Below are 57671 nucleotides of genomic sequence, written 5' to 3' on the forward strand. Positions count from 1 at the left end.
CAGGGGTCTCCCGTCTCCCGATCACGCAGGCGACGGGAGACGCCTGGGATTGAGCGGGACGGCGGATCAGACTCGGAGGCAGCCGGGCGTCCGCCGACGCCGGCGCTCCGGGGGACTGGGCCTGCGACCAGCGGCTCAGTAGTCTGCAACGGTCGATTCACCGGCCGCTGGGGAGCGGCGGTCGAGGGCGGGGACGAATGGCTGAGCAGTCGGATGTCTTTGGAGTGGAGCTGCGGCGCCTGCGCACCGCGGCGGGCCTGTCGCTGGCGGTGCTGGCGGCGCAGGTCCACTACAGCAAGGGCTATCTGGGCAAGATCGAGACTGGCTTCAAACAACCAGGTGTTGATCTGGCCCGGCGCTGCGACGCGGTTCTCGGAGCCGGTGGACGTCTGGCAGCCCTGGTGGACCAGCCCTCCCCCGCGAGCCCGCTCGCTGCCGTCGCGGCCGACGGCGACGGCGAAGTGTGGGTGATGAGCATGGCTCCGGACGGGTCGAGCTGGATGGTTCCGATGCCTCGGCGCGACGCGATCGCGACGGGCGCCGCGTCGTTGCTCGGGCTGACGCTGGGGGCTCCCCGCGCCGCCTCCGCGAGCGCGGCGCACGACGGCACGCTGGCGGCGTTCCGGTCGCTGTTCGCCGAGGTCAGGAAGCTGGGGCAGACGACGAGCCCGAGCGTGGTGCTGCCGATGGTGACGGTGCACACCCACACGTTGCGCGGCATGGCCAACGGCGCGCCCACGCCCGTTCGCGAGGAGCTGCTGGGGCTCGCCGCCCGCTACAGCGAGTACGCCGGGTGGATGGCCCAGGAGGCCGGTGACGACAGGGCCGCGATGTGGTGGACCCGCAACGCCGTCGAGATGGGCGCCGCGGCCGGTGACACCGAGATGGCCACGTACTCGCTGATCAGGCAGGCGTTGATCACGCTCTACCGCGACGACGCCGCCGGCACCGTCGACCTGGCCCAGCAGGCGCAGGCCGCACCGGGCACCTCACCTCGCGTCCAGGGGCTCGCCGCGTTGCGCGAAGCCCAGGGCCACGCGCTGGCCTGCGACTACGACGCCTGCCGGCGGGCGCTCGACCGCGCCGCCGTCCTGCTCGCCAGGGCGGGCACCGCCGACGGCATGGTCATGGGCTCGGGCTCGGTCAGCGGCGCCGACCTGAACAGCCTGGTCGAGGCCTGGTGCCTGCACGACCTCGGCCAGTCCCGCCAGGCGGCGGACGTCTTCGACCGGCAGCTGGCCCTGGTGCCCGGCAGCGCGCACCGCACCCACGCGCGCTTCGGCGCCCGTCGCGCCCTCGCCTACGCCTCCGCCGGCGACATCGACCACGCGAGCGAGTTGACCGCGAAGGTCCTCGACGCCGTCGACCTGGTCGACTCGGCCACCGTGCGCCAGGACCTCAAACAGTTGGCCCGTCTCCTCGGCCGCGAGCGCAAGCAGGCCGCGGTCAGCGAGGTCTACCCCCGCCTCAACGCGGCTTTGCGCAGTCAGCTCCACTAACGATTCACCGAACACAGCACGATGGGGGCGTTGAAGTGTCCGATGCGGCGATTTTCCAGCGCAGGTTCGAGGCGCTGGCCGCGAACGTCGAGGACTTCATCCGCGGCAAGCCGGAGGTGGTCAGGCTCGCACTCGTGTGCCTGCTCGCCGAGGGACACCTGCTGATCGAGGACGTACCGGGCGTGGCGAAGACCTCGCTCGCCAAGGCGATCGCGCGCTCGGTCGCGGGCGCGGAGGTGAAGCGGATCCAGTTCACCCCCGACCTGCTCCCGTCCGACGTGACCGGCGTGCAGGTGTACGACCAGGGCCGCTCGCGCTTCGAGTTCCGCCAGGGCCCGGTCTTCACCCACATCCTGCTGGGCGACGAGATCAACCGCGCCTCCCCCAAGACCCAGTCGGCGCTGCTGGAGGTCATGGCCGAGGGCCAGGTCACCGTCGACGGCCGCCCGATCCCGGTGCCCTACCCGTTCCTGTGCATCGCCACCCAGAACCCCGTGGAGCACCAGGGCACCTACGCCCTGCCGGAAGCGCAGCTGGACAGGTTCATGATGCGCATCGGCATCGGCTACCCCGAGAACCTGGCCGACGAGATCAGCATCCTGTCCTACGGCGTCACCCGCCGCCGCCCGGACGAGCTCAAGTCCGTGATGGAACTAGACGACCTCCGCCTGATGATCCGAGCCGTCCGCGAGCAACGAGTGGCCGACGACCTGCGCGAGTACGTCGCCCGCCTGGTCCGCGCCACCCGAGTGCACCCGGACGTCGAACTGGGCGTGAGCCCGCGCGGCGGCATCGCCATGATCACCGCCGCGCAGGCCTACGCGCTGGCCGCCGGCCGCCCGTACGTGACGGCGGACGACGTGAAGGCCGTGGCCGTGCCCGTGCTGAACCACCGGCTCCTGCTCACCCCGGAAGCCCGCATCCAGCAACGCACGCCCCAGGCGATCCTGACCGAAGTGCTCGCCGCCGCACCCGTCCCGAACGGTGGATGACGCGCGGTGCTTACCAGAACAGGCACGGCGATGCTCTGCGCCGCCGTGATCCTCGTGACCCTCGGCGCGTGGGCCGACTACCCCGAACTGGTCGCCCTGGGCCTCGCCGCCGCCGCGACCCTGCTCCTGGCCGTGCTGTGGCTGATCTCCGCACCACGCCTGACGGTGGTGCGCGAGGTACGCCCCCACCGCGTCTTCGAGGGCACCGCCGCGCAGGGCACGCTGACCGTCACCAACGTCGGCCGGCGCCGCAGCCCACCGCTCGTGGTCACCGAAACAGTCGGCGGCCGGCGCACCACGGTCCCCGTCCCGGCGCTGGCCGCGGGCGACAGCTGCACCGTCGGTTATCCGCTGCCGGTGACCAGGCGCGGCCGCTACCTGATCCCGCCCGTGCTGCTGGGCCACTCCGACCCGCTGCGCCTGCTGCATCGCGGTCGTACGTCCGGCAGCGAACTCGTCGTGCACGTCTACCCTCGCGTGCACCCCCTGGCCATGGTCACGACCGGCGGCCCGCAGGACGCCGAAGGCCCGACGGCCGGCAACGCGCCGCTGGGCGGCGCGACGTTCCACAGCCTGCGGGAGTACGCGCCCGGCGACGACTGGCGCCGCATCCACTGGGGTGCGACCGCGCGGACCGGCACCGTGATGGCCCGGCACGTGGTGGTGCCCGACGAGCCGCGCCAACTGGTCGTGCTCGACACGAGCGTCGAGCCCTACCAGGGGCAGACCTTCGAGGACGCGGTGCGCGTCGCCGCGTCGTTCTGCCTGGCGGCCGAGAACGCCGGGCTGCCGTTCCGCCTGCGCACAACGGATGCGCTGGAACGCGACTCCGCCGGCACCGCACTGGAGTTCCTGTCCACTGTGGACAAGAACCGGGCCGGTCGCGGGCTCGCCGTGCTCACCGACCAGTTGCGCGACTTCGTCTCCGACACGCAGGGCGTCGCGCTGACCGTCGTCACCGGCAGGGTCGACGCCACGACGGCACAGCTGCTGATGATGCTGCGCCCCAGGTTCCTCTCGGTCAGCCTCGCCCAGCTGGGCGCGACCGAGACGGTGCCGAGGCCACGAGGGGTGCTCGCGGTCGCCGCGACGGGCAGCGACCAGTTCGCCACCGCCTGGAACCGGCTGGTGCTGCGATGAACCGGCTGCGCGCACTCGCACCGGGAATCGCCGTCGTCGAGGTGGCGCTGGCGCTCGTGGCGTCCGGGGCGGCGGCGCTGGTGTACCAGGACTTCTTCGCCACTCCCGGCTACCTGATCCCGCTGGGGCTCGCCTGTCTCGCCGGTGGCGTGACGGCCGCACCGCGCCACCGGCGCGCGTGGGCCACTCCGCTGCTCGCTGCCGCCGGACTGGCGCTGGTCGTCGTCTTCGGCGTCTTCCGGGGCGCGGGCTCCGAGGTCCTCGACGGCGTGCCTGGCAGCTGGAACCGCCTGCTCGCCGTGGCCGTGCCCGCCGATCCGTGGGGCGAACTGCTCGTGGTGCCCACCATCGTGATGTGGGCAGCGGCGTTCACGTCGGTCGTCCTGGTCCGCTACAACCGGAACGCACTGGCGCCGCTGGCTCCCCCGCTCGTCGGCTTCGTGTTCGCCGTGTTCGTCGTCGGCAACCAGGCAGGCGGCCACGCGGCAGCCACCGCGGTGTTCCTGGTGGCGGCCCTGGCCCTGATCGCGATCCGTGCCCACCGCGCCGCGGGCACCGGTGCCGTCCGGATCGACCGCCGGTCACCCCGTTCCCTCACCGCGCTCAGCGCCGCGGTCCTGGTGGTCGTCGTCAGCGCCCTGCTCGGCGCGGCGGGCGGCCAGGTCCTGCCGATCGCGTCCGGCGACCACCGCTTCGACCCGCGGGACCTGATCGCCCCACCGGTCACGACCACCGACGCCCTCACCCCGCTGGCGAGGCTGAAGAGCCAGCTCAGGGAGAGCCCCGCCCGCGACCTTTTCACCGTGCGGCTCGACGTCGAGTCCTACACGCAGGTCGACAGGATCCGGACCGCGGCGCTGGACGAGTTCGACGGCACCACCTGGACTTCGGGGGCCACCTACCGCGTGGCCGGCAGCCACCTCACCGCCGACCCCGCGCTGACCAGGGGCAGGCAGGTGACCGCGCACATCGACCTCAAGGACCTCTCCGGCCCTCACCTGCCCGTCATCGGCTGGCCGGCACGTCTGGAGACGACCGGTGGCACCCGCGGCAGGCTCGGGTTCGACGCGAACTCGGGCGTCGTGGTCAGCAGCGCGCCGAAACTGCAGGGGCTCGGCTACGACCTGACCGCGGAGGTCACCGTCCGGGACGACGGGCTGGCCCAGGCCACCACGACACCCGGACACTCGCGGTCGCTGCCCGAGGGTCTTCCGACACCGCTGCGGGTGATGGCCGCGGAGTTCACCGGTCTTCCCGGCCTCACCGCCTACGGCAAACTGGTGGCCCTGGAAACCCGTCTCCAGGCCGTGACCATGAGCATGACCCGCCCGCCGGGGCACTCCTACGCCACCCTCGCCGCCATGCTGTCCGACGAGGAGAAGGGCAGCGGTTACTCCGAGCAGCACGCGGCGGCGTTCACCGTGATCGCCAGGGCGATGGGCTTCCCGGCCAGGGTCGCCGTCGGGTACCGCCTGCGCAACTACCAGGGCGGCGTGTTCCGGGTGAACACCGCCGACGCCCACGCGTGGTCCGAGGTGCACTTCGCCGGCTACGGCTGGGTGGCGTTCGAACCCAGCCGCCCCGACTACGGAGCCCCGCCGGCGGAGCCGCAGGACGCGCCCCGCGTCGTTCCACCCCAAGCCGCGCCGCCGGCCACGACGCCGACGCCCGCCCCGCCCACCTCGTCCCAGTCCACCGAGGTGGTGGAGGGGCCGGGCTTCGGCTGGAACAGCGTCCGCGACGGCACCGTGCTGGCCGCGGTCGCCGCGGTGCTGCTGGTCCTGCTCGCCTGCGGGTTCGTCGTGCTCGTCAAGAGCCACCGACGCCGCCGCAGGCAACGGGACCCCGATCGCGCCGCGCGGGTGCTCGGCGCCTGGCAGGAGCAGATCGACCGGCTGACCGAGCGCGGCATCACGTTCCCGGTGTCGCTCACGGCCCCCGAGGTCGCCCGGCGCGTTCACGACGACCTCGGCGAGGCCGCGCCGCTGTTCACGGCGTCGGCGGAACTCGCGAACGCGGCGGTCTACGCGCCTGAGACGCTCGACGACGCGGACGCCGACCAGTCCTGGCGACTGGTGACGGAACTGCGCGAGCAGCTCCATTCCGGGCGCGCGTCCCTGTCGCGGCTGCGCGCGGCGGTGGATCCACGTCCGCTCTGGTCGGGCTGGAGCACCGCGCGGCAACGGCGGCAGGCACGCGAAAGCCTGGAAGTGGGGCGGTACCGGTGACGGCGACCCTCCGGTGGCGGCCCCGGATCCTGGTCGCGTTCGCGGCGGTCACGTCGCTGGCCGCGGCGATGCTGGTGGACGGGCCGGGATATGACATGACCCAGGTCCCGATGCGCACCGGCGCGATCTGGCTCGCGTCCAACAGGACCGGGCAGGCCTCGCTCGTGGACGGCACGATCGGCGAAGTCCGGGCACAAGCGGCGGTGGCCGAGCCGGGCGCCTCCCTGAAAGTGGCTCAGCGCGCGAACTCCGCCTTCGTGGCCGACCAGAGGACGGGACGACTGTCCCGCGTCGACACCGCCACCGAGCACATCACCCGGTCGGACGTCGTCCTCCCCGTGAGCGGAGGCCTGGTGCTGCGACCGGCCCAGGACTTGCTGTACGCGGTGGACAGTCAGAGCGGAACCGTCGAGTCGGTCGACCCGGCCACGATGCGGTCCACGGGCGCGCCGAAGATCCTCGCCGCGGCGCTCAGGCCGGACAGCGTCGTCGTGGACGGCGGCGGCCGGTTGTGGGCGATCGACGACAGGACAGGCGACCTGGTCTGGCTCGCGGCTGGCGAGCGACGGACCCGTCCGACCGGGTCCAGGACCGGCCACCTCGCCGTCGCGGCCGGCCGGCCCGTGCTGGTGGACCCCGCACGTGGCACCGCGGAACTGCTCGATCCGGAGACGGGCGCGGTCACGCGGACCGTGCGACCCGCGCTGGGTGAGGGCGACGAGGTGGCTCTCACCGAGTCGTCGGACCGGTCGAGAGTGGTGATCGCGAACACCACTCGCGGCAAGCTGATCACGTGCGCGTTCGACACCGGCACCTGCGCCGATCCCGTCGACCTCGGCGGCGAGAGCGCCCGGTTCGGTCCCCCGGTCGAGGTCGGCGATCACGCCGTGGTTCCCGACTACTCCACCGGACGGGCCGTCGTCGTCGATCTCGTGGAGACGCGCGTGGTCGCGCAGCGCCTCCTCTTCGCGGAACCGGTCAGGTTCGAGCTGCTCACCCGCGACGGCATCGTCTTCTTCAACGACGCCACCAGCGACGTGGCCGGAGTCCTGCAGCTCGACGGTGAGATCATGACGATCACCAAGTACTCCGAGACTCTGGCGGGAGCCGACCAGCGCCCGCCGAAGACCGATCCACGTGTTCAGGCGGAGCAGCCGACGCGCACGGGACTGCCCGAGCGCAAGCCCGGCCTCGGAATCGGGCGCCAGACGGTCCAGCCCGCCCAGCCGGACTCCGGGCCGCCTGCCCAGCGAGCGTTCATCTCGATCACTCCCGGCAACCGGGGCGAGGTCGGCAGCGAGTTCGAGCTGACCCTGACGCTCCTGCCGGCCGTCCACTCCGACGTCCGCTGGACGTTCGGCGACGGAACCGCGAACTTCGGCAGCACCGTGCGGAACACCTGGTACGCGCCGGGCATCTACACGGTCGAAGCCGTCGCCGTGCTCGACACGGGGAAGAAGGCGCTGGCGACCACTGTCGTGACCGTGGACCCCGTCGGAGCACCGCTGCACATCGCACGGTTGTCCGTGCAACGGCCGAAGCCGGTCGTCGGGGAGCAGGTGCACTTCAGCTCGGACGCCTCCGGCAATCCGGACTCCTGGTCGTGGACCGTCACCGCGGCGGATCAGCGAACACCCGTGACCACGGCGAGAACGGCGGCATTCGACCACAGGTTCACCGCACCGGGCAGGTACACCGTCTCGCTCACCGTCGGGCGAGGGGGCAGGACGGCCACGGCCTCCCAGGAGCTGACCGTCGCCCGCGGCGCCGTCGAGGGCTGGGGCGGCAACCTGTGGGGGCAGTTGAACATCCCCCCGGCGGCGAAGAGCGGGGTGATCGCGATCGCCGCGGGCGGCGGGCACAACCTGGCGCTGAAGACGGACGGGTCCGTGGTCGCGTGGGGCAGCAGCAACACCTACGGGGAACTGGACCTGCCTCCGGAGACGTCGAGCGGGGTGATCGCTGTCGCCGCCGGCGAGATGCACGGCCTGGCGTTGAAGGCGAACGGCACCGTCATCGGCTGGGGCGGCAGGAACATGTTCGGCCAGGGAGTGGTGCCGCCGGCGGCCCAGAGCGAGGTGGTCGCCATCGCCGCGGGCCGTGATCACAGTCTCGCGTTGAAGAAGGACGGCTCCGTGATCGCCTGGGGCTACGGCCTGCAGGGGCAGACGACGGTGCCGTCGGGCGCGAAGTCCGGTGTGATCGCGATCAGCGGCGGAGGGTCGCACAGCATGGCGCTGAAGGCGGACGGCTCCGTGATCGTCTGGGGCGGCGACAGCACCGAGGAGACCCCCGTGACCGAGGTACCGCCCGAGGCCACCGCGGGTGTGATCGCCATCGCCTCGGAGAGTTCGAGCTGTCTGGCGCTGAAGTCCGACGGCTCGGTCATCGGGTGGGGCAGCGACGCGCAGGGGCAGATCTCGGTGCCGCCGGCGGCCAGGAGCGGGGTCGTCGCGATCTCCTCCTTCTTCTGGCACGTTCTGGCGCTGAAGGCGGACGGTTCGGTGGTCGCGTGGGGAACCGACCTGTTCGGCGACGGCACGACGAGGGTGCCACCGCAGTACAGCAGCGGTGTGCTGGCCGTCGCGGCGGGCAAGCTGTACAGCCTGGTTCTGGTGTAGGGAGCGCGATGACCTCTGGGGGATCTCGCATGCGACGCACGAAGATCTTGACCGCGCTGGCCGCTGCAGCCGTGACGGCCGGAGCTGTTCTCGTGGCAGGACAGGGATACGAGGCCGCGCGTGTGCACATGGTCGCCGGCGCGATCTGGCTGACGTCCGTCCAAACAGGACAGGCCACGCTGGTGGACGGAGCGAGCGCCGAGGTCAAGGCGAGCGTGCGGGTCGCCAGGCCGGGCACCGCGTTCAGCGTCGTCCAGCACGACGGCGCCGGTTACGCGCTGAACGCCGGGACCGGGCAGCTCAGCCGTGTCGACAGCGCCACGGAGGAGGTGTCCTCGCCGGTGTCCGTTCTCCCGGCGAGCGACGGACTCACCGGGAAAGCCGCCCCGGGCGTGCTCTACGCGGTCGACGTCCGCAGTGGAACGGTGGCCTCGGCCGACGCGAGAACGCTGGCACCGCAAGGGGAACCCCACAGGCTGGCCGAGTCGCTCAAGCCGGACGGCGTCGTCGTGGACGGCGGCGGACGGCTGTGGGCGATCGACGCCGGCTCCGGTGAACTGGTCTGGCTGGCCGCGGGCGAGCGACGCAGGAGTTCCGTCTCGTTCGGGAACGGCCACCTCGCGATCACCGAGGGCAGGCCCGCCGTGGTGGACACCGCACGCGGCACGGTCGACCTGATCGACCCCGGGACCGGTGCTGTCACGCGCTCATTGCGGGTGCCGCTGCACGAGAACGACGTGGTGGCTGTCAGCGGGTCCGCGGACCGTTCACGCGTGCTCATCGCCAACAGCACCCGCGGCGAACTGGTCACGTGCGCGTTCGACGCCGGCAGCTGCGCCGATCCTGTCGAGATCGGCGCGGAGGGCGCCGACCTCGGGGCTCCCGCCGAGATCGGCAACCACGCCGTCGTGCCCGACCGCTCCACCGGGACGGCCACGATCGTCGACCTCGCCGGTACTCGGGTCGTCGCCCAGCGCGAGCTCTTCGCCCAGCCGGCCCGGTTCGAGTTGCTCACCCACGACGGCATCGTCTTCTTCAACGATCCCGCCGGTGACGGCGCCGGCGTGCTGGACCTGGACGGCGAGGTCCGGACGATCGTCAAGTACACCGAGCAGGGGGCGTCCGAGGGCGACGCCCCGCCCGAACCGGACCCGCACGCACAGGCCATTCAGGTGACGAAGACCAACAACCGGAAACAGCAATCGGGCGTCGGGCTTCCCGGCCGGCAAGGCAGGACGTCCCTGACGACCGCGCAGCCGCCAGCACCACCCGCGCCGCCCGCCGCGTCGATCGTGGTCAGCCCGGCCGGCCGGGCCACAGTGGGCGACGAGCTCGAACTGAGGATGGTCCTGCGGCCGGAAGGTGCCGCGGCCGTCCGCTGGTCGCTCGACGACGGAACGGAGCCGACCGGCGCCTCCGTGCGCCACCGCTGGCAGCGGCCCGGTGTCTTCACCGTCCGCGCGGAGGCGACCCTCGGCAACGGCACAACCGTGCACGCGGAGACCGCGGTCACCGTCGATCCGGCGCAGGCGCCGCCGACGATCGCCCACCTCTCCGTCCAGAGGCCGAAACCCGTGATCGGCGAGTCGGTGCGCTTCAGCGCCGACACCGGTGGGAAGCCGGACAGCTGGGCGTGGACCGTGACCAGGCCCGGTGCGGCGGCACCCGAGATCACCGCGCGCACCCCCGAGTTCGACCACAGGTTCGCCTCGCCGGGCGTCTACACGGTCTCGTTGAGGATCACGAGCGGAACCCTGAGCGCCGAGTCCTCACGCCAGTTCGCCGTCGCCCGCGGCGCCGTCAAGGGGTGGGGCTACAACTGGGGCGGCCAGCTGAACGTCCCGCAGTCGGCCCTGAGCGGCGTGGTCGAGATCGACGCCGGCCTCAACCACGGTCTGGCGCTGAAAGCGGACGGCTCTGTCGTCGCCTGGGGCTACAACGGCTACCAGCAGCTCAACGTGCCCTCGGAGGCGTTGAGCGGCGTGGTCGCGATCGCCGCCGGCGGCAACCACAACCTGGCGCTGAAGAACGGCGGCGTCATCGCCTGGGGCAGCAACATCCTGGAACAGCTGCACGTGCCGCTGCAGGCCAAGAAGGACGTGGTCGCGATCGCCGCCGGGCACGACTTCAGCCTGGCGCTGAAGTCCGACGGCTCGGTGATCACCTGGGGTGTCGACGTGTGGCGCTTGACGCCGTTGCCGCTGTCGGTCCTGAGCGGCGTCACCGCCATCGCGGCCGGCGGCAGGCACGCGATGGCCATGAGGACGGACGGCTCCATCGTCGTCTGGGGTGAGACCAATCTCGGTGAGGCCAACGTGCCGTCCGAGGCCAAGAGCGGCGTCGCCACCATCGCCGCGGGGTTCATGTCCAGCTATGCCTGGAAAGCGGACGGCACGCTGATCGCCTGGGGTGACGACAAATGGGGTCAGGTGGCACTTCCGGCGGAGGCGAGGAGTGGTGTGGTCGCCTTCGACGCCGACTTCGCGCACGGCTTGGCGTTGAAAGCGGATGGCAGAGTGATCGCCTGGGGCCACAGCGCGTTCGGCGAGTCGGTCGTGCCGCCCGAGTACAGCAGCGGCGTGCTCGCCGTGGCGGCCGGCGAGCGCTTCAGTCTCGTCCTGGTGTGATCGGTGGGGGGAAGAAGTCGATGGGGATGAGCAGACGAACCCAGGTCGTGACCGCGGCTCTCGCCGTGGCCACGACCGCGGCAGCCGTGCTCGTGGCCGGACCGGGGTTCGACACCGCACGGGTGCGGATGAGTTCCGGCTCGGTCTGGCTCGCGTCCAACCGGACCGGGACGGCGGTGCTGGCGGACGGCGCCACCGCGGAGCTGGTGACGTCGGTGCGGGTGGACGAGCCCGGCGCGGCGTTGAGCGTCGCCCAGCAGGGCAGTTCCGCGCTGGTCATGAACCAGGAGACCGGCGTGCTGAGCCGCATCGACAGTGCCACCCTCGACGTCACCCGTTCCGCGGCGGCGATGCCCGCGAGTCCCGGACTCGTCGTGGTGCCCGCGCGAGACGTGGCCTACGGAGTGGACGTCCGCAGTGGAGAGGTCGTCTCGGTCGATCCGCAGACCGTCGCGCCGCGAGGCCGGCAGCGGCTGGCCGAGTCGCTCAGGCCGGACAGCGTCGTCGTCGACGACCGCGGTCGGTTGTGGGCGATCGACGACACGACCGGTGATCTGGTCTGGCTGGACGGGGACCAGCGGCGCACTCGTTCCACCGGGGCGAAGTCGGGGCGCCTCGCGCTCACCGCGGGCCGTCTCGCACTGGTCGATCCCGAACGCGGCACGGCGGAGCTGCTCTCAGCGGAGACCGGCGCCGTCACCCGTTCCGTGCGGACCGGCCTGCGGGCCGGCGACACGATCGCCGTCAGCGGTTCCTCCGAGCGGTCCCGGGTGCTCATCGCGAACAGCACCCGCGGCGAGCTCGTCGTGTGCGCGTTCGACACCGGCTCCTGTGACGAGCCCGTGCAGGTCGGCGTTCCTGGTGACGAGCTCGGTCCCCCGCTGGAGATCGACGCCCACGCGGTCGTGCCCAACCACTCCACCGGGCAGGCCACGATCGTCGACCTCACGACCGGGAAGGTCGACGCTCAGCGCGAACTCTTCGCCCAGCCGACCCGGTTCGAGCTGATCGCCCGCGACGGCGTCGTCTTCTTCAACGACCCGAACGGCAGTGTCGCCGGGGTGCTGGACCTGGCCGGCGAGGCCAGGACCATCTCCAAGTACTCACAGGGGACCGAGGGCGAGTCCCCCACCTCCCCCGACCGCCCCGGCACGGCGGATCAGGTGGCGGCGGCCGATCGCCGCGAGCACAAGCCCGACGCAGGCCTCACCGGGCCGCCGAAGCAGACGTCCCGGCAGGCCCCCGTCTCGCCCGCGCCGATCCCCACGGCGTCCATCGCGGTCAGTCCCGCCAACCGCGGCGCGGCAGGTGACGAGTTCGAACTGACGATGCTGCCGCGCCCGGCCGGTGCCGCCGCGGTGCGCTGGTCGTTCGGCGACGGCTCCGAGGCCTCTGGCGGCAGCGTCCGCCACAGCTGGACCAGGCCGGGTGTCTTCACCGTCCGCGCCGAGGCCACGCTCCCCAACGGGACGAGAACGCAGGCGGAGACCGCGGTCACCATCGACCCGGAGCAGGCCCCGCTCTCCGTCACGCAGCTCGTCGTCCGGCGGCCCAAGCCGGTGATCGGTGAGCGGGTGAGCTTCAGCGCGGACAGCACCGGGAAGCCTGACCGCTGGAGCTGGAGCGTCACCAGGCCGGGCACGATCGCGCCCGAGGTCACCGCGGACACCCCGGAGTTCGGCCACCGGTTCACCGTGCCCGGCGTCTACACCGTCTCGCTCACGATCACGAGCGGCACCAGGACCGCGCAGTCGTCCCGGAAGTTCACCGTGGCCCGCGGTGCTGTCGAGGCCTGGGGTGACAACAGCCGCGGGCAGACACAGGTGCCGTTGGCGGCGTCGAGCGGCGTGATGGCGATCTCGGCCGGATTCGAGCACTCCCTCGCCCTGAAGACGGACGGCTCGGTCGTCGTCTGGGGCGACAACACCTACGGTCAGGCAGAGGTACCTGCCGACGTGTCGAGCGGGGTGGTCGCCATCTCCGCCGGAGGCTGGCGCAACATCGCGCTCAAGGAGGACGGCTCGGTCGTCGCCTGGGGCGACAACGTCCCTGGCTGGAACTCGGTGCCGCCGCACGCCCAGCGCGACGTCGTCGCGATCTCCACGGGCATGGCGCACAGCCTGGCGCTGAAGAGGGACGGCTCGGTCGTGGCCTGGGGCGATGACCACTTCGGAGAGACCGTCGTCCCGGCAGCGGCCAGCAGGGATGTCGTCGCGATCTCCGCCGGTATCACCTACAGCCTGGCCCTCAAGGCGGACGGATCCGTGGTCGCCTGGGGCCAGGAGGACTATCCCGACATGAAGTTGCCGCCCGAAGCCTCCAGTGGGGTGGTCGCGATCGATACGGGCGACGCCCCGCTGGCGATGAAGGCGGACGGCTCGCTCTTCCGCTGGGGCAGCTACCCGGCTTATGAGATACCGCCGGCGGCCCGGACCGGGGTCGCCTCGTTCGACACCAGCCACATGCACTTCCTCGCCCTCAAGACGGACGGCTCCGTGATCTCGTGGGGAGAGGACAACGCGGGCGAGACGTCGGTGCCTCCCGCGTACGGCCACGGCGTGCTGGCCGTGGCCGCGGGGAGCAAGTACAGCATGGTCCTGCTGGAAGGCCTCGACTGACGGCTACGAGTAGCGGGACCGGGTGGCCTGGCGCAGCTCGCGCCAGGCCACGGCCACCTTCGCCGGGTCGCCGTCGAAGGCCCCGGAGCGCAGCAGGGCCGAGTCCGCGTCCAGGCGGGCCGCGTTGCGCTGGTAGATGACCGAGTCGTCGTGGTCGAGACGCACGGCGAACTCGCCGAGCGACGAGAACGGGGCGTCGTGCAGTTCCAGCAGGCTGCGCAGGAACTCGTAGTCGGCGAACGCCCAGTCGAACGCGCTGCCGTCCACGACGTTGAAGAACACGCGGCCGAGCACCTGCCGCAGTTGCACGCTCAGCGCCTGGCGAGGAGGCGCTCCGCCCCACTCCGGGAGCGCTGCCGCGTGGCGCGGGTCCACAACGTTGCGCAGGACGAGGGCTCGCAGGACCGGAGTGGTGCGTCCGTCGGCTCCGGTGGCGGAGGTACGACACAGCAGGCGGTGGACCAGGTCCTCCCGGCCCGCGGCGACGGCGGCCACGCCGATCACGCAGGTCAGCAGCAGCGCCGGGTACGACGAGGCGTTGACCCACACGTCCTGCGCGCCTCGGTGCCGCGGCGCCGGGCGCAGGAAGCGTTCTACCAGGGCGGTCCACACCTCGTCGTGCCGGCGGTCGCCGGACCGCACGCCGATGGCGACCAGTCTCAGCAGCGGCGCCATGTCGTGCTCGTAGGCGGTGAGTCGCTTCTCCAGGGCCGCGGGGAGTTCGCTGTCGTCCAGGTGGCCGGAGGTGGGGTAGCGCGACTCCGTCAGCAGTTCGAGTGCCGCGGCTGCCGTCGCCTGGACGCGCTCGTGCACGGACAGGCCCAGTGGCTCGGACAGGGCCTGGCGGAACTCGGTGATCGGGCTGCGCAGTTCGCCCTCGGCCGGGCGGTCGGGGCGTGGGGCGGACGGGGCGGGCCTGGGCGTGACGAGTTCCGGCACCAGCTCGACCAGTTCGTCGACCAGGCGCGGGAGGTCCAGGTCGTCGCTGCGGTGGTGGATGCGCAGGTACTGGCAGCGGGCCACGCGCTTCAACGCGTCGGGCAGGTCTGCCTCTCGCAGCGGGTCGATGCCGTCCATCAGCACCGGGATGACGCGCAGGCCGCAGTCGAACGCCTCGAGGATCTCGCGGCGCACCCAGTCGTCCGGCTTGTCGAGGCGGCGGACGCCCTCGCGGTCGACGGCGTTCACCCAGCGGGGGCCGATGAGGGCCAGGAGGACCTCGCACCGGCGCAGGCCGCTCAGGATCTCGCGGGAGAAGTCCTCGCCGAGGCGGATCGACTGGCTCGCGTAGAAGACCTGGTCAGCTCCGAAGCGCGCGCTCAACTCCCGCTTGATCAGGGCAGCCGCCCATTCACCGTCTCCGGTGCGGTAGTTGACGAACACGCCAGGCATCGCCCAAACCCTCTCACGTGAGGCTGTGGCGAGGAGATTACTGACCGCCTCCAAAGCGGTTTGCCACCCGGCGCTCTTCGCGGGCATGTTCGACGCGTTCCTCCAGCGCCTCGAACCACTCGCGGCCCGGCCGGCCGCAGTTGTCGCGGATCTCGTGCTTGAGTTCGGACGTGTTGGCGTTCAGGGTGCGGACCATGTCGAGTCCCTGGTCGACCTGCGTCCTGAGCTCGCTCTGCGACCTCCGCAGATGTGCCGCGGCGGCGCGCATCTCGGCGCGGGCCTGCTTGCTCACCACGAGCTGGAGCGGTGCGACGCGGGCGTGGCGGACGACGAACGCCATGGTGTGCAACGAGGTCTGCGCGGACCCGTAGGCCAGGTGCGCGGTGTCGGCGCACTGGTACGACTCGCGGTGGAAGACGCGCAGGGAGTGGAACTCGACGTCGGGCCGTGCCGGGTTCCTGGCCTGGAGTTTCACCAGGCGGGCCTGCACCTGTTCGGCCTGGCGGCGCACTCGGGCGTTCTCGGCGCGGACCCGTTTCAGCGTGCGATCGGCCTCGGCGGCCGCGGCACGCACCTCCTCGACCGTGACCCGGCGGGGGCGGCGGTCCCACAACGCCATCGCGACGAGCACTACGACGCCGGTCAGCGCCGCGCCGACGAAGAGCGACATGCCGTCGTCGATGACGTGTTCGCCGGGGACGGAAGGCTTCTTCATCAGGAACACGAAGGCGTTCATGGACGCCAGGAGCGTCACGCCGCGCAGGAGCAGACCCGGCCAGCGCTTCAGCACCGGGGAGCCGCGCAGCCGGCCGTTCCTGTTCAGCGCGAACCGGACCAGCAGCACGCCCAGCGGCAGCGACACGGCCGCGCCCCACAGCCACTCCCGCAGGTAGACCGCGTGTTCGGGGATGTCGTCGAGGACGATGCGCGCCGCGATCGCCGGTGACACCAGCACCATCGCCAGCGGCAACCCGAAGAACAGGACGAGGAACGCGAGCGCGCAGCCGCCGCAGCCGCTCCGGTCGCGGCTCACCGGCGGTGGCGGCCGGGCCTGCGGCCGGCGGGGGCGAGCGCGGCCGCGCCGGAGCCGTTGAGCACCTTGTCGATGACGTTCGCGACGCCGCCGGTCAGGTCGGCGTGGTGCTGGACGAGCATGGTGGTGAAGTGCGAGGTCAGGTCGATGTAGGCACGGCGTTCCTCCAGGGCCAGCCCCGGTTTCACGGTCTCGCGCTGCATGTTGACCATGCACTCCCGCAACGCCGCGGCACTGCGGTCCGCCCTGCCCAGGTGCTTCTGCATCTGGCGCAGGGTGGTGGAGGACTCGCGGCGGCGCTGGTCCAGCAACGCCAGCTTGATCTCCTTGTCGTGCGCGGCTTTCGACTCACCGACCCGGCGCATCTCGGTGTTCAGCGCGTACGACTCGGCGACGCACCGCCCGGCGGGCCCGAGCGGGCTCAGCGAGTCGGCGATGCGTGTCACCGTCTCGCTGAACCTGACGTCGTTTCCCTCGACCGTGACCAAACCCATGGCAGGTTCATCCACCCCGCCGGGCAGAGCGTTACAGCCCGAACGAACCGCTTCAGGGCGTCCGGATCACCCGGTCGCGGGGCTGGTGACGGCGTTCGCGATCCTCAGCGTCATCTGCTGCTGCGAGCTGTCGCGGACCGTCGGCGTGAACGAGTACGCGATGCGCCGCTGCCCGTCCCGCGTCGAGAACACGCCCGCGTTGAAGCCGTACCACTCCCCCGTCTTGCCCCACACCTCGACGCCGTTGATCGTGAAGGTCTGCAGGCCCGTCGCGTACGAGGCGGGCGAACCGTCCACCATGGACACCTTCGGCACGGTGAACATCTTCTCCAGCAGGTCTTTCCGCACCAGCCGGCCGTCGAACAGGGCGGCGCCGAACCTGGTGAGGTCGCCGGTCGTGGAGACCATGTCGCCTTCGCCGTGGGCCCTGGAGGAGTTGTAGTCGCTGACGTCGACCAGGCCTTGGCCCGGCACGTTCAGGTAGCCGTGGACGTGCGCGCCGCGGATCCGCGTCTCGTCGCGGCCCGGTACGTAGGTCCTGGTGAGGCCGAGCGGCCGGGTGATGCGCTTGTCCACTTCCTGAGCCAGATCGCGGCCGGTGACCTTCTCGATGACCATCGTGGCGAGCAGGTAGTTGATGCCCCGGTACTCCTGCTTCGTGCCCGCCGGGAACTTGGGCTCTGTCGGCGGGACCAACGCCCTGAGCTGCTCGGGCGTCCACTTGTCGTACCGGTGCGCGAGGACCTTCTCCGGCGTGCTCAGGTCGGGGTAGCCGACCTCGTTCGGGATTCCGCTGGTGTGGTTGAGCAACTGCCCGACCGTCACCGCGTCGATGGACTCCGGCAGGTCGGGGAAGTAATGCCGGACCTTCGTGTCCAGGCTGAGTTTGCGCTCTGCCACGAGCTGCAGCGCGACCGTCGCCACGAACACCTTGGTGACGCTGCCGATCCGGAACCGGTCGTCCGGCCGCACCGCGCGCCGTTGATCGGCCAGGCCTTCGGCGCCGTACCAGCGGCCCGCCTCGCCGGAGACCCTCAGCTGCGCCGACGTCACGACCGGATGTTCCAGGTCGGCGATGGCCGCGTGCAGCAGTTCCGGTTGCAGCGGCGGTAAAGGCGTCACCGCGACCATGGCGGCGATCAGGAGTGACTTCATGATCACCACCGTGCCGCGAACGATGGCGCACGACCATGGCGCTGGCCCCCGCGCTCGCGGTAGGGCCAGCACCAAGTCGTTCTACCGCTAGCGAACCGCGCGCACGCCGTTGGCGAAGAACGCCAGCCGGACCTCGCGGTCCATCGCCCGCTCCGGGTGGTCCATCAGGCCGAACGCCAGGCCGTCGGCGCTCGTGATGCCCGCGACGTCCTCGAACGACCCGTCCGGGTTGGAGTCCTTCTCGTACCGCAGTGCGACGCGGTAACCCTCGGTCTCGCTGCCCGGGTCGAAGCGGCCTTCGCCGTGCGCGCACGGGAAGGTGAGGGTCTGACCGCCCAGGCCGGTGAGCCACGGGCTGTCGTTCTCGGTGTCGACGACGTGCCGCTGGTTCTCCTCGTTGCGGAACGTGCCGGCGCTGTTGACCTTCAGGCCGACCTTGCCGAAGCAGCCGCCGCGCACCGCGATCTGGAACCCGTTGCAGATGCCGAGCAGCGGACGCGTGCGGCACGCCTCGAACTGGTCCGCGAGATGGCTGCGCAGCAACGCCGCCGCCACCGCGCCACCGCCGAGGTGGTCGCCGAACGAGAACCCGCCGGGGATGCAGAGGATGTCGGCGTCGTCGAGCCGTTCGGTGCCCGCCAGCAGGTCGGCCGCGAACCTCATCCTCGGCTCGGCACCCACCTCGGCGAACGCTCGGACGGTCTCCTCCTGGCAGTTGGTGCCGGGCAGGTACAGGACGTTGACGGTCGGCTTCATGCGATCCTCGCCGTGAACGAGTTGAGCCAGCCGTCGCGCGCGGCCGGAGCGAACAGGTCGATGCCTTCGAGCACGATTCCGGTGCCCTCCAGCGTGCCTTCGAGCACACCGAGGACGACGGGGTTGAGCTCGGCGGGCAGGGCGGCGACGTCCTCGGGGGCGACCTCGACGACAGCGCCGACGCGGTGCTCGGCGAAGAGCGACTCGGTGGTCGCGGACTCCAGCTTCACGCCGATGCCGCTGGCGAGCACGCCCTGGGCGAGCGCACCCGCGACGCCGCCGGCGCCGATGCGGGCACCGCTGCGCAACAGGGCCCTGCTCGCGGTGAGCGCGGCCAGATAGCTGTCCACATCGGACAGTTCCAGGTCGTCGAGCGCGCCGATCGGCAGGCCGAGCTTGCGCGCGGCGACCGTGCCGACCGGGGAGCCCGTGGCCAGGCCGATGCGCACCAGCACGTTGCCCGCCGTGGTCCACTGCTCGCGCAGCAGGTCGTCGGTGTGCGGGACCTTGCCCAGCGCGGACAGGAACACCGCGGGCGGCACGCTGACGAGGCCCTCGTCGGTCTGCACGGAGCCCGCAGAGGAGTCCTTGCCCGAGATCAGCGGCACACCGAAGTGGCGGACCAGCACCGCGAGCTCGTCGACCATGCCGACCAGCCACTCGCGCCAGTGCGGCGAGAGGTGCGGGGTGTAGAAGTTGTCGCACATGCAGATGTCCTTGACGGCGACACCCGCGAGCACCTGGCCCGCGATCGCCGCGCAGAACATCTGACGGGTCGCGGCGACCGGGTCCGCGTCGAACATCCACGGGTTGAACGCGGTGTTGAGCACGGCGGCGGCCGGCGAACCGGTGACCGGCGTGCCCGCCCAGTAGGCCGTGCGGACCGAGTTCTCGGTGCCGTAGTGCGGGCCGTACCAGGTGTTGCCCTGGACCGTGGAGTCGTACTGCGAGTCGGCGAAGTGCTGGGAGGCGACCTCCGCGTCGGCGACGACCTCCTCCAGCAACCCGGCGAGCTGCGTCGGCGCCAGCTCCGGCCACTCGACCACGTCGGACGGACGCGGCGGCGGACCGACCTCGAACCGTTCGACCTCGATGTCGAGCAGGTCGTACGCCACGTCGAAGCCGAGTTCGCCCTGGTGCGCGGGAACGGCGTCCGGCGCGGCGGCGATCAGGGCCTCCTCGGTCAGATCCGGCGCGTGGAACACGTGGTAGCGACCAGTGTCCGCGAACCGGCCGATGACCGTCGAACGCACCATGTGGCGGTCGAGGATCTTCTTCGCCCGCTCCTGGTGCTGCGGCGGCACGGCGAGCAGCATGCGTTCCTGCGACTCGGACAGCAGGATCCGCCACATCGGCAGCGCCGCGGTCTTCAACGGCACCAGCGCGGTGTTGATCCACACGCCGCACGCCTCGCCGATCTCACCGACGGCGGAGTTCAGGCCCGCGCCACCGACGTCGGTCAGCGCGCTCATGCAGCCAGCCTCGCGCAGCTCGATCAACGCCTTGCGGAACTTGACCTGCTCCAGCGGCGCGCCGATCTGCACGGCGGCGGTGTCCATCACGGCGCCGGCGGAACTCGCGGACGCCCCGTGGATGCCCTCGTTGCCCGTCAGGCCGCCGATCAGCACGACGAAGTCACCCGGCCGCGGCGTGCCGCGCTGCGCCGCCGACACGGGCAGCAGGCCGATGCTGCCGCCGAGCGCGAACGGCTTGGCGCGGTACGCGGGGTGGAACGTCATCCGCGACGACATCATCGGCACGCCGAACGTGTTGCCGTACTCCTTGATCGCGCGGATCGTCTCGCCGGCGAGCCTGCGCGCGTCCGGGCGGCCCTTGATCGGCGCGGGCGCCTCGGGCTCACCGATCGCGGTGTACTCGAAGCTGCCGATGGGGTCCGCGGAGAGCCCCGTGCCGAGGATGTCGCGCAGCACGCCGCCGAGCTTGGTCAGCTGGCCGAAGTAGCCGGAGATCGCCGACGGACCGTTGTGCGTCTCGGCCTTGATGGCGATCGCGTGGCCGTCGTAGAAGTCCCAGACGCCCGCGTTGTCGTGGAACATGCTCAGCACGTTCGGGTTGTCGACGTCCTTCGCGGCCTGGACGAGCCTGCCGAGCAGACTGCCCAGCGACTTCCACGTGGTGTGCGCGCAGTGGTCGCTCCAGCGGGCGTCCAGCGCCTCCAGCAGGACGTCCGTGACGAACTCGTCGCCGAGCGTCTGCTGGACGTGCTGCACGTGCTTCATCTGGGCGAGCGAGAGGTTGCGGCCCCCGGCCACTCCCAGCTCGGTGAGCCCGGCGTCGTCGAGCCCGCGCAGGTCGTACTGCGCGGCGGACTCGTAGTGGCCCTGCGGCACGAGGGTGTCGTAGTGCGGTTCCTCGTCGTGCAGCTCTTCGATCGTCGCGTTGAACCGCGTCGAGGCGATCAGGTCCCGCAGCTTCGGCGACGCCGACCGGTAGCTGGTCGCGACCTTGCCGGCCCTGGCCTTCACGCCGAGCAGCCCGCACACGGTGATGATCGAGTCGCTCTCGTTGTCGACCACGCCGCGCTTGTAGGCGACCTGCACGGCGCCCGCGTCCAACGGCTGGTCCAGCGAGACCTCGACGTCGAGCTGGTCGCCGAGCACGGCGGCCACCTCGGTCAGCGCGGCCGGGTCCGGCGCGCCCTCGAACTCGACGTAGTAGTCGCGCCACACCTCGAGGTCGTCGAGCTCCCACGATCGGCCGAGCTCACGGATGTCGGGCTCCGCGATGCCCGCGGAGCGAACCGAGAACTTGTGGATCAACAATCCTCCTGGAGCTGAACGGTCGGAGCCAATTGTCCTGGGAGGCGACCGCGCTCGAGCAGGCACCCAGGCAACCGGGCGAGGCCGCACTGCGACACATGCAGCACCCTAGGCGGTGAGGCCGTTCCGACCCTCATCGGCGGAGCGCGACGCGCGTCACTCACACGCGCGAAAAAGGCTCGCCACCGTTCCCCGAGTCGGGGGACCCTGGCGAGCGACGAGCAGAAGATGATATGGCTCGCTGAATTCCGAGTGGACCGGAATTCAGATTGGCAACTTTTTGTCCATCCATTGGCATTGATCGCGAGAATCAGCCCACTCATCGGTCACCAGACGCATCTGTTCCACGAAAATCTCACCCAACTCGGTGAGCGTCCCGGACGCGGCCAAAGAACGGATCGCGGCGCGGGTGGCGCTACTCCAGCGGTCGAATTCCGCGCGCGCTTCCCGGTCGTCGTACCTACTCCAGAAAGCGGACACGGCAAGATGCGCGTATACGCCCTGCAGAACGGCGACGGGTGGGCGGGGATCCCTGCGCCAGGCCACGCTCATGCGGCGCGGGGAAAGGCTGTCGACCAAAGGAAACAGGTCCAGCAACGCGGACAGCTTGCCGTGCTGCACCTCGTGCGCGAGCGCCACGGCCATCACGCGCGGGTCGTCCGGCAGGGACATCGCGACGCAGCCGAACGCGTTCGCGAAGGTCAGCGCGGCGTGGCCGGAGCCGGACGTGGAGAGCGGGGTGAGCACGGACAGCGTCGCCGCGACCTCCTCCGCCACCGGGCGGTGCCGGTCCACGAGCAGGCACCAGGCCACGGAGAGGCGCTCCCACCAGCGGCTTTCCTCCCCCAGCGGCAGGGTGTCGTGGGCGCGGACCTGGTCGGGGAGGTTCTGCTCACCGGTGCCGTCGACCACCAGCGTCAGCCTCAGGCCGTCGTGTTCGGCGTGCAACCGGCCCACCGGCCGCCAGTGCTCGGTGGCGCCGGACAGGTCGCTGTGCGCCACGCCGTCGGACGCGAAACTGCCTCCCTCCGTGGTCACGACGCGCACCGGGCGTGAGGTCACGGGGCGGAACGTGCCCAACGACGGCAGCACCACGGCGACCGCGCCTGGTATCTCCACCACTGCTCCCGCCTGCAACCGGGCCGTCGTGCGCACCGCCCACGCGCCCACCCTCGGATAGTCCAGAACAGCGCACATCGCCGCCGTCGGCACGGCTCTGAGCTGCTCGTACGCTGTTCTGGCCACGGCGGCGGCCGGGTGCCGGGCGCGCTCGGCCAGGTCGACCATGGCGTGGACGAGCAGGAGGGTCCGGCTGCGGCGCACCTCGGCGAGCAAGGCCACGGCGGCCGGTCCGCCACCGCCCCTCGCCAGTGCGGCGAACATGGCCGGATCCATCTCGTGCGTGGTCATCGCACGGCCCTGGACAAGGCCGCGACGTCCCGCGTCAGGCGGTCTCTCACGTGCGAGATCAGGGCGTAGAGGTCCGCGCAGTACACGGACGGGTTGAGGAACGAGCCGGCCCGGTAGCGGTGCGCGTACACCCCGCCTCCGCACACTTCGCGCAGGTCACAGGCCTCACAGGCGGCGGACAGACGCGTGTTCTGCTGGGCGATCACGCCAGGGGCGCGCAGCGCGTCGTCCAGTGACGAGGAGCCGATGTCCAGACCGGTCGCGGCGGCGCCCTCGAACGCCGAGGTCAGCATGTCCGAGACCTCGATGGCGCCATCGGTCTCGATCACCACTGTGGCGGGCGCGGAGGTGCCGAAGCCCTCGACCGCCGACCGTCCGCCCAGCAGCACGTTGATGATCTCCGCGAAGCCCCTGACCTGCGTCTCACCGCCGGAGTACCAGCGGTCGAACACCGCGATGAGCCAGTCCGCGTAGGACCCGGCGGGCGGTGGCGAGGACCAGTTCGCGTTCGGCAGCAGGAAGTCCACGGCCGGTGGCGCGAACGGCAGCAACGCCTCGTACGTCCGCACCGGGTCGTTCGCGAGGTCGATCGTGCAGAGCAGGCCGCCGTAGATCGACCGTCCGGCGAGCAGGCGCACCGCCGCGGCCGCCGCGTCGTAGCTGCCGCTGCCGTCGGGGCGGCGACGGTGCCGGTCGTGCGCCTCCTTGTCGCCGTCGAGGCTCACGCCGACACGAACTCCCAGGTCAGCGAGCACGTCAACGGTCGGTGCGTCGAGCAGGACACCGTTGGTCTGCATCGCGAACCGCACCGGCGCCACCGCCCCGATGACATGCACGGCCTCGGCCAGACGTGCCACACCGGCCAGCAACGGCTCACCGCCGTGGAACACCACCTCGACTTCGGAGAGCCCGTGCGCGCGTACGTGCTCCTCGATCCGCAGCGCCACCTGACGCACGATCTCCGGCGACATGGTGCGGTCGCGCAGCCGCCAGCGCTGGTCCCGCATCGTGTAGACGTAGCAGTGATCGCACGCCAGATCGCACCGCGCGTGCATCTTGAGGATCACCTGCCGGAATGGTCGCCCCATGCCGCACCGCTTCCGCCACGATTGATGGAATCTCCGCCCAGGTGGCCGATCGACACACCTCGCGGCTCCCCCGATAATGCCGGACACCAAACTCATCGGAGTGAAGAATCCACCCAATTAGATTGGGTCGCCCGCTAACACGTCAAGGCCACTCCGAGACTCTACTATTGTCTGGCACCGCAAAGGGGCGGAGATGGGACGGTGCCGGACGCATGACGGAGCAGCACGCCAGCCTGAAGTCTGATCTGGTCGATCTGAGCGGGGTGGATTTTGATCAGCTCGACGCACTGCCGTCGTCGGTTCTGACCAGATCTCTTCACCGGGTGCTGCGGGAAAACGCGTCGAACGCGGACCACTACGCGGCCTTCCAGAACACGATCTGACGAGAGCTCACCGTGGAGCGAGGATGACCGACGATCGACCACCGCCCGGCAAACCGAGGATCGTCGCGTTCACGTCGCCGACGAACGGCGTCTGGCGCACCGAGGTGGTCGCGAACGTCGCGTGGACGCTCGCCGCGGCGGGCAGGCGCGTGGCGATCGCGGACTGGGGCAGCGACGCCCCGCACGTGCACGACTACCTCCAGCCGTTCCAGACCCGCGTGCTGACCGTCCAGGAACTGCTCGACGAGGTCCTGGACGACACGAGGTTCAGCACGCCCGCACGGCACCTGCTCTTCGACGAGAAGGTCTACCCGCGGATGGAGGCGCGGCGCTACGAACTGCCGGGCGGCCTCGGGCGGATCGACGTCCTCGCCTCACCCGAGCCGGGCACGCCGGTGCGCGGGTTCGATCCGGCCGACCGCGACCTCGGCGAGGTCGAGACGCTGCGGGCGGGCATCCAGCGTTCGGTCTACGACCACGTGCTGATCGACTCCCCCGCGCCGCTGTCGCCGGAGCTCGCCGCCAAGATGGCGCGCCTGTGCGACGTGGTCGCGCTCTGCTTCGAGCCGCTGAACAGCAGCATCCGGCAGGCCGCGTGGTTCGCGGGCGAGGTCTGGGACGCCGCCCCGGTCAGCATCCGGGTGCTCGCCGTGCCGGTGCGTCACGACGAGACGGACAAGGACAAGGCCGAACGCACGCTCACCGTCGTCGGCGCGGCGTTCCACTCGTTGCTCACCCACGAGACGGACGAGTTCGGCAGGACCATGTCCGCCGAGGTGGTGGGAATCCCGCCGCACGACGCCAGTTCGCTCGCGGAGACGCTCGCCGTGCTGGCCAGCGACGACCCCGCACAGCCGGAGGCGTACCAACGACTCGTCGCGGCCCTCGGTGGCACAGCGGCCGGAACACCGCGCACGCTCACGGTGGACCTGCTGGAGAGCTACCGGCGCAGTGTCGGCCTGTTGCCCACCCTCGTCGCACTGGAGTGGGCGCCGCGGGACCGGCCGTGGGCGGACTGGGTGCGTTCGCAGCTGATCGTCGCCGGGGCGCAGGTGGCCGACAGCACGGAGGTCCCCGGCACCACGCTCGTGCGCATCTGCTCGAAGCACCCGCTGCCACCCTCGACGGCCGGCGGCAGGACGATCGCGATCACCGTCGACGAGACCGAACTGCCGCCAGGACTGGCCTCGGCGACGCACGTGCCGCTGGCCGGCGTGGACGAGATCACCTCCCGCACCCGCGTGCTCGAAGCGCTCTCGTTCGTGCCGGGCCCGGCCGGCTCCGGCACCCGCTTTCCCCGTGCCGTCAGCAGGAACCAGCGCACCCTGCCGACCAGGCTCGGCCTGTTCGCCGGACGGGGCGCCGAGCTGGAGGCGATGCGGGACGACCTCGCCGGAGCGGACCTGCCGCGCACGTGGTGGCTCACCGGTGCCGACGGCGTGGGCAAGAGCGAACTGGTCAAGGAGTACGCCCACCGGTTCGAGTTCGACTACGAGCACGTCTGGTGGATCCCCGCGGCCGACCGGATGACGATCACGGCGAGCCTCGCGAAGCTGGCCCGCGTACTCGGCGTCCCTGCGGAGAACCAGGTCACCCAGAAGGTGCTGGACCTGCTCGGCAGGTCCGACGAGTCCAAGCGCTGGCTGCTCGTCTACGACGGCGCGGACGAGCCGGGTGTGCTCGACGGACTGGTGCCCACGCGCGGCTGCGGCCACGTCGTCGTCACCTCGCGGTCGCGGCCCGCCGACGTGGACGCCGTGACCCTCGGCCCGTTCACACCGGACGACAGCGTCGAGTACCTGCGCGCCTCCCTCGACCACGTGGGGGAGGCGGACCTCCGCGAGGTCGCGGACCGCGTCGCGCACCAGCCGCTCGCGCTGCGGCTCGCGCGGGCGTGGATCGTCCAGACGGCGCGCCTGGCGCGGCAGCAGGCCGACTCCAGGGAGAACGCCGAGATCCGTGCGGCACAGGAGTTCTGCGCCCTCTCCGACGCGCTCGGCGACGGCCCGGCCATTCCGCGCACGGTCCAGCTGACCGTGAACACCCTGCAGCAGCACGAACTCGGGCGTTCGGTGCTCAGGGTCGCCGGGGTGTGCTCGTTCCTCTCCCCCGACGGCATCGCATTGTCGTTGCTGCACAAGGTGTCCCTGCTCGCGGCGGTGTCCGATTCGCTGGACGACGTCGAACTCGACGGCATGCTGTGGCACGGCGTCTGCTACGGGATGTTCCACGTCTCGTGGCGCCGTCCGGGCGTGGTGGCCGCGCATCCGCTGCTTCTCTCGCACATCGCCGCGCTCACGTCCGACGAGGAACTCGCCGCCATCCGCGCGGCCGTGCAAGAAGGTCTCGCCGTGATCGCGCCGTCCGAGAGCGAACTCGACCAGGCGTGCGCCGGCGAGTTGCAGGAGCTGGGCAAGCACATCGTGCCGAGCGGCGCACCGTTGTCGGACTCCCTTCCGGTGCGCCGCTGGCTGGTCAGTCAGATGGGCCACTTCCTGCGCGAGGGCGACCAGGAGGCGTGGCTGTTCGCCACCGCGTTGTGCGAGCAGTTGCTGGAGCGCTGGCCGGAGGAGGACGCGCCGGGCCTGCGCATGCGGTTGCGGTTCCACCTCGGCAACCTCTACCGGTACCTCAACCAGCCGATCAACGCGCTCACGGTCGACGAGAGGCTGCTCGCGGACCAGCGCCGGATCCTCGGCCGTGAACACCCCAGGACGTTGCGCACCGCACGCGGTGTGGCGCACGGGCAACGGGTGCTCGGCCTGTTCACGGAAGCGCTGATCGAGGAACAGGCGACCGTGCGGGGACTGCGCCGGGTGCTGGGCGACTACCACCCGGACACGTTGCGGGCGACCAACAACCTGGCCCAGTCGCTGTTCCTCGCGGGCGAGCCCGGTCAGGCGCTGGAGGTGCAGCGCACCAACAGGGACCGCCGGCGCGAGGTGCTCGGGCCCGACCACCTCGACGTCTGGTGGTCGGCCTGCAGCATCGGCACCTACCTGCGCGAGCTGGGCCGCTACGACGAGGCGTGGAGCGAGCTGCAGACGGCCAAGCAGCGGGTGGCGCAGCTGCCGGGGGCGCCCCGGCACCTGCTGCGGATCAAGTGGAACCAGGCGATCATCCTGCGGCGCAGGGGCGAGAGCTCCAACGCGAAGGCCGCGACGTGGGAGGTGCTGACCGACTACCGCCAGACGTTCGGCGAGGACCACCCCGACACGAGGGCGTGCAAGCTCAGCTTCGCCGCGGACCACTTCGCGGTGGGCGAGTTCGACGTCGCGGTCGACCAGGCGCGCGAGTGCCTGAACGGCTACTGGCAACGCACCGGGCCGTTCCACGCGTTCTCCCTGATGTGCCAGCTCGACCACGCGATCTTCCAGCACTGGCTGGGAAACGCGCCCGAAGTGGCGCTGCTGTCGGTCAAGGAGGCCCGTGCCGGTCTGATCACCAGGCTCGGCGACGTGCACCCGTGGGCGCTGGCAGGACGTCTCGCGCACGCCGTGGTGCTCGGGCGGACCTCGGACACCGACCTCGGCCGGCAGCTGCTCGTGGACGTGCACGACGACTGCGTGGAATACCTCGGGGCGATGCACCCGACCACGACGACCGCGGCGGCGAACCTGGACGCGTCCGCGAACGAATGGCAATGCGTAGTGCTCGACGTACCGGAGATGTGAGGAGGCGGTTGAAGTGACTGGACCACATGTGCACAAAGGGCCGCACGTCGACGCCACGTGGGACGACGTCGTGGAGACGATGCACGAGGCGATGACGGGCGAACACCTGTTGTGCCACCTCGGGCATTACACGGACGGGCGGATGGACATCGCCGTCGACGTGCTGGGCCGGGAACCGGATCATCCGGAGTGCGACCGCGACGAGTACGTGCGGACCGCGCGCCGGCTCAGCACGTTCGTGAGCGAACTGGAGCGCGAGTTGCTCCCGGTGCGCACCGGTTCGTTGATCAGGGTGGTGCTGCAGGCCGCCACCGGCGCGGTGTACTGCGACTCGGTGGTGCCCGACCAGCACGTGATCGCGTTCCTGCGCAACGAGGAGCAGCCGGAACCCGTGACGTGGAGCGAGATCCCAGCGGTGCGCGTCGCGGACAAGCGCACCACCGAGGTGGCGACCTCGTTGCGGCTCAGGCTGTCCAGGCAGGCCCTGAACCTGGGCGGCTGGCTCACCGAACGGCTGCCCGACGCGGACGCCGACCCCGCGCTGGTGCCCGTCGCGCCACCCGGCGCGGTGCACACCTCCGGGAACCTCGGCGGCCCGGTCCCCGAGCAGTGCCAGAAGGTCGTCGATCCGCGCGACCTGCACCTCGTGTCGTGGTGGGTCGACGACGAACCGGTGTTCACCGTCGACGTGTTCGAGGACCCGAAGGTGCGCCGGTTCTTCAACGAGAGCATCAGCATCGCGCAACGCCGGCGGTTCTACGACGCGCTGGGCGGCAGCCTGCCCTCGATCGTCACGCAGTTCGGCCGGATGTGCCGCCAGGCGCTGGGCGGCAAGCTGGAACGCGCGGTGCTGGACGTCGAGCAGGGCGCGATCTACTACCTGCGCGTGCGGGCGCGCCAGTACCTGGTCGGCGTCACGCTGAACCAGAACGAGGTCTCGCCGTCCGACGACAAGATCGCCAGGCTCGGCGTCACCGTCCGGTCCTTGTGATGACGACCGGTGCGTTCAGCGCGACGATGCGGCGCCTGCTGCTGCTCCTGGTGGCCGTCGGCGCCGGCTGGGCGCTGGCCCGCGGCACCGGCCTGGACGACCTCCCCTCGTCCGGCTGGTACTTCACCGCCGCGACGGCGTTGCTCGCGATCGGCCTGTACAACAGCACTTTCGGCATCGACATCGCGGACGTCCGGCGGCACCTGCGCATCGTCGTCACCGCGGTGACCCTGGGTGTGCTGGTGAAAGCCGCGCTGATCGCGACGGTCATGTGGCTCGCGTTCTCCTCCCCCGCGTACCTGGTGCTGGGGATCGCGGTCGCGCAGATCGACCCGCTGTCCACGGTGGCGGCGATGGGCTCGTCACGGTTGTCGAAGCGGGCGAAGAGCGTGCTGGCGGCGTGGGCGGCGTTCGACGACCCGATCACCATGCTGCTCACCATCTACCTCTCCGCGCTGGCGTTGCGGGCGCAGGGTGCGACGGGCGGGGCGCTGGCGCAGGGCGGGCTGTTCTCCTTCGGCACCAACGTGATCGCGAACCTCCTGCTCGCCGCCGCCGGTGTCGGCCTGTGGTGGCTGCTGTCGAGGATCAGGCCCGAGCGCGTGCGGCTGGTGGCCCAGCTGGTGCTCGTGGCGGCCGTGCTCGCGGTCGGCGTGTGGCAGTTCCTGCTGCTCGGGGTGGCGATCGTCGGTCTGGTGGCGCGGCCACCGATCGCGGCCGTGCTCGACCGGATCACGCAGGCGGCCTTCCTGACGGCCTCGGTGCTGCTGGGGTTCCTGCTCGTCGGCGGTGTCCTGGTGCCGCAGGGCGTTGTGCTGGGGCTGGCCGCGTTCGGCTCGCAGGTGCTGGTGGGGCTGGTGATCACGGGCGGGCTGGGGCGCAGGGACCGCACCTACATCGCGTTCGCGCAGCAGAACGGGATCACCGCGATCATCCTGGTCCTGTTGCTGGAACCGGACTTCCCCGGCACCGCGGCCGTGGTCGCGCCGGCCATCCTGGTGATCAACACCTTGCACGGCGTGTTCACCGGGTTCTGCGAGAACTACAGCGACGCCCTGGTACGGCGGTTCATCGACCCTCGCCCACCGAGTCGAGCACGGCCGCCTGGACTTGGCCGCTCAGAAGGTTGAACACCTCCTGCGCCTCACCGACCTGGGGCGGCAGCAGCACGGAGCCGTCGACCAGGTGCGGGCCGAACCCGTCGAGATCTTCGAGCCGGTAGAACGGCACGTACTCGTAGACCGTGTCGTACGCGCGGCACAGCGCGCTGAGCCGGTCCTTGTCGACCGGGTAGGGACCGCCGGACGAGCTCGGCACGTACGAGCGGTACCACTCGTTGATGCTGTCCCGGAACGTGATCAGCAACGTGCGCAGCATCGCGCCCACCCCGACAGCGGAGAACAGGTGCGGCGACCGCAGCTGCCCGCGCACCGCGACCCGCGCGTCGATGGCGTTCGCGGCGTCACCGGCGGCGGCCGCGAACATCGTCCGCAGCGTCGCGTCGACCTGGTCCAGTCCGTCCAGAAGGGACTGTGCGGTGGTGAACAGCACCATCACCGGCGGTGGCAGGCGCAACGGCGGGGACTCGGGCGCGTGGGCCGTCCGGTCAGCGGTGCTCAGTTCGGTGAGCTCGCGCTGGATCTGGCCGAGCGAGCGTTCCGACGAGGAACGCATGGTGGTCAACGTCTTCAGCGCCTGTTCGAGCATCCGCTGGGTGTTCGCCTGCTGCCTGCCCAGGCGCCGGAACCGTTCCTCGCCCAGCACCAGCGCGTCGTCGCGGTCGAGCGTCCGCAGCTGCCGTTCCAGCACCGACGACAGCGTTTCGGTGAACGTCCAGTGGTCGTAGGAGATCGGCTCCTCGCTGAACGCCTCGCCCAGCTCGGTCACGAAGTCGGCGTTGAGCAGGCCCACGACGATCAGCAGCACCTGCCGTTGCTCGGCGGCCGTCTGCAGGAACGTCGCCCTGCCGACGAGCGCGTCGCAGTCGCCCTGGGTCAGCACGGCGTCGGTGAGCACCAGGGCGCAGCCGGCGCCCTCCTCGTCGCCGTAGGGCACCCAGTAGTCGGCCCGCGAGTCCGTCTGCGGATCCATCCAGTGGTCGCGTTCGTAGTTCAGGCCGAGCGCGGCCAGCACCTGGCGGATCTCGTTGCGCACGTGGTCGGTGGTGCGCGCGCCCGCCTGCTCCCTGGCGACCTTGCGCACCATGGCCTCGGTGACGAGCGCCCTGGACGGGTCGCGCGGGCTCAGGTCCATCGCGTGGCGGTAGAGATGGCTGCACAGCCTGATGATGCGGCGCGCGTTGCCGTCGGTGAGCTTCACCAGGTACCGCACGGTGTCCTCGGTGAACGGGTGCAGCACCCGGCCGCGGCCGATCGCCTCCTGGCTCTGCCGGATGTACTCGATCGCGTTCTCTGAGGTCAGCGGCGAGATCAGGATCGTGCGGCCGATGCGTTGCTGCACCGTGCCGCCCAGCTCGTCGAGGTAGTCGGGCAGTCCGGCGAGGACCAGCAGTGCCTGCGCGCCCGCGAAGACCTTGATCAGCTTCTCGAACGCGTCGACGGCGTTCTCGCTCGGTTTCCGGGTGGCCGACACGACCTTGTTCATCTCGTCGACGGCCAGCATGAACTTCTGCCCGCGCGTGCTGTAGAGCAGGGCGATGACGCCCATGGCCTCCAGCGCGAGCTCCTCCGTGGCGATCGGGGTGTCGACGCCGCGGTCGACCAGCACCGGATCCGGGTGGTGGCCGGACAACCACTCCCAGGCGGCGTCGGCGAAGTCGTGCCGCAGCAACAGGGGCAGGACGATGCCGAACGCGCGGTTGCGGGTCACCGCCTCCAGCCGCTGACGCAGGCTCGCGAGGTACTTGCTGCCCATGAGGTTCAGCCGGTCGGAGACCTCGACGGGGTCGACCTCACCGCCCCGCAACAGGACCGCGATCTCGGCGGTGAGCTCCGACTCCCCCAGCGCGTCGGCGAGCACGTCGGCGTAAAGCTCCCGCACACGCGCGCAAACGTCGTCGCGGCGCAGTTCCGAACCGATGAGCTGCTTGTAGAGGTCGACGAACGTCGCCGGCCTCGCCTCCAGGAACGCGACCCTCGGACGCCACTCCTCCGGCACGCTCAGGGCGTGGTGCAGCACCGCGCCGACGAGGTGGCTCTTTCCCGTGCCGTACTCGCCGACGACGGCGATCACGGTCCCTGCGGGCAGCGTGGACGGCCGCAGGAAGCTGTCGACGATGCTGATGGCCTCGGTGATGGACGGCGTGGGGATCGAGACCGTGCCGTCCTTGAACTCGCGCGGCTTCGCGACGGCGGCCATGAGGAACGGATTGTCACTGGGGGCTGGACCCGGATGCTCGCTCATCACGTCGTTCCCCGCCTGAAGTAGAAATCAGTGATGGTGTTGTAGGTCACCTCGCCCGTCAGGCCGGAGCCTAACGGACCCGAATTCGCGCCTTCAGCCAGAATCTCCTCGAACAGCCGGAAGAGGAGATTGTGTAGCTCACCGATCGAGAACTCTTTCGCCGCGATCACCGCACGTATCGTTTCTTTTGACACGAACGGGTAAACCTCGCCATCCGATCGGTGGCCGTTGCGCGCCTGCACGAACGCCCATCCGTCGTCCGGCTCCAGTTTGCCGACCTCCAGCTGGATGGGGACCGATCCCTGGCTGGCGCTCCTGATCTTCGCCCAGTGCCCCCGCACCGCCTCCACCTGGCGGCTTTCCGCGAGGAACACGAGGTTGCGGTGCGTCCAATGCGCGTAGCTCTCGACTTCCTGCTCAAGTTCGGTGCGCGGCAGAAGAATCACCACGGCGGTGTTGCCCAGCACGAAGTTGCTCAGGTAGCGGTATTTGAGCTTGAGCGTGCGTTCCCGCAGCTCCTCCCGATGTTTCGGCAGGAGCATGTCGCGGTTCTCCAGCTCGTCGATCAGGCACTGGTAGACCGCTTTTTCCCGTTCTTCGACGGTATCGCTGTCGCGGCAGGCGTCCACGAAGGAGAACACCAGGCATTGGCCGTCGTTCTGCCGCAGAACGGACTTCAGGTGAGTGGCGCACCGGTTGAGCAACGAACTCTTGCCGCACCCGTCCCAGCCGAGCGCCACCACGAGCCGTCCGTTGGCCCTGATCTTCGCCGCGTTCCCGATCGAGGCCTTGAACTGCTCGAACGCGACCAGGGTGTGGTCGACCGGCACGTAGAAGTCCTCGTGCGTCGGATCGGTGTGGGGACAGAGCGGGCCGGGGCCGTCGCCACCGAGCGGAACGAGGTAGGGGTTCAAGCGCGCGCCCCCTCACCGAACTCGGGCGCGAACAGCTTCTCCGCGTCGGCGGGACGTTCCAGCGCGCGGGCGAGCACTTCGGCCCTGCCGTCGAGTTTCGCGGCCGCCGCGTTAAGTGCAACGGCACGGGGTCGCAGCTCGGTCCGGTCCCGGTCGAACTGCCAGCCGCTCGCCACGTCGTCGCCGAACGCCATGGCCTCGTCTCGCAACAGCTTCGGCGCCGTCCAGTCCGGCCACAGCAACGCCGTCACCGCGAACTGGTTGGCGAGCAGGTCGCGCTTGCGCCACAGCGCCGCGGCCGACGGTGGAGTGCCGTCCGTGCTGCCCTTGAGCTGGACGTCGCAGTACTCGCGCACGGCGGCGACGAACTCACTGGCGGCCGTGCGCAACGAGACCGCCTGCGCTTTGCCTCTCGTGCGGTCCTCACGCCGGTTCGCGGAGAACCAGGCCAGCCACGCACCGACCAGCGCGGAGAAAAGGCTCGTCGCCACCGTGACAAGGGTGGACACCCAGCCCGGCGTCGAACTCGGCGACGCGGGCTTCATCACCGGCTCCGCGAGAGCGTTGCAGGCCTTGACGAAATCCGCCCGGCGCTGATCCCGCCATTCGTCGAAAGAGAGCGTTTTACCGCCCACCACCACTCGATTTCCAAAAGACGTGGAATCCGCGAGCTTCAACGCGACGGCGGCCTCCAACGTTTCCGACTGCCTCCCCTTGGCCGCGCAATGGGCGACGGCGGCGTCGGAAACCGTTGGGGCGGAACCACATCCGGTCAACAGGAACAGCAGGAGGAGGAGCGTCACCCGGCCGGGCATGCGACCTCCCCACGTCCGAATTCGTCAGCGCACACGCCCTGCATGTCGTTCCCGCTTCCACCCGCGTAACGCCGCGACACCGATCGTGTACGTGTTTACGCGCAAATTCGATAGCTTCGCCTTGAAGAGGCCGTCAATTGACCCCGAACGGACTACCGGAGTAACACGGGGCAACGGCTTGTCCACTGATTCGGGGGACCCACTTGCAGCAACACGACCTGAAGATCCCGGCTGACGGCCTGAGCCAGACCGCCCTCTACACCGCCTGGGTGCGGCACCGGGAGGCCGAGCACCCGCGGCCGTTGTTCACCGACCCGCTGGCGACCTTCCTCCTCGCCGAACTGAAGGACCACCCGACGTCCCCCGCCGTGGCCGCGTTCATCGAGCAGATGAAGGTCACCTCCAGCGGCTTCCCGTCGTACCACGTGGTGCGCACCCGCTACTTCGACGACCGGATCGGGGACGCGCTGGACAGCGGCGTGCGGCAGGTCGTGACGCTCGCGGCGGGCGTGGACGGCCGCACGGCGCGCCTGCCGTGCCCGCCGGGAACCCGCTGGTTCGAACTGGACCTGCCGGACATGACGGAGTTCAAGACGGCACTGGTGGCGCGATCCGGCCTGACCTCCGCGTGCGAACGGATCGGGGTGGCCGCCGACCTCACGACGGACTGGACGGCTCCGTTGCGCGCGGCCGGCTTCGACCACGCCCAGCCGACCGCGTGGCTGGTCGAGGGCGTGCTGATGTACCTGACGCCGCAGGAGGGTGACGCGCTGCTGGCCGCGGTGACGGCGCTGTCCGCACCCGGCAGCCACCTGTTCCTCGAGCACCTGCAGGTCTCCATGCTCAGCGAGCAGGGCACGCAGGTGCGCGGTGGCCTGGACAAGTACGGCGTGACGTTCCGCTCGGCCCGCGACGACATCGCGGACTGGCTGGGCGCCGCGGGCTGGCGGGCGAACGCGCACGCGGGCGTGGATCCCGCGATCGGGCACGGCAGGTCGGTCGCACCGGTGCCGGCCGCGTGGCTCGCGGCGGCGACGCTCAACTCCGCGGGCGCCGTACCTCGGCCGGAGCGACCGTCATGACACGGTGCCTTTGACGAGGTGCTCCGCGACCAGGTGGACGATCAGCCGGACGACGGGAGGGCGGGTGGCGTTCGCGAGGAGGAACGCACAGCCGACGGCCATCAGCGAGATGGCGACCATCGCACCGATGTCCACAAAGGATCCAGACGGCTCACGCCCCGCTCGCGGCCGCGGAGCCGAGTTCCAGCGCCCTGGCGGATCCGCCATCATCGCGGAATCGGATCGTCGCGGCAGGCAACCATCCAGGTGGCCCGACTGGTAGGAGCCAATGACGGACTGAGGCGAAAGGCCGTGAAGTGGTGCGCTCACCTGAGGGGTTCGAGGAGTTCGTGGCGATCGCGTCGCCACGGCTGCTGCGGACGGCTTTTCTGCTGACGCGGGACGCGGGGCACGCGGAGGACCTGCTGCAGACCGCCCTGGCGCGGGCGTGGCGGTCCTGGAATCGCATAGACGGCGATCCGGAACCGTACGTGCGGCGGATCATCGTGAACTCGCACGCCACCTGGTGGCGGCGCCGGTGGAGAGGTGAGGAACCGACCGCCGACCTGCCGGAACGACCGGGTGAGTCCCCGCAGAACGCGGTGGACGAGCGCGAGTGGCTCTGGCAGGCGCTGGGCCGGTTGCCCCGCAGGCAACGCACCGTGCTGGTGCTGCGGTTCTACGAGGACCTCACCGAGGTGCAGGTGGCCGGGCTGCTCGGCTGTTCCGTCGGCACGGTCAAGAGCCAGGCCAGCAAGGCGCTCGCCAAGCTCCGGCTCGACGACACGATCACGTTCGAAGGGGTGCGGCGATGAACCTGACGGACCTCAGCGAGGTGCTGCGCGACCGCGCCGCGCTCGCCGACTCCTCCCACGAGGCACGGATGGCGGGCGTGCGGGCCAGGGTTGCGGCCACCAGGCGCCGTCGTGCCGTCGCCGGGGCCGCCTTCGTCGTGCTCGCGCTCGTCGGCGTCGTCTACGCGCTGCTCCCCCGTGCCGCGGAGCCCGAACCCGCTGTGCCGCCGCGCAGTCTGCCGGAGTACCAGTACGGGACGCGGCTGCTCACGCAGTCCTGGGGAGATCTGCCGTCGACCAGCGTCACCGTTCGGTTCGTGCCGAAGTCGCTGGACCTCATGATGTTCACCAAGTGCGACATCGGACCGAACGAGCAGCTGCTCATGAGCACCACCGTCAACGGCCACCCGTTCGAGGACCGCAACACCTGCGGCTCCGCGACCAGCACCGACTGGGGCGCCCTGGGCGTCGTGCCGGGACAGCCGTCCGTCATCACGCTGACCATCGACGGCAAGCAGGGCAGCGGCACCTCCGGCACCGCCGGCCCTCCGCCGGTGTTGCCGCTGCCGGAGAACGGCTCGTTCGCCCTCGGTGTCGGCGAGGCGGTACCGGTGAGCGAGTACCCGTTCCCACCACGCCCCCAGACGTTGGAGACGCTCCGGCCGGGCTTCGCGGAGCCGGCGATCGAGGTGCGGTCCGACGCGGCGGACCCGGCCGCGCGGAAGGAGATCACCGCCGAATGGCCGGGCAACAACCTGATACAGGCGCAGATGAACACGCCCGGCAGGCTCCGGGTGCTCATCAACGACGTCGAGGTCATCGACTACTCGACCTGGTCCTACTTCGTGGGCAGCACCCAGACCGGGCCCGACGACTGGACGACGCGACACGGGCTCCAGGTCTCCGAGGGACAGCAGGTGAAGATCACCGTCATTCCCGAACGCACCACGGGCGAGTGGGAGGTGACGTTCATTCCGCGATGACGGCGGATCAGGGTCACTCGTACCGGGGCAGGAACGTCCGCAGGTCCAGCGCCGCGAGCCAGCGGCGCCACCTCGGCACCGTCGCGCGCATCCGGTTCCTGGTCTCCCGCACGGCCGCCCAGTACGCGTCCACGGCGGCCTGGTCCGGTGTGCCGGGGCCGAACACGTGGGCGTCCGCGTGCACGGCGAGACCGCGCAGGTCGAACCGGGCGAGCACGGCCGCCTGCTGACGCCGGGTCAGTCCTCGCGGCACCTTCGCTCCCAGGTCGCGGGCGTGGTCGACGACCTCGCGCCAGCCGGTGGCGAACCTCGTCGTCGGACTTCCGCGAGTCCTCCTCCGGTGGCGCCGCAAGGATTTCACGCCCACGAGCAGGCCGATCACCGTGGCGATCGGGAGCAGCACCGAGCCGAGCATGATCAGGAGGTCCCTGAGCCACGACGGCAGGAACGGCTGGTCGATCGGGCCGGTGCCGACCCCGGCCGCGTCCGCACGGCTCGCGTCCACGAGCGAGCTGGGCATCTTCACGGTGTTCGGCGGCGGCACCACCGAGGCGTCGGTGTTCTCGATCTCCTGCGGTGGCTGGTGGTCCGGCTTCTTCGACCGGTCGGGCATGTACTCGGTGTTGGGGACGACGGCCCACGTGCCGTCCGCGAGGTGGATCTCCACCCACGCCTGCACGTTCTCGCCGCGCACCACCCCGCCGGAACCGGGCAGCGCGCCCAGGACGACCCTGGCCGGCATGCCGATCTCGTTGGCCACCAACGCGTACGCGGCGGCGTACTGCTCGTCGTTGCCCGCCGGCCGCTTGGCGTTGAAGAACGCCGTCAGCCTGGACGTGCTGTGTCCCGGCAGGTACTCCGTCTCGCCGGGACCGCCGTCGGTGTAGGCGCCGTTGTCGCGCAGGTACGTGGCGGCGGCCTTCAGGCGCCCGGCGATCGTCGTCGCGTCACCGGCCCACTTCGCGACCTTGCTCCGCACGAACGCCAGGTCACCGGTGCGCACCGACGGTCGTCCGAACGGCTGGGCGTCATCCGGGATCCCCTGCGCCACAAGGACTGTGCGCAACGCGTAGGTGTCGCCCTCGCGCAGCCGGTCGGCGACGATGCCGGACGCCGTCGCGAGGTTGTAGCGCAGGTTCTCGGTGTGGCCCGCCTTCCGGTCGCCGGCGAACGCGATCTCCCGCGCGCGCCCGGCCGTCGGCAGCCACGCGCTCAGCTCGTCCGCCGTCGCGTAGGCCGCTTCGATCCTGATCGTCACGTCCGCCTCGGTACCAGCACCGATGACGGGGATTCGCGCGCCGACGCGTTGGAAGTTGTTGCGCTGCAACGGCCCTGCGATACCGGACGGATCGTTGGTCGCACCCCACACCCGGCCGTCGTAGCCGTCGAGCGTGGCGATCCGGACGCGTTCGCCCTCCGGTAGTCCCTGCACGGTGAAGAGCGTCTGGTCCCAGAGCTGGTTGGCGTCCTTGGTGTGCTTGCGATAGCCGACCAACGGGCTCGCGTACGCACCGATCTCGAACGGCGGCTCCACGTAGTTGCGCAGCACCAGCCGGTCCGCGCTGCCGGTGCCGGGCAGCACCGGCGCGGCCAGCAACGCGAGCCCCGCGGCGGCACCCACCAGCACCACCGCGGTCACCGATCGCATCCCGCGGACGCGCGCCCCGGTGCGATGCCGGGCCGCCCGCACCGCGAGCCAGCCCGTGCCGCCGGCCGCGAACGCCGCTCCGAGCACGCCGGCCGCTTCTCCGGTGCCGAGCAGGATCACCGCGGCGAGCACGGCGATCGGCGCGCCGATCGGGGCCGCGCTGAGCTTCACCCGGCGGGCCAGCGTGAACCCGCCGGAGCCGCAGAGCAGGCCGAGGATGTACGGGATCACCAGCAACGGGCCGGAGCCGTCGACCGGCGGCAGCGTCGTGAGCAACTGCTTCCAGCCGTGGACGCTGATGTCGGCCAGCCCCGCGAGGGTGTCCGGGGTCGGCACTCCCCCGCTGCCGCGCATCGCCACCGCGCCGCCGAGGAGGAAGAACACCGCGACCGTCATCGCGGCGACGGCGATCATCGGGCGCCGCAGCACGGAGGCCACGTGCCCGGCGAGCACGCCGAGCACCAGCCCGGTGCCGCCCGCGAGCAGGAAGCCCCAGCCGGTGTAGGTGCTGCGGAAACCCAGTAGCGCCACCACGAACAACGAGCTCAGGAAGGCGGCGTCGACGAGGTCGTCGCGGCGGGGCACGAGTCCGGTCACTGCAGGGTCCCTCCCGCGAGCAGGCCCGGCAGGTCGCCGAGCTGCCGCAACGTGAGCACGGAGAAGGAGGTGCTCGCCGCTCGTCTGGTGTGGTCGGCCGGATCCACCCGCAGCACGACCTTGCGCACCTCCGGCGAGAACGCGGACGCCGCGATCCGCAGGTCCGCGTAGCTGTGCCGCGCGCTCGTGATGATCACGACCAGGGTGGCGTCCGGCGCCGCGGCCACCGCGCGGGTGGCGGCACCGGCGAGGCCCAGGCCGCCGAGTTCCGCGCGGGCGAACACGTCCAGCACGTGCTGTCCGCCGCCACGGCCGGAGACGTGCCCCGCCGCGACGACGGTGGTGTCGATCTCGTCGGCCGCGGCGCGTTTCACCACGGAGGCACCGGCCGACAAGGCCATCTCGAACACCTCGGGGTCCGAATAGGACTGTTCCGCGCCGTCGACGATCACGACGATGTGCGCCCGTCGCGTGTCGAGGTACTGCCGCACCAGGAACCGTCCGTCCTGAGTGGACGCCGCCAGCTTCGCCGTGGAACGCCAGTGGATGTGCCGGCGGTCGTCGCCCGGCGCGTACTCGCGCAGGGCGTGGAAGGCCAGGTCGCTCATCGAGACGTCGTTGGTGGTGCAGCCTTCCAGGTCGCGCAGCAGCCCGGTGCCCAGTGGCGCGAGCGGCACGGTCAGCGGGTGCACGAACAGTTCGACGACCTCCGTCATGCCGACCGTCCGCCGCACCAGCCCGAGCGGGTCGCCGCGCACCGTCGTCGCGGGACCGACCGCGATCACGCCGCGCTTCAGGCCGGCGATCTCGATCTCCCGGCCGCGGTCGAACACCTCGACGCGGTCCTTGCCGATCGGAAGCTCGACCTCGGGCGCGAACAACGACCTACGGCCGTGGTGCTCCACCTCGACCGCACACCGCGTGGACTCGTCAGGCTGCAAGCGGCGCTTCGTGACGTCGACCCGGACCTGGACCGCGCCACGCCCCAGCGTCAGCCCGCACGCCAGTGCCAGCACCAGCACCCCGGTGGCGCCGAGCAGCACGAACTCGTCCCAGCCGAGCACGGCACCGAGCACCCACGTCCCCGCCGCGACCACGGCGAGCAGCCGCCCGGACGGCGAGACGGCCTCCAGCAGCCGCCCCACGTCAGACACCTCGCCGGACGGGCGGCTCGATGTCCGCGAACAGCGAGTCGATCACCTTCTCGACCGTGGCGCCGTCGAACTGCGCCTCCGGGTGCAGCAGGATCCGGTGGCCCAGCACTGGATGCGCGAGTTCCTGGATGTCGTCGGGCACCACGTGACTGCGGCCCTGCGCGAGCGCCCACGTCTTCGCGCACCGCACGTACGCGAGGCAGCCGCGCACCGAAACACCAAGCCGCACAGCGGGATGTGCCCGCGACGCCTCGGCGATCCGGCTCACGTACCCGAGCACCGCCGGGTCGACGTGCACGAGGTCCGCCAGCGCGGTCAGCTGCGACACCGCGTTCGCCGCGATGGCGGCGGGCACGTTCACCGACCTGTCGCGCGTCGCCGCGTCCGCCAGCAACGCCACCGTGGCGTTGTGGTCCGGGTAGCCGACGCTGGTCTTCATCAGGAACCGGTCGAGCTGCGCCTCCGGCAACTGGTAGGTGCCGGCCTGCTCGATCGGGTTCTGCGTCGCGATCACCATGAACGGCGACCCGACCTGGTGCGTCTCGCCGTCGACGGTGATCCGTCCCTCCTCCATCACCTCCAGCAACGCCGACTGCGTCTTCGGCGACGCGCGGTTGATCTCGTCCGCGAGCACGATCGAGCCGAAGATCGGGCCGGGGTGGAAGCGGAACACCCCGCGCTGCTGGTCGTAGATCTGCACACCGGTGACGTCCGACGGCAGCAGGTCCGGCGTGAACTGGATGCGGGTGCTCTTGCCCTGCACCGTGTTCGCGAGCGCCTTGGCCAGCGAGGTCTTGCCGGTGCCGGGGTAGTCCTCCAGCAGCAGGTGGCCGTCGGAGAGCAGGCAGGTGAGCGCGAGACGGATCACGTGCTCCTTGCCGGAAATGGCACGGGAGATGTTCAGCACCATCTGTTCGAAGGTCTGCGCGAACAGCCGAGCCTGTTCAGGAGAGGCGGTCATGATTCTTCCTTCACTGTTCGCGTGGTCACCAGACGATCGATCCCGAGACACCGCCACAGGTGGCTGTGACCGTCTGATTTTTGAATCCGAAGAAATTGTTCGTCTGTCTGCGCTCATTCGGCCCGAAGTTCTCGTTGAAGAACCCGCCACCCGCGCTGCTGCTGAAACTGCAAGTCACCCTGCCGGGGAAATTCGCCGTCTGCACTCCGATGTATGCGCAATCCGCCGACTTGCAGGACCCCACCGTGCCTACGCACCCTCCCGCAGGGCACGGGCCGCCCTTGAAGACGGTTACCGTGGGTGGCGGCGTCGGGGTCGTCTGCTGCTGGGACTGGCTCAGCGTCGGCCTGCCCGCATCAGACACCGTCACCGTCACGGTCACCGTCTGTGAGTAGCCGACGTCCTGGCTGCCCGACCAGCTCCACCCGCCCACACCGGTCGTGAACGACTGGTTGAAGCCACGGCTCGTGGTCACCTGGACGTTCGCGGGCTTGCCGTTCGGGTTCACCGACACGGAGAAGTTGACGACCGTGTTGCTCGTGGACGTGTTCAGCACGAGGTCGCGCATCGGCCCGTAGGTCGTCACCCCGGCGGAAACGGCGCTGTTGCACGGGTTGCCCGCATAGGCACCGCCGCCGCTGCCGTTGCACGCCTGCAGGTTGATCGTCACCGGCTGCCCGTTCGGCAGCCCGGTGATCGTCTGCGTCGCTCCGCCCTGCCCGCCGGTCGGGTAGGTCCAGGTGCCGCACGAGCCACCGGACCAGGTGCAGCTCACGGTGTTGGACTTGCCGTGCGAGGCCGGCGCGTCGAACCGCAGCGTCGCCTGCCCGTCCGAGCCGGTGGGCGTCGCGGTGAACCCGGTGATCGGGTCCGGGGTCGCGGTCGCCTCCATCTGGGCCGCGGCGCTGGCCGGCGAGGTGTGGCCGGCAGGTTCGGACTCGGCGGCGGCGTTCGCGGCGACGACGGTGTAGCTGTAGATCGTGCCGTCGTTCTGCAGGCCGTCGTCGAGGCAGGTGGTGGCGGTGACCTTGGTGCAGACGGTCTTGGTGCCGCCGCCGGTGCGGGTGAGCGTGTAGGTGGTCGGGCCGGGTCCGTTGGCTCCGACCGCGCCCCACGACACCGTGACGGCACGGGTCTGCGCGTTCGCGGCGTTCGTCGCGGTGAACGACGGCGCCGCCGGGGCCTGCGGTGCCCCCGCCGACTGTCCTTCGACGGTGACCGCCGGGCCGGGGCCCTGCGAGTTGACCGCGATGACGGTGAAGACGGTCTTCGCGTCGTTGTCGAGTCCGCTAGCCGTCACGCCCGTTGCACCGCCCGGTGCCGTCGTGCGACCGCCACCGGACCACGAGATCTCGTGCCGCAGCACGGGCGTGCCCTCGTTCGGCGCCGCGACCCAGCTCAGTTGCAACGAACCGTCACGCGGCGTGGACGTGCTCAGCCCGGACACCGCTCCTGGCACCGTGTTCGGCTGTGCGGGTGCGGACGCGCCACTGGGTTTGCCCCAACCAACGAGGTTGTGCGCGCGCACGGTGAACGTGTACTCCGTGCCGTTGGACAGGCCGTTGATCGTGCACGGCGAGGCGGAACACACCTGCTTGCCACGGCCGTAGTCGACCTCGTAGGAGTCAATCGGCGCGCCGTTGCCGGACGGCGTGCTCCACGACAGTTCGACGACCTTGCTCAGCACCGTGCGGCCGGGCGCCGGGGTGCCGGGCGCGTCGGGTACGCCGAGCACGTTCAGCCTGATCCGGCCGGTGACCTTGCGGTCTTCACGGCTGGTGTCGGCGACGTCGGTCACGACGACGTTGAAGTCCATGGCGCCGTGCGCGTCGCCGTTCGGTGTGATGCGCACGGTCGAACCGTCGTTGCTCGCGCTAGCCGCAGCACCGCCGATCTGGTTCACGGAGGCGACCGAGATCTTCGGGTCACGCAGCTGCGAACGCACGTACGAGACGAGGTCGACGGTGGCCGTGTCACCGGCCTTCACGCCGTCCAGCGTCACCGGGGCGACGGTGGGCGGTGGGGCGGCCGCGACCTTGACCGCGATCTTGCCCTTCGGCCCGTCGCCCGCGCTGACCTCGATCGTTCCGGTCGTGCCGGGCTTCGCGCCGCCCGCCGCCGTGACGGTCAGGACGCGTTCGCCGGAGCCTTCGAGCGAGACGCCGTCGGGTTGTTCCGCCCAGGCCGCCGAGTACCGGACGTCACCGAGCTTGGAGCGGTCCGCGACCCACACGTGGCACACGGCGGTGACGTCGACCTTCACCGGCAGCCCGCCCTCGACGACGGTCAACGCCGACGCGGGACAGCGCAGCACCGGGGTGTCCGGGCCGACCTGCACCGGCACCGTGATCAGGGCGAACTTGCCCTCGGGGTCGGTGAGCGAGTTGCCGTCGGTGACCTCGAACGTCACCGCGGCCGGTCCGGTGTAGCCACCGCGTGCGGTCAGGACCAGGCCGGTGTCGCCCTCGTTGCGAACCTCCAGCCCGGTCGCGGGCGCGGCCGTCACCTTGTCGACGGTCGTGAGCTTCGGCTGCTTGCCCGAGGGCACCTCGACGTAGTCCTTCACCTGCACGGACGTCGAACCGTCTGCCGGTACGGAGATCAGCTTGTCCGGGATCGCACGAGGCGCTCCGGTCCCCTTGGACGGCACGTGGATCAGGCCGGCCGCGGTCGCGCCGGACGCGTCCTTGACCTCGTAGGCGAGGGTGCGCGGGTGGTCTCCGACCGGCACCGTCACCTTGCGGCCGGACACCTTGGCCTGGTCGTGGAAGACCTTGGTGATCTCCAGCTTGTCCGCGGGACCGTCCGGGTCGGCGATCGCGGGGCCGAGATCCACCTCGATGGTGCTGTCCTCCTTCTTCGCCACCGGGAACAGCTCACCCGCGACCGGCGGGATCGCGTAGTCCTCCCGGCTGCGCACGGTCAGCGTCGCGATGGACGGCTGCCCCAGGCCGTTCGTGATGCCGTAGGTGATCACCAGCGGCTTGCCGGTCAGGTCCGGCGCGGTCAGTTCGATCCGCCCGTCCTGCGCCTTGACGTCACCGGGCAACGACGGGTTGCGCGTGCTCAGCGGCTCGACGGTGATCGTGTCGCCGGGCGCCCGCACGTCGTTGACCAGCACGTTCACCGCGAGGCGCGCGCCGGGTGCGGCCGTCACGACGTCGTCCACGGCGACCGGCGGCTGCGGGTCGCCCGGCGGTACCACGGCGACGCGGATCAGCGACTGCCCTTCGCGGCCGTAGGTGTCGGTGACGATGAAGCCGAACGTATCGGTGCCGTTGGACGTCGGGAACGCCTCGTAGGTGAGCGAGGTGCTGGCGATCCCGACGACCCGCCCGAGCTTCGGAGCGGACGCGATGCCGGTGACCGCGACCGAGTCGCCGTCCGGGTCGGCGCCGCTGGACGGGATGGTGATCGTCACCCGGTCGCCCGCGACGGCCCGCACCTCGACGGGTTCGGGAGCGGGCGGCTGGTTCGGGTTGGCCGGGGTCGGCGCCGGGTTCACCGTGACGTGCGCGCGGCCGACGGCCTGGTCGCCGTCCGGGTTCTGCACCACGTACGAGACCTCGGCGACGAACGGGGTGTCGAGGCGGTCGGGCGCGAGGTAGCGGACGACGTCGCCGGAGACGTAGGCGGTGCCGGGGTCCTTGCGGCCGTCCCGCGCTGTGACGGTCAGCCTGCCGGTACCCGGCGCGCCCTGCACGTTCGACTGCAGGGAGAGCGGCGCTCCAGCGGGTGAGATGTCGTTGTCCAGCACCGGGATCGTCGCCGAGTCGCCGGCACGGGCCGACGCGCGGTCGTCCTTGGGCACCGGGGTGTCGTCGGCGGGCGGCGGGAGCTGGGTGACGGTGACCTCGCCGGTGATCGGGCCGGTCACGCCGTCCGTCACGGTGTAGCGCACGACCTGCGGGTTGCGGTCGAGGGCGGGCGCGGTCGCGTTGATCCGCAGCCACCGGCCCTTCACGACGGCGACCTCCAACTGCCCGGTGGTGCTCTCCGCGTGCTGCACGCCGAGGACCGATCCGGCGGGGCTGAAGTCGTTGGCCAGCACGTCGGCCACGACCGGTTCCTGGCCGCGCACGACCGCGTTGTCGGGCATCGCGACCGGCGGCAGCGGCGTCTCGGGAGCGGCGGTGACGTCGACGCGGATGGCGCCCTTCGCGAACGGCGCGTTGCCGAACGCGGCGGTGTAGTCGAGCGGGTAGGTGCCCGGTTTGGTGGCGGTCAGCGTCACCAGCCCGGTCTTGGTGTCCGTCGTGACCGTGACGCCCGCGAGCGGTGCCACGTCGGCGGCGAGCCGCAGTTCGGCCGACGGGTCGACGGGGTCGGCGCCGGGGAGGTCGTTCTCCAGCGGGCGGACGAGCACGGGCGTGCCGACCTGGCCGCGTGCCACGTCCGGGCGGGCGACCGGCGGCAACGCGGTGGGCGCGGCCGGGTCGAGGACGCGCACGCGTTCCGCGCCGGCCACGGGTTCGGCGATGCCGTCGGTGGCCTTGTAGTCGATCGTCTGCTGACCGGCCTCGATCGGGGCCGCGTACTCGACGAACCCGCTGTTGGTCGTGGTCGCGACACCGGCCTTGGCGCCGGCCTCGACGAGCACGACCGGGTCGCCGTCGAAGTCGCGCCAGTCCGCGAGCACCGGCAGCGTCAACCGGCCGCCCGACGCGACCGACCACTCGTGCGGCTCCGCGCCCTTGCGCACGGCCGGTGCCTCGTTCTGCGCCTCGGTGCGCACCTGCACGGTGACCGCGGCCGTCGCGTTGAGGCCCTTGCCGTCGTCGACCGTGTACTTGAAGTGCACGTCCTGGGCCTGCTCCGGCAGCGTCACCTCGACGGTCTGGCCATCGGGGGCGATCGCGAGCCCGGCGTCCTTGCGGTCGAGGTCGCTCACGGCCGTGACGGACAGGATGTTGCCGGCGGGGTCGGAGTCGTTGTCGAGCACGTGCAGCACCGTCGTGCGGCCGGGTCGCGCGCCGAGCGTGTCGTCGGCGGCTTTCGGCGGCTTGTCCTTCGCCGACTCGGTGGTGTTGTCGTTCTTGTCCTTGTCGCTGGGCTTCTGCTCGGGCGGCGGGCGCACCGACTGCCAGTCGTCGACCTTGTTCTGGGTGCCGAGGTCCCAGACCGCGCCGGTCGCGACGTCGTTGAGCACGATCGCCCTGCGGTTCATCCGGAACACCGGCTGGACCAGCGCTTTCGCGTCCTTGAGGTTGCCGGCCGACGCCTTCTGGCCGCCGCACGAGCGGAAGTAGCCGCCGGACGCGCCGGCCCACGCGGCGTGCACGCACTCGCCGAGCCGCACGGGTTCGGCCGGGGCGCCGTCCACGCCCTCGTGCAGCGTCGCCGTGCCGTCACCGTCGAGGTCGAACGTCTTGAGCTGGCCCTTGGTGGCCACGACGACCGCGTCGGCGGCCGGTCCTGCCTGCTGGAGCACGGACTCGCGGCCGGCCTGCGCCGCGCGGCCGGGGAGGAAGAGCGTGCCGGACTCGGCGTCGAGCACGACCGCCTCCGCGCCCACGGCGGTGATCCTCGGTGCCTTGGGCGTGGACGCGAGCTTGCCGTACGCGGGCTCGGCGAATCCGGTCTCGGCCGGTGTCACCTTCACCGTGCGGCCGTTGGCGGACACGGCGTGCACGGTGCCGTCCAGTCCCACGGCGAGTGCGGCGGCATCGGCCCCGTCGAGCGTGGCGAGCGGTGGGGACTCCTGGCTCAGGTGGTCCAGCGCGCTCACGCCGGCGTCGACGTCGACGCGGCTCGCCCAGACCTTGCCCGCGGCGGGGTCGAGCACCGCGAGCGTGCCGCCCGCGAGCGCGACCTGGCCACCGCTGGGCAGCACCAGTCCGTGATCACCCAGTGTCACCGAACGGGCGACGTCGACCGGGTAGAGCTTGCCGCCCGCCCGGTCCCGCGCGACCACCGCGGCGGCGTCCTGAACGATGTCCAGCTGGTAGTTCTGCTGCGCTCCGCCCGGCGGGTTGATCGCGGCGTCCAGCGAACCGACGGGTTTGTTGAGCCTTCCGAACAATCCGTCGCGGTCACTGGTGACCCACACCCCGCCGTCGTTGAGATCGACCTGGCGGACCGGATTGCCGTTCGACGAGAACGCGTAGGCGACGAGCGAGGCGGCCGCGAGAACGAGCACCGTTCCGGACGCGAGCGTGGTCCGGTGCTTTCGGAAGAATCCCACTGTTCCCCTCGCAGAGGTCGCGTTCCCTCATCGGCGGTTCCGTCAACCGCCTATCGGGCCGATCCACGAATTCGTTGCAGCAATCACCCGATTGCCGACGAAGAATTATCCGCAGCTCTCCTGCGACCAGTCCGCGGTCGCGTTGCTGCCGTCCGCGCGCACCACTTTGACCTGCAGGCAAAGGGGTTGCGGGCCCTCGACGTCCACCTGCGGTTCCTTCGCGACGCCGGTGCGGGTGTCGTCGGAAGTGCGCCAGGAGAACGTGTCCGTCGCTTGCTGAGCCGAATAATTCCAAGTGAAACGGACAGTTTTCGCGTCCAGTCTCGTCGCGGTGATCGCGGGCCTGCCGGGCGGTGCGTTGTCCGCGCCCGCGTTCTGGCCGGAACCGTCGTCGGCGACCGTGCTCACGGCCGGTCCGTTGCCCTGCTTTTCCTGACCGGACAACAGGAACACGCCCACGCCCACGATCGCGGCTGTCGCCAGCGCGCCCGCCGCGTAGTGGGGCCAGCGCAGGCGGACCGGCTGATCGGGCTGCTTCAGCGGCGGTTGGTGGATCGCCGGAGGCGGCGGAGTTTCCTTGCGCACCACGGTGTGTGGCGCCGAGCTCGCCGGAAGCGGCGAAGTTTCCCTCCGCACCAAAGTATGTGGCGCCGAGCTCGCCGGAAGCGGAGACGTGAACATCTTGCGTTGCGTCGGCGGCGCGACCGGCGGTGGGGGCGGCACGAACGCGGGAGCGGCGGCGGGCGCCGGTTGTCTGCGGGGCGCCAAGGCGGGCATCAGCACGAGCGCGGTCTCGCCGTACCGTTGCGCCTTCTGGATTCGTTGCAGGCCGAGGGCCAGCTTCAGCGCCGACAGCGGCCGTTCCTCCGGCTCGGTCGCCATGGCGCCCAACAGCAATCGCCGCAGGTCCTCCGGCGCGGGCAGCCCGGACGGCAGCCAGCCGGACACGATCCGCCGGTCGACGGCCTCGATCGAGTTGTCGACGCCGGGCGGCATGAACGGCGAGTGCCCGACGATCAGGTGCCACAACGTGGCCCCGAGCGAGAACACCTCCGTCAGGACGGCGTTCTTCTCCTTGGCAGCGCCGGTGAGCAGCTCCGGCGCCGACCACGGCACGGACAACATCACCTGGCGTTCCGCGTCGTTCTCGGCGAAGCGGCCGGCGATGCCGAAGTCGGTGAGACACGGCTTGCCGTACTCGTTCATGAGCACGTTCGCCGGTTTGATGTCGCGGTGCAGGATCCGGCGTTCGTGCGCAGTCTCGACCGCGCACGCGATCTGCACGCCGATGTCGAGCACGTCGCCGACCGGCAACGGCGCCGCGGCCGAGAGCTTCGCGAGATCGCCGCCGGGGCAGTACTCCATCACCAGGAACGGGCGCCCGTCGGCCGCGGTGTCCGTGTCGTAGACCGTGGCGACGTTCTGGTGGTTGCCCAGTTCCGCCATCGACTCGCCCTCGGCGATGAACCGCTCCCGCACGTCGTCGGACAGGCCGGTCGCCTTGGGCACCTTCACCGCGACGTCGCGCTTGAGCTTGTGGTGGTAGTAGCGGTACACCATCGCGAAACCGCCGCCGCCGATGTCGCCGCGGTACTCGAAGTGCGGGATGGCCGGGGGTCCCAGGGTCATCCGCTCACCTCGAAGACGAAGAAGAACTGGTCGCCGAGCGTCACGCGGGTGCCGGGGTAGAGGATCTCGTCGATGTGCGGGGCGAGCTTCTCCGGCGGGCAACCCGGCCGCGAGATGCTGGTGCCGTTCATCGAACCGAGGTCGCGCACCAGCACGTCCCAGTTCGCCGGCCGGATCTCCACATGGGTCCGGGAGATCTCCGTGTCGTTCTCCCTGCCGACCTGCACGAGGTTCACGCCGCCGCGGTCACCGCTGGGATCGCGGCCCATCACGACGTTGCGGTCGAGCGAGATCGTGTCCCCGTTGGACAGTCGCAGCAACCCGAGCACCGGCACGGGCAGCATCGCGGCGACCTGCTCCGGCAGCGGAACCTCGCACACCCGGCAGTACACGGCGTAGTCCGAGCTGAGGTGACCGGCCGGGCACTTCTTCGCCCGCACCAGGTCCTTCCTGCCTTGCAACAGCTGGGTGTCGTTGGGGGACAACATGGTCGTGCGCAGCACGGTCTCCGTCACGGGTTGCCGGACCGGTTGCGCGGGCGTGGGCGCCGGCGCCGGGGTGTTCTGGGGTGCCCAGTCGAACGACTGGATCACGCCGGTGACCTGGGTGATCTGCGGTGGCGCCGGTGGTGGCGAGGGTTGCTCACGCACGACGGTCAGCTCGACCGCTTCTTCCTGCTGCACAACGGGCTGCTCGACCGGCGCGGACACGGGTACCGGCTGCGGCACCGGAACCGATTGCGGTACCGGCTGCGGCACCGGAACCGACTGCGGCGCAGCGTCGGACACGGCGACCAGGAGCTCGTTCGCGAGCACCACTCCAGCGCGCACGGGCAGCCCCGGCCCACTCGCACCGGCCACCACACGAAGCCGGGCGACATCGTCGAGGTTGCGATCGACCCACGTCCCCACGCCCGCCGCGGTGATCTCCTCGACGGCGCCGGCCGCGTTCATGACCTGCAGCCGTGCCTCACCTCGCACCACCGCGCGGTTCGCGGTCAGCAGCGCGAAGCCGCTCACCGCGCGAAAACCCTCGAGGACGATCGCGGCGAGCACCTCGTCCAGCGGTTCGTCGGACCGCACCAACTCCCAGCAACGGCGCACGAGTGCGGACTCGGGCGTCACGGCCAGCAGGAGCCACGTGCGCTCCCCCACGACCGCGACCCACGTGCCCGGCACGTACTCGACCTCGGTCATCGCGGGCTCCGAGGTGCCGTGTCACAGCTGGACGTCTCCACCACGACGAGGTGGTCGACCACGAGCGCGGTCACGTTGTCCCGCGCCTGAGCCGCCACCGCGCGTTCCACCAGCACGGCGGCCGCGTCCTTCGCGTCGGCGTGCTGCCGGAGGACCTCTTCGATCTCGTCGTCGGCAAGCTCGTTCGTCAGCCCGTCGGTGCAGATCACGAACCGTTCGCCGACGCGCGGCGGGAACAACCACAGGTCGGGATCGCCGATGCCCACCTTGCCGAGCACGCGGGTGACGACGTTGCGGCGCGGGTAGTTCCTGGCCTCGGCCGCGGTCAGCAGCCCGGCCGTGACGAGTTCCTGCGCCTCGGAGTGGTCGACGGTGAGCTGCGTCAGCCCCGCGCCGTCGAACCGGTAGACCCGCGAGTCACCGACGTTGAACACGACCCAGTGCGGCCGGTCGGACAGCGTGACGAGCGCGATCCCCGCGACCGTCGTCATGCCACCGTGGTCGGCCTCCTCCAGCGTCCTGCCCGCGGCGGACAGCGTGGCACGCACGTCCTCCGGCCCTGGCACGTCCTGCTGGTCCAGGTCCCGCAGGCACGCGACGAGCAGCGCGCTCGCGACCTCACCGGCCGCGTGCCCGCCCACGCCGTCGGCGACCGCGAAGATCTGCCTGCCCGCGATCGCGCTGTCCTCGTTGACTTCCCGCACCACACCGGGATGCGTGGCGACGCCCGCCAGCACCGCGCTCACCGCACCACCTCCGCTCCGCCGTTCGGACCTCTCATCGCTCGGCGTTCACGAAGCGTTATGCGGAATCAGGGACAAAAAGTGACCACGAAAAAACGGAAACGTCTGGGCCGCGAGCAGCGATGCACTCACCACGTGACGGGCAGCGACCTCAGTCCGTAGACGATCTTGTCGGCGGTGTAGACGAGGTCCTCTTCGGCGACGGCGAGCCGCAGGCCCGGCATGCGGCGGAACAGCGTCTCGAGCGCGATCCGCAGCTCGACGCGGGCCAGCGCCTGGCCGAGGCACAGGTGCGTGCCGTGGCCGAACGCCATGTGCCGCTTGGCATCGCGCGTCACGTCGAGCTCGCACGCGTCGGTGCCGAACTGCTCCTCGTCGCGGTTCGCGGTGGAGATCATGCAGATCAGGCCCTCCCCCGCGCGGACGAGGACGCCGCCGATCTCGACGTCCTCCGTGGCCGCCCGGCCGAGACCGGTGTGGACGAGGGTGAGGTAGCGCAGGAGTTCCTCGACGGCGGCCTCCGGGCCGGCCTGAAAGCGCGCGAGCTGCTCCGGGTTGGCGAGCAGCGCGCGCACGGCCATGGCGGTCTGGTTGGCCGTGGTCTCGTGGCCGGTGACCAGGAGCATGAAGCCCATCGACGCGACCTCGGCGGGGCTCAGGTCGTCGCGCTCGACGAGCCTGCTCAGGATGTCGTCACCGGGCTCGGCCCGCTTGCGTTCGGCGAGGCCCGCCAGGTACGTCATCAGCTCGACGTGCGTCGCCGTGGCCTGCTCGTCGCTGATCGTGTTGTCCAGCAACGTCGCGCTGAGGCCCTGGAAGTAGCCGTGGTCGGCGAACGGCACGCCGAGCATCAGGCAGATCACCAGCGACGGGATCGGCTGGGCGAAGTCGCCCACCAGGTCGGCGGGCGCGCCGCGGTCGATCATCCCGTCGACGGCGTCGTCGACGATCCGCTGGATGTCGGGGCGCATCGCCTCGACGCGCTTCACCAGGAAGTCCCGGCTGACCATCTTGCGCAGCCGGGCGTGCTCCGGGTCGTCCATCCTGATGAAGCTCGGCTTCGCGGTGGCCAGTTTCCGTTGCGTGGGCGAGAGGAACGGGAAACCCGGCGTGCGGGCGTCCGCGCTGAACCGCTGGTCGGCGAGGACCGTCCGCACCTCGTGGTAGCCGGTCACCAGCCAGCACGGCGACCCGTCCGGCAGCACCGCCCTGGTGATCGCTCCCGCTTCGGCGGCACGCTCGTAGGCCGGCGGCGGGTCGAACGGGCAACTGCCGTAGGTGCCCGGCAACGTGGTGGCGAGTGCGGTCGTCACGATGACGTTTCCTTTGCTTGCAACGGGGTTCGCAGGGCGCGCAGGGTCATGCCGACCGTCACGCACTGGCCGACGACCATCAGCAGTTCGATGATCTGGGGTTCGTCGAGCAACGCCGAGAGGCGGTGCCAGCTGTCGTCGGACAGGTCCGCCCGATCGACCAGCTCGTCCACCGCCGTCAGCACGGTGTGGTCCTCGGCAGACCACGGATGAGTGCCGGGAGCGCTGATGGCCGCGATCTCGGCCTGGCTCAGGCCTTTCTCACGAGCGTGCTGCTCGTGCCTGGCCCAGACGAACGCGGAGCCGTGGCGGTGCGAAGTGCGCAGAACCACCAGCTCCCGCGTCCTTGCGGGTAGTAGCCCGTTGTGCGTCAGCAGTTTCGCGAGCCCGAGCCATGCGTAGGCCAGCTGCGGATGGTGTGCGAGCGTGCCGAACAGGTTCTCCCGGCCCGAGCCGTCCGCGCTGGAGTTCTCCAGCACGGCCTGAAGTGGTTGGGGCCACTGCGATTGCGGCACGGGCGCCAGGCGCGCGTTCACCATTCGCACACCATCACACCGACGCTGGCCCCGCTGGCGTACCCGAACAGGCCGACGAGGTCACCGCTCTTGAGCCGGCCGGTCTCCAGCGCCGTGGCCAGTTGCAGGGGGATGGTGTTCGTGGCGACGTTGCCGTGCGCGGCGAAGGTCGGGATGATCTGGTTCGCCGTCACCCCTGCCCACTCGCAGGCGAGCCTGGTGAACGCCACCGAGGGCTGGTGTACACAGGCGAAGTCGAGATCGCCCGGCTTGACGCCGATCTCCGTCATGGCCTGCCCGATGCGGTCCGCCATGCCGTCGAACGACGCCACCAGCTTCGCCGAGTCGATCCGCAGGTGCCCCATGACGCGGTTGTTCGCGTACGGGTTGGGCAACGTGGCCGCCTCCCAGCCCCACGAGTTCGCGAAGAACCGGGACCCGAGAATCCCAGGCCGTTCCCTGGCCTCCACCAGCACCGCGGAGCCCATGTCGCCGGTGCTCAGACTCGGCAACGCGACCAGCACGTCCTTCGGGTTCTCCAGCGTGCGGCGGGTTTCCCGCGTGCTCACCTCGGCCGACACGACGAGCACCCGCCGGTACTGCCCGGCGCGGATGAACGCGTCGGCGACCTCGATTCCGTTGAGGACACCGTTGCACGCGTTCTTGAGGTCGAAGACCGGTGCGCTCAGGCCGAGCTTCTCGGCGACCACGTGCGCGGTGGCCGGTTCCTCCATGTCGGCGAGAATTCCGGTGTAGATCAGCAGATCGACGTCGGCCGGGGCCGTGCCGTGCTGCTCCAGCACCGTCCGCGCGGCGCGGACCGCGAGGTCGGACGGCTGGTCCTCCGCATCGGCCACGGTGCGTTCGAGCAGGCCGTACATGTGGTGCAGCACGCCTCGGGACATCGAGATTCCGGGGTTGTCCGCCCGGAACCGGTCCTCGGCGTCGGACACCGTCTGCCTACCGGCCGGGATGTGGACGGCGGCGTGCGCGATCGCGCTGTACATAGCTCTTCCAGGGATTTCGCAGGATCAGATGGCGTGGAAGACGAGGACGACGTTGTGCCCGCCGAAGCCGAACGAGTGGCTCGCGGCCGCCTGGATCCTTTGTGGACGCTCGGCGCCGGTGACGCAGTCGATGCCGAACTCCGGCGCGACGAGGTTGGCGATCGGCGGCGCGACACCGTCGCGGATGCTCAGCACGGTGAGCGCGGCCTCGATCGCCCCGGCCGCACCGAGGGTGTGCCCGAGCACGCCCTTGGCGGAGGTGACGCTCGGGCCGTGCGGCAGGACCCGTTCGATGACGGAGGCCTCGGCCGCGTCGTTCTTCGGCGTCGACGTGCCGTGCGCGTTGACGTGGTCGACGTCGGACGCGGTGAGACCCGCATCTGCCAGTGCCGCACGCAATGCGGCCTCGGCGCCTCTGCCGTCGGGATCGGGAGCCGTGGGGTGGAAGGCGTCCGAGGTCATCCCGGTGCCGCCGAGCACCGCGTGCCCGCGACGACCCCGCGCTTGGGCGTCCTCCGCCCGTTCCAGCACGAGCACCGCGGCACCTTCGGCGATGACGAACCCGTCGCGGTCCGCGGCGAACGGCCGGGACGCGGCGGACGGCTCGTCCACCCTGCGGGACAACGCACCCAGCTGGTGGAAGCCGGTCGTGATCACCGGCGTGACGGCGGTGTCCGTGCCGCCCGCGATGGCGATGTCGCACGTGCCGGACCGCAACAGGTCCCTGGCCACCGCGATCGCCGTGGCACCGGAAGCACAGGCCGTCTCCGTCGCGAGCGACGGTCCGCGCGCACCGAGGTCGAGCGACACCTCGCCCGCCGCCATGTTGGAGATGAGCTGCGGCACCAGCATCGCGGAAACCCTTTCCGGGCCTGCCTGATGCAGCCGGAGGGTCTGTTCTTCGAGGTGCGAGACCCCGGCGAGCCCGGACCCGATGACGACGGCGACCCTGGCACCGTCCCAGGTCGCGGGGTCGAGACCGGCGTCGGCGACGGCTTCGCGCGCGGCCACGACGGCCAGTTGCGCGAACCTCGGCATGCGCCAGGACTTGCGGCCGATCCGCGGCGCCGGGTCGGCGGAATCCGGTACCCGGCAGGAGAAGTCGACCGGCATGCCCTTCAGCTGGGTGTCGGTCGCGGCGGTGGAGACACCGGCGCGCACCCCGGCCCAGGTCGCCGGACACCCGTCCCCGGCCGGGGTGATCATCCCCAGGCCGGTGACGGCGATCGAGGGAGAACCCGTTGTCACAGCGCAGGTGCCGCGTCGAGCCTGGCGTCGATCGTGGCCGTGAGCTCGGCCACCGTCGTGTCCTTGGTGGCCTCGTGCTCCTCGATCTTCACGCCGAGCTGGTCCTGCAGCGTGAGCGAGAGCTCCGCCAGCGCCAGCGAGTCGATGTCGAGGTCGTCGAGGGTCGACTCGGGGGTGATGTCCTGGGCCGGCACGTGGAACTTGTCCGTCAGCATCGTGATCAGGGCAGCGTTCGAGGACATGGTGGAACTCCCGCGTTCAGCAGTGGGGGATGTCTTGACCGCTTGGCGGCCACGGTGCGGGAGCGTACATACGTGATCTTGGTCCAGGCCCCTGGGGCGAACGGGGTCCCCAAGCCTTCTGATACGCACCCGTTCCGGATTCCCTGCACCTCAAAGAGTCATCGCCGGAGCGACTGTCCCATGTGGACTGAACGCGGGTCGAACGGAATTAAACGACCTCGGGCCACACGAGGGTGGCCGACCCCCAGGTGAACCCGCCGCCGAACGCGGTGAGCAGCACCTTCTCTCCCGCGTGGATCTCGTCGCGGGCCACGGCGTCGGCCAGCGCGAGCGGGATGGAGGCGGCACCGGTGTTGCCGACGCGACTGATGTTGCCGAGGACCTTCTCGTCCGAAATGGACAGTCGCTGGCCCACCAGGGAAAGGATCCTGGCGTTGGCCTGATGGGCGACGACGCGGTCGATTTCCGACGTGGTCCAGCCCACGTTCTTCAGTGCGGCAAGGGAAGATTCAGTCATTCGAGTGACGGCGTGCTGGAAGACCTCGCGCCCGCTCATCCGGAAATGGCAGTCCTCGGACCCGTACCGTCCCGGCTCCGCCCGTCCGCGCGCACCTCCGCCGGGCACGGTGATGAGGTCATGGCCCGCACCGTCGCTGCCGAGGTCGAACCCCAGCACCTCGCCCGGCTCACCGGACTCGCCCGCGCGCAGGATCACCGCACCGGCCCCGTCCCCGAACACCACACCGGCACCGCGGTCGTCCGGCGAGATCAGCGTCGAGTAGACGTCCGCCGCCACCAGCAACACCCGCCGCGCGATACCGCCCGCGATCATCCCGCTGGCCGTGGCCAGCCCGTACACGAAGCCGGTGCAGACCGCGGACACGTCAAAGGCCGCCACCCCGCCCAGCCCCAGCCGCGTGGCCAGCACCGGAGCCATCCCGGGCATCGGGTGGTCCGGCGTCGACGTGGCCACCACCACGGCGTCCACGTCACCGGCAGGACTCTTCGCCAGCACCGCCTGCGCCGCGGCCAGCGCGAGATCGCCCGTCGACGTGCCCTCGTCGACCCAGTGCCGCGTACCGATCCCCGTCCGGCGGCGAACCCAGACATCGTTCGTGTCCCAGTGCGCCGGAAGGTCCTCATTGGACACGACCCGTGGCGGCACGATTCCGGCCACGGCCTCCAGCACCGGTACCGGGCGATGCGTGTGCTCACTCACCGTGCGTCCTCTTTCTCACAGCCTCAAAGGGGGATGAGATTGAACGTACAGGGCGGAAGCGCGGCGTCGTTTCCCATCTACGAGACGGAGTTGTTCCGTTGAAAGGATTTCAGCTTTCCTGGACCGGTCCAGGCAGACCGCGGGGGCGGGGGTGAACCCGCCCCCTGCAGGCCTCAGACGTGGGCCACCGCGACGTCGACGATCCACGTGACGCCGAACCGGTCGGCCAGCATCCCGAAGGCGGGCGCCCACTGCGCTGGGCCGAACTCCTCGATCACCGTGGCGCCCTCGGCGAGCCCTGCCCAGACCGGGGCGACCTCGTCGACGGTCTCGCCGCGCACGGACAGGAAGAAGGGCTCCTCGGTGACCGTGGTGCCGTTCACCCGGCGCGTGGTGGGCTCGCCGGGCGCGACCGGCTCGCCGGATCCGGGCACGTCGTAGGCCATGACGCGGAAGCCGTTCTCGGCGACGACCTCGCCGAACACCACGTTCTTGGCGCCGGGCACCTCGGCGGGCATGCCGAAGTCGGCGTACGTGATGACGGTGATCTGGCCGCCGAACACCGAGCGGTAGAACTCCAGCGCCTCCCTGGCCTGGCCGCGGAAGTTCAGGTGGGTAACTGCGTTGAGTGACATGAGAGGGACTCTGTCAGGAGTAGCGGACAGGGAACGTCCGCTACTTGTGCGAGGCTGAACGCATGCCGATCGCCGCCTCGACCACCACGTCCGGTCGCCTGCTGTCGTTGCTGTCCATGCTGCAGGTCCGCCGCGACTGGCCGGGCGGTCTGCTGGCGGAGCGCCTGGGTGTGAGCGAACGCACGGTCCGCCGCGACGTCGACCGGCTGCGTGAGCTCGGTTACCTCGTGCACGCCGTGAAGGGCCCCGACGGCGGGTACCGCCTCGAAGCGGGCAGTCAGGTGCCGCCCCTGCTGTTCGACGAGGACCAGGCCGTCGCGCTCGCCGTGGCGCTGCGGATCGCCGTCGGCACCGGCGCGGGCATCGAGGAGGCCGCCGCACGGGCGCTGGCCACCGTCCGCCAGGTCCTGCCGTCCCGCCTGCGGCAGCGCATCGACGCGCTGGAGATCGAACCGGCCGGGCGCGGCCCCCAGGTGGACACCGAACTGCTGCTCGCGCTGAGCACCGCCGTCCGGGCCTGCGAGGAGCTGCGGTTCGACTACGCCGCTCCTGGCCGCCCGAGCACCCCT

General features: G+C 70.8%; 41 protein-coding genes (1 of these 41 cut by a window edge). 15 read left to right on the plus strand and 26 right to left on the minus strand.

The window, feature by feature from the left end; translation table 11 throughout:
* The first annotated feature begins 197 nt into the window (after positions 1-197).
* From ACH413_RS11400 to ACH413_RS11430, 7 genes are read left to right on the plus strand one after another with little or no spacing between them, the layout of a single operon-like run.
* Positions 198-1499, plus strand: coding sequence for a helix-turn-helix transcriptional regulator (locus ACH413_RS11400; RefSeq protein ID WP_360030955.1), 1302 nt, complete (start codon positions 198-200; stop codon positions 1497-1499).
* Between the two features lie 35 nt (positions 1500-1534).
* Positions 1535-2491, plus strand: coding sequence for a MoxR family ATPase (locus tag ACH413_RS11405; protein WP_360030956.1), 957 nt, complete (start codon positions 1535-1537; stop codon positions 2489-2491).
* Positions 2492-2497: 6 nt separating this feature from the next.
* Positions 2498-3631: a DUF58 domain-containing protein gene (locus ACH413_RS11410; RefSeq protein ID WP_360030958.1), complete on the plus strand. Its 1134-nt coding sequence runs from the start codon at positions 2498-2500 to the stop codon at positions 3629-3631.
* Entirely contained in the window at positions 3628-5859 is a 2232-nt protein-coding gene (locus tag ACH413_RS11415) for a transglutaminaseTgpA domain-containing protein (RefSeq protein WP_360030960.1), read from the plus strand. Before ACH413_RS11410 ends, ACH413_RS11415 begins: the two co-directional genes overlap by 4 nt.
* A complete protein-coding gene (locus ACH413_RS11420; RefSeq protein ID WP_360030962.1) occupies positions 5856-8480 on the plus strand; it encodes a PKD domain-containing protein in 2625 nt (874 codons plus the stop codon). Before ACH413_RS11415 ends, ACH413_RS11420 begins: the two co-directional genes overlap by 4 nt.
* Positions 8481-8509: 29 nt before the next feature.
* Entirely contained in the window at positions 8510-11107 is a 2598-nt protein-coding gene (locus ACH413_RS11425) for a PKD domain-containing protein (RefSeq protein ID WP_360030964.1), read from the plus strand.
* 26 nt (positions 11108-11133) lie between these two features.
* Complete coding sequence (locus tag ACH413_RS11430; RefSeq protein ID WP_360030966.1) at positions 11134-13725, plus strand: PKD domain-containing protein; 2592 nt, start codon at positions 11134-11136, stop codon at positions 13723-13725.
* 3 nt (positions 13726-13728) lie between these two features.
* Here the strand turns inward: ACH413_RS11430 and ACH413_RS11435 are convergent, their stop codons facing one another.
* The 8 genes from ACH413_RS11435 to ACH413_RS11470 all read right to left on the minus strand — a co-directional run bounded on the left by ACH413_RS11435 (position 13729) and on the right by ACH413_RS11470 (position 23833).
* Entirely contained in the window at positions 13729-15117 is a 1389-nt protein-coding gene (locus ACH413_RS11435) for a toll/interleukin-1 receptor domain-containing protein (RefSeq protein WP_360030968.1), read from the minus strand.
* A 37-nt stretch (positions 15118-15154) separates the two neighbouring features.
* Positions 15155-16150 (minus strand): hypothetical protein, encoded by a 996-nt coding sequence (locus tag ACH413_RS11440; protein ID WP_360030970.1) that lies wholly within the window; start codon positions 16148-16150, stop codon positions 15155-15157.
* Entirely contained in the window at positions 16147-16644 is a 498-nt protein-coding gene (locus ACH413_RS11445; protein WP_360030972.1) for a hypothetical protein, read from the minus strand. The genes ACH413_RS11440 and ACH413_RS11445 overlap by 4 nt, the downstream gene beginning before the upstream one ends.
* A gap of 66 nt (positions 16645-16710) precedes the next feature.
* The gene (locus ACH413_RS11450; protein ID WP_360030974.1) at positions 16711-17799 is read right to left on the minus strand and encodes a serine hydrolase domain-containing protein; all 1089 of its coding nucleotides are present in this window, start codon (positions 17797-17799) and stop codon (positions 16711-16713) included.
* An 87-nt stretch (positions 17800-17886) separates the two neighbouring features.
* A complete protein-coding gene (locus ACH413_RS11455) occupies positions 17887-18555 on the minus strand; it encodes a phosphoribosylformylglycinamidine synthase subunit PurQ (RefSeq protein WP_360030976.1) in 669 nt (222 codons plus the stop codon).
* Complete coding sequence (locus tag ACH413_RS11460) at positions 18552-21335, minus strand: AIR synthase-related protein (RefSeq protein ID WP_360030978.1); 2784 nt, start codon at positions 21333-21335, stop codon at positions 18552-18554. The genes ACH413_RS11455 and ACH413_RS11460 overlap by 4 nt, the downstream gene beginning before the upstream one ends.
* Positions 21336-21599: 264 nt before the next feature.
* Complete coding sequence (locus ACH413_RS11465; protein WP_360030980.1) at positions 21600-22745, minus strand: aKG-HExxH-type peptide beta-hydroxylase; 1146 nt, start codon at positions 22743-22745, stop codon at positions 21600-21602.
* The gene (locus ACH413_RS11470) at positions 22742-23833 is read right to left on the minus strand and encodes an FxsB family cyclophane-forming radical SAM/SPASM peptide maturase (RefSeq protein ID WP_360030982.1); all 1092 of its coding nucleotides are present in this window, start codon (positions 23831-23833) and stop codon (positions 22742-22744) included. Before ACH413_RS11470 ends, ACH413_RS11465 begins: the two co-directional genes overlap by 4 nt.
* A gap of 212 nt (positions 23834-24045) precedes the next feature.
* Between ACH413_RS11470 and fxsA the strand changes: the two genes are divergently transcribed.
* Genes fxsA through ACH413_RS11490 form a run of 4 tightly spaced genes read left to right on the plus strand, consistent with a single transcriptional unit; the run spans position 24046 to position 30011 of the window.
* Complete coding sequence (gene fxsA, locus ACH413_RS11475) at positions 24046-24216, plus strand: FxSxx-COOH cyclophane-containing RiPP peptide (protein ID WP_360030984.1); 171 nt, start codon at positions 24046-24048, stop codon at positions 24214-24216.
* Positions 24217-24239: 23 nt separating this feature from the next.
* Positions 24240-27890 (plus strand): FxSxx-COOH system tetratricopeptide repeat protein, encoded by a 3651-nt coding sequence (gene fxsT / locus ACH413_RS11480; protein WP_360030985.1) that lies wholly within the window; start codon positions 24240-24242, stop codon positions 27888-27890.
* A 13-nt stretch (positions 27891-27903) separates the two neighbouring features.
* Positions 27904-28881: a hypothetical protein gene (locus tag ACH413_RS11485; RefSeq protein ID WP_360030987.1), complete on the plus strand. Its 978-nt coding sequence runs from the start codon at positions 27904-27906 to the stop codon at positions 28879-28881.
* A complete protein-coding gene (locus tag ACH413_RS11490) occupies positions 28881-30011 on the plus strand; it encodes a hypothetical protein (protein WP_360030988.1) in 1131 nt (376 codons plus the stop codon). Before ACH413_RS11485 ends, ACH413_RS11490 begins: the two co-directional genes overlap by 1 nt.
* Here the strand turns inward: ACH413_RS11490 and ACH413_RS11495 are convergent.
* From ACH413_RS11495 to ACH413_RS11505, 3 genes are read right to left on the minus strand one after another with little or no spacing between them, the layout of a single operon-like run.
* Complete coding sequence (locus tag ACH413_RS11495; protein WP_396424961.1) at positions 29950-32244, minus strand: hypothetical protein; 2295 nt, start codon at positions 32242-32244, stop codon at positions 29950-29952. The genes ACH413_RS11490 and ACH413_RS11495 overlap by 62 nt on opposite strands.
* Positions 32244-33158, minus strand: coding sequence for a hypothetical protein (locus ACH413_RS11500; protein ID WP_360030992.1), 915 nt, complete (start codon positions 33156-33158; stop codon positions 32244-32246). Before ACH413_RS11500 ends, ACH413_RS11495 begins: the two co-directional genes overlap by 1 nt.
* Positions 33155-33973, minus strand: a complete 819-nt coding sequence (locus tag ACH413_RS11505; protein WP_360030993.1) for a hypothetical protein — start codon at positions 33971-33973, stop codon at positions 33155-33157. Before ACH413_RS11505 ends, ACH413_RS11500 begins: the two co-directional genes overlap by 4 nt.
* A 203-nt stretch (positions 33974-34176) precedes the next feature.
* On the opposite strand from ACH413_RS11505, the gene ACH413_RS11510 reads away from it, so the two are divergent.
* On the plus strand, positions 34177-35055 hold the full coding sequence (locus tag ACH413_RS11510) for an SAM-dependent methyltransferase (RefSeq protein WP_360030995.1): 879 nt from the start codon (positions 34177-34179) through the stop codon (positions 35053-35055).
* Here ACH413_RS11510 and ACH413_RS11515 read toward each other — a convergent pair.
* The gene (locus ACH413_RS11515; RefSeq protein ID WP_360030997.1) at positions 35050-35190 is read right to left on the minus strand and encodes a hypothetical protein; all 141 of its coding nucleotides are present in this window, start codon (positions 35188-35190) and stop codon (positions 35050-35052) included. The two genes, ACH413_RS11510 and ACH413_RS11515, sit on opposite strands and share 6 nt — an antisense overlap.
* Positions 35191-35354: 164 nt before the next feature.
* Between ACH413_RS11515 and ACH413_RS11520 the strand changes: the two genes are divergently transcribed.
* A complete protein-coding gene (locus tag ACH413_RS11520) occupies positions 35355-35849 on the plus strand; it encodes a SigE family RNA polymerase sigma factor (protein WP_360030999.1) in 495 nt (164 codons plus the stop codon).
* Positions 35846-36811: a hypothetical protein gene (locus ACH413_RS11525; protein WP_360031001.1), complete on the plus strand. Its 966-nt coding sequence runs from the start codon at positions 35846-35848 to the stop codon at positions 36809-36811. Before ACH413_RS11520 ends, ACH413_RS11525 begins: the two co-directional genes overlap by 4 nt.
* Before the next feature lie 13 nt (positions 36812-36824).
* Here the strand turns inward: ACH413_RS11525 and ACH413_RS11530 are convergent, their stop codons facing one another.
* From ACH413_RS11530 to ACH413_RS11595, 14 genes are all read right to left on the minus strand, one after another.
* Complete coding sequence (locus ACH413_RS11530; RefSeq protein ID WP_360031003.1) at positions 36825-39056, minus strand: transglutaminase-like domain-containing protein; 2232 nt, start codon at positions 39054-39056, stop codon at positions 36825-36827.
* On the minus strand, positions 39053-40201 hold the full coding sequence (locus tag ACH413_RS11535) for a DUF58 domain-containing protein (RefSeq protein WP_360031005.1): 1149 nt from the start codon (positions 40199-40201) through the stop codon (positions 39053-39055). The genes ACH413_RS11530 and ACH413_RS11535 overlap by 4 nt, the downstream gene beginning before the upstream one ends.
* A gap of 1 nt (position 40202) precedes the next feature.
* Complete coding sequence (locus ACH413_RS11540; RefSeq protein ID WP_360031007.1) at positions 40203-41171, minus strand: MoxR family ATPase; 969 nt, start codon at positions 41169-41171, stop codon at positions 40203-40205.
* Between the two features lie 25 nt (positions 41172-41196).
* Entirely contained in the window at positions 41197-47355 is a 6159-nt protein-coding gene (locus ACH413_RS11545; RefSeq protein ID WP_360031009.1) for an Ig-like domain-containing protein, read from the minus strand.
* Positions 47356-47460: 105 nt separating this feature from the next.
* Positions 47461-48984, minus strand: coding sequence for a serine/threonine-protein kinase (locus ACH413_RS11550; protein WP_360031011.1), 1524 nt, complete (start codon positions 48982-48984; stop codon positions 47461-47463).
* The gene (locus ACH413_RS11555) at positions 48981-50180 is read right to left on the minus strand and encodes an FHA domain-containing protein (RefSeq protein WP_360031013.1); all 1200 of its coding nucleotides are present in this window, start codon (positions 50178-50180) and stop codon (positions 48981-48983) included. The genes ACH413_RS11550 and ACH413_RS11555 overlap by 4 nt, the downstream gene beginning before the upstream one ends.
* A complete protein-coding gene (locus ACH413_RS11560) occupies positions 50177-50926 on the minus strand; it encodes a protein phosphatase 2C domain-containing protein (protein ID WP_360031015.1) in 750 nt (249 codons plus the stop codon). The genes ACH413_RS11555 and ACH413_RS11560 overlap by 4 nt, the downstream gene beginning before the upstream one ends.
* A gap of 125 nt (positions 50927-51051) precedes the next feature.
* Positions 51052-52236, minus strand: coding sequence for a cytochrome P450 (locus ACH413_RS11565; protein ID WP_360031017.1), 1185 nt, complete (start codon positions 52234-52236; stop codon positions 51052-51054).
* Positions 52233-52775 carry a carboxymuconolactone decarboxylase family protein gene (locus tag ACH413_RS11570; protein WP_360031019.1) on the minus strand — a complete coding sequence of 181 codons (543 nt, stop codon included), beginning with the start codon at positions 52773-52775 and terminating at the stop codon, positions 52233-52235. Before ACH413_RS11570 ends, ACH413_RS11565 begins: the two co-directional genes overlap by 4 nt.
* The gene (locus tag ACH413_RS11575; protein WP_360031021.1) at positions 52769-53758 is read right to left on the minus strand and encodes a 3-oxoacyl-[acyl-carrier-protein] synthase III C-terminal domain-containing protein; all 990 of its coding nucleotides are present in this window, start codon (positions 53756-53758) and stop codon (positions 52769-52771) included. Before ACH413_RS11575 ends, ACH413_RS11570 begins: the two co-directional genes overlap by 7 nt.
* A gap of 24 nt (positions 53759-53782) precedes the next feature.
* Positions 53783-55006: a beta-ketoacyl-[acyl-carrier-protein] synthase family protein gene (locus ACH413_RS11580; RefSeq protein ID WP_360031023.1), complete on the minus strand. Its 1224-nt coding sequence runs from the start codon at positions 55004-55006 to the stop codon at positions 53783-53785.
* The gene (locus ACH413_RS11585; RefSeq protein WP_360031024.1) at positions 55003-55248 is read right to left on the minus strand and encodes an acyl carrier protein; all 246 of its coding nucleotides are present in this window, start codon (positions 55246-55248) and stop codon (positions 55003-55005) included. The genes ACH413_RS11580 and ACH413_RS11585 overlap by 4 nt, the downstream gene beginning before the upstream one ends.
* Positions 55249-55456: 208 nt before the next feature.
* Entirely contained in the window at positions 55457-56467 is a 1011-nt protein-coding gene (locus tag ACH413_RS11590; RefSeq protein ID WP_360031026.1) for a beta-ketoacyl-ACP synthase III, read from the minus strand.
* A gap of 173 nt (positions 56468-56640) precedes the next feature.
* Positions 56641-57102, minus strand: coding sequence for a VOC family protein (locus ACH413_RS11595; RefSeq protein WP_360031028.1), 462 nt, complete (start codon positions 57100-57102; stop codon positions 56641-56643).
* Between the two features lie 62 nt (positions 57103-57164).
* On the opposite strand from ACH413_RS11595, the gene ACH413_RS11600 reads away from it, so the two are divergent.
* Positions 57165-57671, plus strand: the 5' portion of a protein-coding gene (locus tag ACH413_RS11600) for a WYL domain-containing protein (protein WP_360031030.1). It continues 465 nt past the right edge of the window; 507 of the gene's 972 nt are visible here — the first part of the coding sequence; its start codon is at positions 57165-57167; its stop codon lies off the right edge, out of view.

Source organism: Lentzea sp. NPDC020367, from assembly GCF_044387305.1.
Taxonomy (GTDB): Bacteria; Actinomycetota; Actinomycetes; order Mycobacteriales; family Pseudonocardiaceae; genus Lentzea.

What these genes read in the sequence shown, in the direction of transcription:
- ACH413_RS11400 (WP_360030955.1), top strand. Translation starts at nt 198, where the DNA reads ATGGCTGAGCAGTCGGATGTCTTTGGAGTGGAGCTGCGGCGCCTGCGC.
- ACH413_RS11415 (WP_360030960.1), top strand. Translation starts at nt 3,628, where the DNA reads ATGAACCGGCTGCGCGCACTCGCACCGGGAATCGCCGTCGTCGAGGTG.
- ACH413_RS11425 (WP_360030964.1), top strand. Translation starts at nt 8,510, where the DNA reads ATGCGACGCACGAAGATCTTGACCGCGCTGGCCGCTGCAGCCGTGACG.
- ACH413_RS11430 (WP_360030966.1), top strand. Translation starts at nt 11,134, where the DNA reads ATGAGCAGACGAACCCAGGTCGTGACCGCGGCTCTCGCCGTGGCCACG.
- ACH413_RS11435 (WP_360030968.1), bottom strand. Translation starts at nt 15,117, where the DNA reads ATGCCTGGCGTGTTCGTCAACTACCGCACCGGAGACGGTGAATGGGCG.
- ACH413_RS11445 (WP_360030972.1), bottom strand. Translation starts at nt 16,644, where the DNA reads ATGGGTTTGGTCACGGTCGAGGGAAACGACGTCAGGTTCAGCGAGACG.
- ACH413_RS11450 (WP_360030974.1), bottom strand. Translation starts at nt 17,799, where the DNA reads ATGAAGTCACTCCTGATCGCCGCCATGGTCGCGGTGACGCCTTTACCG.
- ACH413_RS11455 (WP_360030976.1), bottom strand. Translation starts at nt 18,555, where the DNA reads ATGAAGCCGACCGTCAACGTCCTGTACCTGCCCGGCACCAACTGCCAG.
- ACH413_RS11465 (WP_360030980.1), bottom strand. Translation starts at nt 22,745, where the DNA reads ATGACCACGCACGAGATGGATCCGGCCATGTTCGCCGCACTGGCGAGG.
- ACH413_RS11470 (WP_360030982.1), bottom strand. Translation starts at nt 23,833, where the DNA reads ATGGGGCGACCATTCCGGCAGGTGATCCTCAAGATGCACGCGCGGTGC.
- fxsA (WP_360030984.1), top strand. Translation starts at nt 24,046, where the DNA reads ATGACGGAGCAGCACGCCAGCCTGAAGTCTGATCTGGTCGATCTGAGC.
- fxsT (WP_360030985.1), top strand. Translation starts at nt 24,240, where the DNA reads ATGACCGACGATCGACCACCGCCCGGCAAACCGAGGATCGTCGCGTTC.
- ACH413_RS11490 (WP_360030988.1), top strand. Translation starts at nt 28,881, where the DNA reads ATGACGACCGGTGCGTTCAGCGCGACGATGCGGCGCCTGCTGCTGCTC.
- ACH413_RS11495 (WP_396424961.1), bottom strand. Translation starts at nt 32,244, where the DNA reads ATGAGCGAGCATCCGGGTCCAGCCCCCAGTGACAATCCGTTCCTCATG.
- ACH413_RS11505 (WP_360030993.1), bottom strand. Translation starts at nt 33,973, where the DNA reads ATGCCCGGCCGGGTGACGCTCCTCCTCCTGCTGTTCCTGTTGACCGGA.
- ACH413_RS11525 (WP_360031001.1), top strand. Translation starts at nt 35,846, where the DNA reads ATGAACCTGACGGACCTCAGCGAGGTGCTGCGCGACCGCGCCGCGCTC.
- ACH413_RS11540 (WP_360031007.1), bottom strand. Translation starts at nt 41,171, where the DNA reads ATGACCGCCTCTCCTGAACAGGCTCGGCTGTTCGCGCAGACCTTCGAA.
- ACH413_RS11550 (WP_360031011.1), bottom strand. Translation starts at nt 48,984, where the DNA reads ATGACCCTGGGACCCCCGGCCATCCCGCACTTCGAGTACCGCGGCGAC.
- ACH413_RS11555 (WP_360031013.1), bottom strand. Translation starts at nt 50,180, where the DNA reads ATGACCGAGGTCGAGTACGTGCCGGGCACGTGGGTCGCGGTCGTGGGG.
- ACH413_RS11570 (WP_360031019.1), bottom strand. Translation starts at nt 52,775, where the DNA reads ATGGTGAACGCGCGCCTGGCGCCCGTGCCGCAATCGCAGTGGCCCCAA.
- ACH413_RS11575 (WP_360031021.1), bottom strand. Translation starts at nt 53,758, where the DNA reads ATGTACAGCGCGATCGCGCACGCCGCCGTCCACATCCCGGCCGGTAGG.
- ACH413_RS11585 (WP_360031024.1), bottom strand. Translation starts at nt 55,248, where the DNA reads ATGTCCTCGAACGCTGCCCTGATCACGATGCTGACGGACAAGTTCCAC.
- ACH413_RS11595 (WP_360031028.1), bottom strand. Translation starts at nt 57,102, where the DNA reads ATGTCACTCAACGCAGTTACCCACCTGAACTTCCGCGGCCAGGCCAGG.